The organism is Terriglobales bacterium (assembly GCA_035543055.1).
GTDB lineage: Bacteria > Acidobacteriota > Terriglobia > Terriglobales > Acidobacteriaceae > JAIQFD01.
The window spans coordinates 1-56,564 of the sequence record DATKKJ010000054.1 but is presented as its reverse complement, the minus strand read 5'-3'; the positions used below and the strand labels follow the sequence as shown (position 1 = coordinate 56,564).

The 56,564-nt window shown below is 64.5% G+C and carries 53 protein-coding genes and 1 tRNA gene (1 of these 54 running past the window's edge); 32 read left to right on the top strand and 22 right to left on the bottom strand.

Going from position 1 to position 56,564, the window contains the following annotated elements; all coding sequences use genetic code 11:
- The 5 genes from VMS96_04310 to VMS96_04290 form a co-directional block, all read left to right on the top strand.
- Positions 1–293, top strand: partial view of a biopolymer transporter ExbD gene (locus VMS96_04310; protein HVP42627.1) — the 3' portion only. The gene continues 133 nt to the left of window position 1, outside the view; only the last 293 of its 426 coding nucleotides appear in the window; its start codon lies beyond the left edge, outside the window; the stop codon is at positions 291–293.
- A complete protein-coding gene (locus VMS96_04305) occupies positions 277–1,056 on the top strand; it encodes a TonB family protein (protein ID HVP42626.1) in 780 nt (259 codons plus the stop codon). Before VMS96_04310 ends, VMS96_04305 begins: the two co-directional genes overlap by 17 nt.
- Positions 1,057–1,104: 48 nt before the next feature.
- The gene (tolB, locus tag VMS96_04300) at positions 1,105–2,436 is read left to right on the top strand and encodes a Tol-Pal system beta propeller repeat protein TolB (protein ID HVP42625.1); all 1,332 of its coding nucleotides are present in this window, start codon (positions 1,105–1,107) and stop codon (positions 2,434–2,436) included.
- A gap of 101 nt (positions 2,437–2,537) precedes the next feature.
- Complete coding sequence (pal, locus tag VMS96_04295; GenBank protein ID HVP42624.1) at positions 2,538–3,263, top strand: peptidoglycan-associated lipoprotein Pal; 726 nt, start codon at positions 2,538–2,540, stop codon at positions 3,261–3,263.
- 98 nt (positions 3,264–3,361) lie between these two features.
- Complete coding sequence (locus VMS96_04290) at positions 3,362–4,192, top strand: tetratricopeptide repeat protein (GenBank protein HVP42623.1); 831 nt, start codon at positions 3,362–3,364, stop codon at positions 4,190–4,192.
- Between the two features lie 7 nt (positions 4,193–4,199).
- On the opposite strand, the gene VMS96_04285 is transcribed toward VMS96_04290, so the two are convergent.
- A complete protein-coding gene (locus VMS96_04285) occupies positions 4,200–4,526 on the bottom strand; it encodes a 2Fe-2S iron-sulfur cluster-binding protein (protein HVP42622.1) in 327 nt (108 codons plus the stop codon).
- 405 nt (positions 4,527–4,931) lie between these two features.
- Here VMS96_04285 and VMS96_04280 point away from each other — a divergent pair, with 405 nt between their 5' ends.
- Positions 4,932–5,183 (top strand): hypothetical protein, encoded by a 252-nt coding sequence (locus tag VMS96_04280; GenBank protein ID HVP42621.1) that lies wholly within the window; start codon positions 4,932–4,934, stop codon positions 5,181–5,183.
- A 197-nt stretch (positions 5,184–5,380) separates the two neighbouring features.
- Complete coding sequence (locus tag VMS96_04275) at positions 5,381–5,650, top strand: hypothetical protein (protein HVP42620.1); 270 nt, start codon at positions 5,381–5,383, stop codon at positions 5,648–5,650.
- A 163-nt stretch (positions 5,651–5,813) separates the two neighbouring features.
- Here VMS96_04275 and VMS96_04270 read toward each other — a convergent pair whose 3' ends face one another.
- Positions 5,814–7,241, bottom strand: a complete 1,428-nt coding sequence (locus tag VMS96_04270; GenBank protein HVP42619.1) for a C45 family peptidase — start codon at positions 7,239–7,241, stop codon at positions 5,814–5,816.
- Positions 7,242–7,298: 57 nt separating this feature from the next.
- Positions 7,299–8,615, bottom strand: coding sequence for an NAD(P)/FAD-dependent oxidoreductase (locus VMS96_04265; GenBank protein HVP42618.1), 1,317 nt, complete (start codon positions 8,613–8,615; stop codon positions 7,299–7,301).
- A gap of 154 nt (positions 8,616–8,769) precedes the next feature.
- Between VMS96_04265 and VMS96_04260 the strand changes: the two genes are divergently transcribed.
- Positions 8,770–9,150, top strand: a complete 381-nt coding sequence (locus VMS96_04260; GenBank protein HVP42617.1) for a hypothetical protein — start codon at positions 8,770–8,772, stop codon at positions 9,148–9,150.
- Positions 9,151–9,352: 202 nt separating this feature from the next.
- Positions 9,353–10,105: a phosphate uptake regulator PhoU gene (locus VMS96_04255; protein ID HVP42616.1), complete on the top strand. Its 753-nt coding sequence runs from the start codon at positions 9,353–9,355 to the stop codon at positions 10,103–10,105.
- Between the two features lie 241 nt (positions 10,106–10,346).
- On the opposite strand, the gene VMS96_04250 is transcribed toward VMS96_04255, so the two are convergent.
- Both VMS96_04250 and secA read right to left on the bottom strand, forming a co-directional pair.
- Positions 10,347–10,423: transfer RNA gene (locus VMS96_04250), tRNA-Arg, on the bottom strand.
- Positions 10,424–10,455: 32 nt separating this feature from the next.
- Positions 10,456–13,437 (bottom strand): preprotein translocase subunit SecA, encoded by a 2,982-nt coding sequence (gene secA / locus VMS96_04245; protein HVP42615.1) that lies wholly within the window; start codon positions 13,435–13,437, stop codon positions 10,456–10,458.
- A 136-nt stretch (positions 13,438–13,573) separates the two neighbouring features.
- Between secA and VMS96_04240 the strand changes: the two genes are divergently transcribed.
- Together VMS96_04240 and VMS96_04235 are read left to right on the top strand one after the other, a co-directional pair.
- Complete coding sequence (locus tag VMS96_04240; GenBank protein ID HVP42614.1) at positions 13,574–14,104, top strand: superoxide dismutase family protein; 531 nt, start codon at positions 13,574–13,576, stop codon at positions 14,102–14,104.
- A gap of 210 nt (positions 14,105–14,314) precedes the next feature.
- Entirely contained in the window at positions 14,315–17,065 is a 2,751-nt protein-coding gene (locus VMS96_04235; GenBank protein HVP42613.1) for an AMP-binding protein, read from the top strand.
- On the opposite strand, the gene VMS96_04230 is transcribed toward VMS96_04235, so the two are convergent.
- The 3 genes from VMS96_04230 to VMS96_04220 all read right to left on the bottom strand — a co-directional run bounded on the left by VMS96_04230 (position 17,062) and on the right by VMS96_04220 (position 19,376).
- The gene (locus tag VMS96_04230; GenBank protein HVP42612.1) at positions 17,062–17,436 is read right to left on the bottom strand and encodes a PilZ domain-containing protein; all 375 of its coding nucleotides are present in this window, start codon (positions 17,434–17,436) and stop codon (positions 17,062–17,064) included. The two genes, VMS96_04235 and VMS96_04230, sit on opposite strands and share 4 nt — an antisense overlap.
- 90 nt (positions 17,437–17,526) lie before the next feature.
- A complete protein-coding gene (locus VMS96_04225; GenBank protein HVP42611.1) occupies positions 17,527–18,426 on the bottom strand; it encodes a tyrosine recombinase XerC in 900 nt (299 codons plus the stop codon).
- Positions 18,423–19,376 carry a tyrosine recombinase gene (locus VMS96_04220; protein ID HVP42610.1) on the bottom strand — a complete coding sequence of 318 codons (954 nt, stop codon included), beginning with the start codon at positions 19,374–19,376 and terminating at the stop codon, positions 18,423–18,425. The genes VMS96_04225 and VMS96_04220 overlap by 4 nt, the downstream gene beginning before the upstream one ends.
- A gap of 88 nt (positions 19,377–19,464) precedes the next feature.
- On the opposite strand from VMS96_04220, the gene VMS96_04215 reads away from it, so the two are divergent.
- The 4 genes from VMS96_04215 (at position 19,465) to VMS96_04200 (ending at position 23,275) form a co-directional block, all read left to right on the top strand.
- Entirely contained in the window at positions 19,465–19,878 is a 414-nt protein-coding gene (locus VMS96_04215) for a secondary thiamine-phosphate synthase enzyme YjbQ (protein ID HVP42609.1), read from the top strand.
- Positions 19,879–19,985: 107 nt separating this feature from the next.
- A complete protein-coding gene (locus VMS96_04210) occupies positions 19,986–21,002 on the top strand; it encodes an ATP-binding protein (protein ID HVP42608.1) in 1,017 nt (338 codons plus the stop codon).
- Positions 21,002–22,390 (top strand): sigma-54 dependent transcriptional regulator, encoded by a 1,389-nt coding sequence (locus tag VMS96_04205; GenBank protein HVP42607.1) that lies wholly within the window; start codon positions 21,002–21,004, stop codon positions 22,388–22,390. Before VMS96_04210 ends, VMS96_04205 begins: the two co-directional genes overlap by 1 nt.
- A 12-nt stretch (positions 22,391–22,402) precedes the next feature.
- Positions 22,403–23,275 carry a hypothetical protein gene (locus VMS96_04200; GenBank protein ID HVP42606.1) on the top strand — a complete coding sequence of 291 codons (873 nt, stop codon included), beginning with the start codon at positions 22,403–22,405 and terminating at the stop codon, positions 23,273–23,275.
- Positions 23,276–23,409: 134 nt separating this feature from the next.
- Here the strand turns inward: VMS96_04200 and VMS96_04195 are convergent, their stop codons facing one another.
- A complete protein-coding gene (locus VMS96_04195) occupies positions 23,410–24,102 on the bottom strand; it encodes an amino acid racemase (protein HVP42605.1) in 693 nt (230 codons plus the stop codon).
- 260 nt (positions 24,103–24,362) lie between these two features.
- On the opposite strand from VMS96_04195, the gene VMS96_04190 reads away from it, so the two are divergent.
- Complete coding sequence (locus VMS96_04190) at positions 24,363–24,602, top strand: hypothetical protein (GenBank protein HVP42604.1); 240 nt, start codon at positions 24,363–24,365, stop codon at positions 24,600–24,602.
- Positions 24,603–24,622: 20 nt separating this feature from the next.
- Positions 24,623–26,071, top strand: coding sequence for a GAF domain-containing protein (locus VMS96_04185; GenBank protein HVP42603.1), 1,449 nt, complete (start codon positions 24,623–24,625; stop codon positions 26,069–26,071).
- A gap of 8 nt (positions 26,072–26,079) precedes the next feature.
- On the opposite strand, the gene VMS96_04180 is transcribed toward VMS96_04185, so the two are convergent.
- Positions 26,080–27,795 carry a serine/threonine-protein kinase gene (locus tag VMS96_04180; protein ID HVP42602.1) on the bottom strand — a complete coding sequence of 572 codons (1,716 nt, stop codon included), beginning with the start codon at positions 27,793–27,795 and terminating at the stop codon, positions 26,080–26,082.
- Positions 27,796–27,878: 83 nt separating this feature from the next.
- On the opposite strand from VMS96_04180, the gene VMS96_04175 reads away from it, so the two are divergent.
- The 5 genes from VMS96_04175 to VMS96_04155 all read left to right on the top strand — a co-directional run bounded on the left by VMS96_04175 (position 27,879) and on the right by VMS96_04155 (position 32,985).
- On the top strand, positions 27,879–28,814 hold the full coding sequence (locus VMS96_04175) for a tetratricopeptide repeat protein (protein HVP42601.1): 936 nt from the start codon (positions 27,879–27,881) through the stop codon (positions 28,812–28,814).
- 194 nt (positions 28,815–29,008) lie between these two features.
- Positions 29,009–29,668, top strand: coding sequence for a glycine cleavage system protein H (locus VMS96_04170; GenBank protein HVP42600.1), 660 nt, complete (start codon positions 29,009–29,011; stop codon positions 29,666–29,668).
- A 33-nt stretch (positions 29,669–29,701) separates the two neighbouring features.
- Positions 29,702–30,460, top strand: coding sequence for a 4Fe-4S dicluster domain-containing protein (locus VMS96_04165; GenBank protein ID HVP42599.1), 759 nt, complete (start codon positions 29,702–29,704; stop codon positions 30,458–30,460).
- A 3-nt stretch (positions 30,461–30,463) separates the two neighbouring features.
- Positions 30,464–31,666: an NrfD/PsrC family molybdoenzyme membrane anchor subunit gene (gene nrfD, locus VMS96_04160; GenBank protein HVP42598.1), complete on the top strand. Its 1,203-nt coding sequence runs from the start codon at positions 30,464–30,466 to the stop codon at positions 31,664–31,666.
- Positions 31,667–31,713: 47 nt separating this feature from the next.
- Positions 31,714–32,985, top strand: coding sequence for a Glu/Leu/Phe/Val dehydrogenase (locus VMS96_04155; protein ID HVP42597.1), 1,272 nt, complete (start codon positions 31,714–31,716; stop codon positions 32,983–32,985).
- Positions 32,986–33,330: 345 nt separating this feature from the next.
- Here the strand turns inward: VMS96_04155 and VMS96_04150 are convergent, their stop codons facing one another.
- Positions 33,331–33,540, bottom strand: a complete 210-nt coding sequence (locus tag VMS96_04150; GenBank protein HVP42596.1) for a hypothetical protein — start codon at positions 33,538–33,540, stop codon at positions 33,331–33,333.
- Positions 33,541–33,704: 164 nt separating this feature from the next.
- On the opposite strand from VMS96_04150, the gene VMS96_04145 reads away from it, so the two are divergent.
- The gene (locus VMS96_04145; GenBank protein HVP42595.1) at positions 33,705–34,409 is read left to right on the top strand and encodes a pirin family protein; all 705 of its coding nucleotides are present in this window, start codon (positions 33,705–33,707) and stop codon (positions 34,407–34,409) included.
- A gap of 214 nt (positions 34,410–34,623) precedes the next feature.
- Here VMS96_04145 and VMS96_04140 read toward each other — a convergent pair whose 3' ends face one another.
- The 4 genes from VMS96_04140 to VMS96_04125 all read right to left on the bottom strand — a co-directional run bounded on the left by VMS96_04140 (position 34,624) and on the right by VMS96_04125 (position 39,789).
- Complete coding sequence (locus tag VMS96_04140; GenBank protein HVP42594.1) at positions 34,624–34,875, bottom strand: 4Fe-4S binding protein; 252 nt, start codon at positions 34,873–34,875, stop codon at positions 34,624–34,626.
- 169 nt (positions 34,876–35,044) lie between these two features.
- On the bottom strand, positions 35,045–36,100 hold the full coding sequence (locus VMS96_04135) for a hypothetical protein (GenBank protein ID HVP42593.1): 1,056 nt from the start codon (positions 36,098–36,100) through the stop codon (positions 35,045–35,047).
- A gap of 48 nt (positions 36,101–36,148) precedes the next feature.
- Positions 36,149–38,011 carry a M28 family peptidase gene (locus tag VMS96_04130; protein ID HVP42592.1) on the bottom strand — a complete coding sequence of 621 codons (1,863 nt, stop codon included), beginning with the start codon at positions 38,009–38,011 and terminating at the stop codon, positions 36,149–36,151.
- A gap of 119 nt (positions 38,012–38,130) precedes the next feature.
- Positions 38,131–39,789 (bottom strand): hypothetical protein, encoded by a 1,659-nt coding sequence (locus VMS96_04125; protein ID HVP42591.1) that lies wholly within the window; start codon positions 39,787–39,789, stop codon positions 38,131–38,133.
- Between the two features lie 366 nt (positions 39,790–40,155).
- Between VMS96_04125 and VMS96_04120 the strand changes: the two genes are divergently transcribed.
- Positions 40,156–42,069 (top strand): winged helix-turn-helix domain-containing protein, encoded by a 1,914-nt coding sequence (locus VMS96_04120; GenBank protein HVP42590.1) that lies wholly within the window; start codon positions 40,156–40,158, stop codon positions 42,067–42,069.
- A 55-nt stretch (positions 42,070–42,124) separates the two neighbouring features.
- On the opposite strand, the gene VMS96_04115 is transcribed toward VMS96_04120, so the two are convergent.
- Positions 42,125–42,490, bottom strand: coding sequence for a carboxypeptidase-like regulatory domain-containing protein (locus VMS96_04115; GenBank protein HVP42589.1), 366 nt, complete (start codon positions 42,488–42,490; stop codon positions 42,125–42,127).
- 139 nt (positions 42,491–42,629) lie between these two features.
- On the opposite strand from VMS96_04115, the gene VMS96_04110 reads away from it, so the two are divergent.
- The 6 genes from VMS96_04110 to VMS96_04085 all read left to right on the top strand — a co-directional run bounded on the left by VMS96_04110 (position 42,630) and on the right by VMS96_04085 (position 49,321).
- Positions 42,630–44,957, top strand: coding sequence for a hypothetical protein (locus VMS96_04110; GenBank protein ID HVP42588.1), 2,328 nt, complete (start codon positions 42,630–42,632; stop codon positions 44,955–44,957).
- A gap of 184 nt (positions 44,958–45,141) precedes the next feature.
- The gene (gene groES / locus VMS96_04105) at positions 45,142–45,474 is read left to right on the top strand and encodes a co-chaperone GroES (GenBank protein HVP42587.1); all 333 of its coding nucleotides are present in this window, start codon (positions 45,142–45,144) and stop codon (positions 45,472–45,474) included.
- Between the two features lie 87 nt (positions 45,475–45,561).
- Positions 45,562–47,235 carry a chaperonin GroEL gene (gene groL, locus VMS96_04100; GenBank protein ID HVP42586.1) on the top strand — a complete coding sequence of 558 codons (1,674 nt, stop codon included), beginning with the start codon at positions 45,562–45,564 and terminating at the stop codon, positions 47,233–47,235.
- Between the two features lie 458 nt (positions 47,236–47,693).
- The gene (locus tag VMS96_04095) at positions 47,694–48,158 is read left to right on the top strand and encodes a MarR family winged helix-turn-helix transcriptional regulator (GenBank protein HVP42585.1); all 465 of its coding nucleotides are present in this window, start codon (positions 47,694–47,696) and stop codon (positions 48,156–48,158) included.
- A 9-nt stretch (positions 48,159–48,167) separates the two neighbouring features.
- On the top strand, positions 48,168–48,830 hold the full coding sequence (locus VMS96_04090; GenBank protein ID HVP42584.1) for a hypothetical protein: 663 nt from the start codon (positions 48,168–48,170) through the stop codon (positions 48,828–48,830).
- 167 nt (positions 48,831–48,997) lie between these two features.
- Positions 48,998–49,321 (top strand): antibiotic biosynthesis monooxygenase, encoded by a 324-nt coding sequence (locus VMS96_04085; protein HVP42583.1) that lies wholly within the window; start codon positions 48,998–49,000, stop codon positions 49,319–49,321.
- A gap of 98 nt (positions 49,322–49,419) precedes the next feature.
- Here the strand turns inward: VMS96_04085 and VMS96_04080 are convergent, their stop codons facing one another.
- The 6 genes from VMS96_04080 to VMS96_04055 all read right to left on the bottom strand — a co-directional run bounded on the left by VMS96_04080 (position 49,420) and on the right by VMS96_04055 (position 55,572).
- The gene (locus VMS96_04080) at positions 49,420–49,839 is read right to left on the bottom strand and encodes a hypothetical protein (GenBank protein ID HVP42582.1); all 420 of its coding nucleotides are present in this window, start codon (positions 49,837–49,839) and stop codon (positions 49,420–49,422) included.
- Positions 49,840–49,893: 54 nt separating this feature from the next.
- The gene (locus VMS96_04075; protein HVP42581.1) at positions 49,894–50,883 is read right to left on the bottom strand and encodes an NAD(P)H-quinone oxidoreductase; all 990 of its coding nucleotides are present in this window, start codon (positions 50,881–50,883) and stop codon (positions 49,894–49,896) included.
- A complete protein-coding gene (gene gpmI / locus VMS96_04070) occupies positions 50,880–52,526 on the bottom strand; it encodes a 2,3-bisphosphoglycerate-independent phosphoglycerate mutase (protein ID HVP42580.1) in 1,647 nt (548 codons plus the stop codon). Before gpmI ends, VMS96_04075 begins: the two co-directional genes overlap by 4 nt.
- 254 nt (positions 52,527–52,780) lie before the next feature.
- Positions 52,781–54,097, bottom strand: coding sequence for a phosphopyruvate hydratase (eno, locus tag VMS96_04065; GenBank protein ID HVP42579.1), 1,317 nt, complete (start codon positions 54,095–54,097; stop codon positions 52,781–52,783).
- Between the two features lie 146 nt (positions 54,098–54,243).
- Positions 54,244–54,810: a hypothetical protein gene (locus tag VMS96_04060; GenBank protein ID HVP42578.1), complete on the bottom strand. Its 567-nt coding sequence runs from the start codon at positions 54,808–54,810 to the stop codon at positions 54,244–54,246.
- A gap of 27 nt (positions 54,811–54,837) precedes the next feature.
- A complete protein-coding gene (locus VMS96_04055; protein HVP42577.1) occupies positions 54,838–55,572 on the bottom strand; it encodes a TetR/AcrR family transcriptional regulator in 735 nt (244 codons plus the stop codon).
- A 269-nt stretch (positions 55,573–55,841) separates the two neighbouring features.
- On the opposite strand from VMS96_04055, the gene VMS96_04050 reads away from it, so the two are divergent.
- Together VMS96_04050 and VMS96_04045 are read left to right on the top strand one after the other, a co-directional pair.
- Positions 55,842–56,003, top strand: coding sequence for a hypothetical protein (locus tag VMS96_04050; GenBank protein HVP42576.1), 162 nt, complete (start codon positions 55,842–55,844; stop codon positions 56,001–56,003).
- A 9-nt stretch (positions 56,004–56,012) separates the two neighbouring features.
- Positions 56,013–56,351, top strand: coding sequence for a redoxin family protein (locus VMS96_04045; protein HVP42575.1), 339 nt, complete (start codon positions 56,013–56,015; stop codon positions 56,349–56,351).
- Positions 56,352–56,564: the final 213 nt, after the last annotated feature.

Sequence of the window (56,564 nt, the reverse complement as noted above, 5' to 3'; positions counted from 1 at the left end):
CAGTGCCCAAGACCAAGACCGTGAAGGAAGTCACCGAGGAGCGGGTGGTCATCTCCATCGACCGTTCGCAGCGGGTCTTCCTGGGGAATGACCCGGTCAACATCAACGAGATCGGGGCCAAGTTGCGGCAGAAGGTCCGCGATCCCGAACACCAGTCCATCTACGTGCGGGCCGACGAAAACGTGCCTTTTGGCGCTTTCGCCACCGTCATGGATGCGGTGAAGCAGGCGGGCATCGTGAACGTCAGCATCGTTACCCAGCCGCTGGAGAGCAAGCGTGCCGGTCAGCGCTGAGATCTACCTGGAACGCGAGGACATCGGCCGGCCGCTGGCCTGGTCGGTGGGCCTGCACGCCGCACTGTTCGGCAGCATGCTGATCTATGCCGCCGTGGTCGGCGCGCGCCACGCGGAGGTCTGGGGCGGCACCGGAGGGGGCGGCGCCATCAGCGCCACCCTGGTGAACACCATTCCCCTGCCGGCCAGCGCCACCCAGACCGAGAACATCGTGGCCCACGAGTCCACCGGCCTCTCCCAGTCCCAGCCTCAGGTCAAGGAGGAGCCGAAGCCGGAAGCGGTCGCCATTCCCGAACGCGAGACCAAGCCCAAGCCCGGGCCGCAGCGCAGCACGATCGCCCGGAAGATCGAGCCGCCGCGGGAGAACATCGCCCCCTTCGGACAGGGAGGGCCGGTCAGCGGACCGTACGGCGTCTTCCAGTCGGGCGGCGCCAAGGGCGGGTTCGGGTTCACCGGCGGGGGCGGCGACTTCGGCAGCCGCTATGCCTGGTACGTGGACGCGGTGCGGCGCAAGGTCTCGGAAAACTGGCTGAAATACGAGATCGACCCCGGCATCAGCGCCGCCCGCCGGGTGTACATCACCTTCGACATCCTGCGCGACGGTTCCCCCACCGACATCCAGCTCGAGCAGTCCAGCGGCGTGCCCTCGCTCGACCAGTCGGCGGTGCGCGCCTTGCAGCGCATTGACACCTTCGGCCCGCTCCCGCCCGGCTACCCGGGCCAGCGGGTCTCGGTCGAATTCTGGTTCGACTACCGGAGATGATTGAGGGCCCCGATGAAAGTCTATAATATCGTCCAGCGATACTTATCGATGAAACGACTCTTCGCGGTCCTGCTCGCGTCGTCGCTTTGCGCCTCCGCCGCCGCGGCCCAGCAGGATTGGATCCGCACCGGCACCGGGCTGGGGGTCGAGAAGGTGCGGCTGGCGGCCGCCGACTTCAAGCCCACCACCACCGAGCCGCCTGCCCCGGAACTACTGAAGGTCTTCAACGATACCCTATTCGCCGACCTGGAGAACGCCGGCATCTTCGACATGGTCTCCAAGAGCTTCTACCCGCTGCAGGTGCCGGGCACGCCGGCGGAGATGAACCTGGGGGCGTGGTCCAACCCGCCGCCCAACGCCAGCATGGTCGCTTTCGGCAACCTGGGGGCCGCCGCCGGCCAAGTCAGCGTCCAGGGATGGCTGTTCGACGTGAAGAACGCGCAGTCGCCGCAGGTGCTGGGCAAGCAGTATCGCGAAGCCGCCACCACGGAGAACGCCCGCCTCATCGCCCACCGCTTCGCCAACGAGATCATCTTCCGCCTGGGGGGCGGCATCCAGGGTGTCGCCGAGAGCAAGATCTTTTTCATCAGCGACCGCAGCGGCCACAAGGAAGTCTGGGAGATGGATTACGACGGGGCCAACCAGAAGCAGGTGACGCGCCTGGGCGAGATCTCCCTGTCCCCGCGCGTTTCTCCCGACGGCTCGCGCGTGGCCTTCAGCGCCATCGGGAGCGGGGGCTCGAACATCCTGATGTGGTCGTTGGAACTGAACCGGCTGGTGACCTTCCCCAGGTTTGGCGGCACCAATGCCTCGCCCGCCTGGTCGCCCGACGGCAAGCTGATCGCATTCTCCTCGTCCCGGAGCGGCGATCCGGAACTCTATGTCGCCGATTCGGCTTCGGGCGCCGGCCTGAAGCGGCTGACCAACTACCGCGGCACCGATATCTCGCCCTGCTTCAATCCCAAGAGCGGGGCGCAGATCGCGTTCGTCAGCGGGCGCACCGGCCTGCCGCAGATCTACGTCATGGACGCCGACGGCGCCAACCTGCAGCGCATGACCGACGGGGGCTACGCGGTCTCCCCTGCCTGGTCGCCCAACGGCCAGTTCCTGCTTTTCGCCTGGTTCCGCAAGTACGGCCCCGGGGAACCGGGAGCGCAGGACATCTATATAATGGACGTCGCCAGCAAGCAGTGGGTGCAGTTGACCACCGGCGCTGGCCGCAACGATTTCCCATCGTGGTCGCCCGATGGGCGGCACATTGTCTTTCAGTCTAACCGTTCGGGCTCCGATCAGATCTGGACCATGCTGGCGGACGGAACCAATCTCCACCAGCTCACGACCCAGGGCAGGAATACGATGCCCAACTGGAGTTTTCGATAGACTCTGCGCACTTTGTGCAACCCGCAGTTCGCAGTGATGGGTGATTCGGACGGCGGCACAGACCGTCGGCATGGCGAGACTCGCTCGCATTGGAGGATGAGGTGAAAGAAAACAGACTGAAGTGGTTGATCGTGATCGCATCATTCGCGATATTGATGACTGTCAGCGGCTGCAAGAAGAAGGAGACACCGCCTCCTCCGCCGCCGCCCCCACCGCCGGCGCCGACGGCTTCGCTTTCCGCGAATCCCAGCGCCATCGAGCGGGGCCAGTCCACCACCCTGAGCTGGCAGACGCAGAATGCCACCGACGTGACCCTAGAGGGCATCGGCGGGGTGGAGCCCAGCGGCTCCCGCCAAGTGACTCCGGCCGATTCCACCACCTACCGGTTGACCGCGAAGGGACCCGGCGGCACGAAGGATGCAACCGCCCGGGTGACCGTCACCGTGCCTCCGCCGCCCGTCCAAGCCGGACCCAGCGACGAGCAACTGTTCGCGCAGAACATCCGCGACGCCTACTTCGATTACGACAAGTACGACGTCCGGCCCGACGCGCAGCAGGCCCTGCAGGCCGACGCTCAGTTCCTGGCGCAGCACCCCAGCATCCGCTTCACCATCGAGGGGCACTGCGACGAGCGCGGCTCCACCGAATACAACTTGGGCCTGGGCGACAACCGCGCCAGCGCCGCCAAGAACTTCCTGGTGCAGAATGGCGTCAGCGCCGACCGCATCAAGACCATCAGCTACGGCAAGGAGAAGCCGTTCTGCACCGAGAGCAACGAGACCTGCTGGCAGCAGAACCGGCGCGCTCACTTGGTCTACCAGAAGTAGCTGGCAGTCATGAGGGGCGGGGCCAGGCCCGCCCCTCGATCCCGGCCCTATGCTGTCTACCGACGATGCGCAGCCGTTCTGCATCTAAAGGGATACCTATGACCCGCGAGAAACTACTGATCGTCCTATTGGCTCTCGGCCTGCTGCCGGCCGCACCCGCCTTTGGCGTCTCCAAGGAGATCATCCAGCTTCAGACCCAGGTCCAGCTCTTGCAGGACCAGATGTCGAAGATGCAACAGTCGTTCGACGAGCGCATGGGGGTGATGCGCAACCTCATCGAGCAGAGCACCGACAACGTCAACAAGGCCACCCGGGCGGTCACCGACCTGCAAAAGACCTTGCAGCAGCAGAACACCGATAACGCCGCCAAGATCGACCAGTTGTCGGCGCAAGTGCAGGCGCTGCACGACTCGCTGGACGAGATGAAGGCCCGCCTGGCGACCATCGGCAAGCAGCTTGACACCGTGACCAACCAAGGTCAGAACCTGCCGCCGGGAGCCACCAGCCCCACCTCCGGCCAGGCTCCTCCGCCCGACGTCCTGTACAACAATGCGCTGCGCGACTACAACGCTGCCAAGTATCAACTTGCCGTGCAGGAGTTCGAGGATTACTTGAAGTATTACGGGGGCACCGACCTGGCCGGCAATGCCCAGTTCTACATCGGCGAGATCAACTATCGGCAGCAGAATTTCGAGCAGGCGGTCAAGGATTACGACATCGTCCTGCAGCAGTATCCCGGGGGCAACAAGGCGGCTGCGGCACAGCTCAAGAAAGGCTATGCCCTGCTGGAACTGGGGCAGAAGAAAGAAGGCGTGCAGGAGCTGAACAATCTCATCAGCCGTTATCCCCGCTCGGTCGAGGCCACCCAGGCGCGCGACCGCCTGCGCCAGTTGGGGGCGACACGCAAGCCGTCACCGAGCAAACGCTAGCCGATCCTCAGCCGGAAGCTTGCTCCGCGGACGGGAGCGTGCGCAGGCAGTACTTCACCTCCGGGGCGCAGTCCACTACCCGCATTCCGGGTTGGACCATCAGCTTGCAGGCCAAGGCGACGTGCTGCGGTGTGCCCTCGCCCTGGTCGTAGGTCACCCGGCAATACTGGCATTCTTCGTTCCAGCAGAAACGGCCGTAGGGGATAGTTTCCGGGGCCAGATACTGCAGCGCCCGCAGCAGCATGTTACCGTCCGGCACCTCGTACTCCTTGCCCTTGACGGTGATCTTGATCAGCCGTTCGTAGGGACGGAAGACTGGGCCCGGGGTGCTCATAGGCTGGGTGGATTCTAACCAGCTGCGCCGGACCGGTAAACAAAAAGCGCCTCCCGCATAGCGGGAGGCGAGTATTCAGTCGTGAGAGAGAGCTTGAGGAGCCGTCGGGCGCCCATCCGATCCCCTCTTTGACGGGCGCCCCCTGCATCCACCCGACCGCTTGCGCGGTCCCCTCCGGGCCGATGCTGCGGCACGACCAGGATAGGCGCCGGTTCGAACCGGCCTTCCTGACACCCCTGCAAACCCGCGATGCGGACAAAGGTTGTGCTGCGCACACGCCTTGGTGACCGCCGACACTGACAAGCTCCCGGCTGGATTCCTACCATCGGGGCAACAGCGGGCTGCACGGCGACATCTGTAGGCGCTGGGGGGTTCGGCCTGCCTGGGCAAAAGGAGCGCGAAGCCATGAGCACCGTCCTCCACCTGCACGATCGGGACAACGATTTCCGCAAGGGCGCATTCGAGGAAGACAATCCCTACGACAAGCCCCAGACCTCGATGAGAGGACAGTTGCCGCATCGCGATCAGGATCCCATGATCAAGGCCGCCGATACCGATTTCCCCGAGCCCGGCGAGAACCCGGAGCATAGCGGTGAGGAGTCAGAGATTCAGAAGTTCGGCCAGAACCAGCGCAAGGAAGACGACCTAGCTGCATAAAGAACAGCCCTCCTGATGAACACTGGTGGTACGGGCGCGGCACCTTTTGAGCCGCGCCTTTCCTTTCTCCCCCTCTTCCCCCAGCATGTGATGAAAATCACAACAATATGTGACGGTTCTCCTGTCTGGAGTAGCCGCTCCAGATTTCTCATGTCCCTGCAAGTCGGGACCCATCCTCGTGGGGAGGAACGGCAACAATGAGCTTCGAAGAGACGTTTTGGGACGCCAAAGTCACAGCCGAAATCTCGGCCACCGATGTCATGCAACTGGCCAGCGAGGTCGGCATGCCGATCACGCCCGAGGAGGCCGCCGACCTGTTGCGCAACGAGGTGCGCGCCCGCGGCATGTGGAAGCACATGATCGAGGCGGGGCGCGACTACATCGCCGCCAGCCTGGAGGTGCGACGCCATCGTGCCTGGTGGGACCTCAGCTGCCGCAAGGACCGGGAAGAGAGGTTCGACGCATGACGATCATGAGCGCGCTCGCCGCCCTGTGTCTGCTGGCTGTACCCGCTACCTTCTGCGTCCTGCAGATCCGCGATTTCACTCGAGAGCGCAAGCAGCGGTAGCTCTCGTTTGGTGGGCGGATCCCCCCTCCGCCCACCCCCTCCCCCTCAGTGGCGCCATAGCTTCAGCGCTGCTGTCCGGCCTTGAACAAAGTCCACGGACCGGCCTTCATGTCCTGCAGCCTGGGCGCCTGCCAGGAATAGGCCGGATACCGCGCCAGGAACTCCTTGGCATGGAAATCGGCGCCGCACGGATGCCCCGCCCGGGCATAGAAGCTCAAGGAGGAGGCCATGGCGCTGTCCATCGCTTTGCCCTGCACTGCCCCGCCGGGATAATTCGGCCCCCAGATCCACTCCGGGATACCGCGACTGCTGGCGTCGGCGTGACCGCAAAGAGTCCGTTCGTTGGCCTGCTGCTTCTTCTCGATCACGTCGTAATGGTCGGCCAGCGCCTGCTGCGCGAAGGCCACGTCGATCTTCCCTTTCGCCTGCTCGATGAGCTGCTCCCAGCGCGTCTTGCGGGCATTGGGTGAACTGGCCGGGTCCTTGGCGTCGAAGCTGGTCTCCTCGGCGATGACCTTCGGGTCCCGGGCCCAGTTCGAACCATGGAAATAGCCGTCCCTGGTGCGCCACACCGGCGTGTGCTTCAGCCCCAATTCGACCTGGGCGATCTCCCCGGTCTTGTTGTCGCCCACCAGCCAGTCGTTGGCGTAGCCGCCGTTGTTACCGTCGCGCATGATGGCGATCCAGTCGTCGATGGACTTCGCATATTGCATCGCCTTGCGCGAGCGCGCGAACTCCGGCGTGCCTTTGGGATCGAAGCCATGGAACTGCGTGATCGTGGTCTCGGTCACCACGATGCCCGCGCCGTTCACGCCGAAATCATCGTCGCTGGTGATGATGCCGGGGTAGCCGTCCATGAGGATGCGCTCGCCCTTCTGGGGCACGATGTCGAAGATCACCGTCCAGCGCTGGCCTTGCAGGTAGCTGGTCCAGTTGCTGTGGGCGATCACGATCCTGCCGTCGCGGGTGTAGCTCCCGGTGGCGATGAGGGCGCTGCAATTCCCTGGCGCCGCCAGCCGAGGCGCGTTCTCCGACTTCTGCTGCGAGTTGAGCCAGGGGACGTAGTAATCGGGGACCTCTTCCATGGCGTTGAGCGCCACCACCTCGTCCAGGTCGAGCTTCACGCCGCGCGCCTGCAGCCCGCTGACGATCCCTTGCAGCTCCTGCTGGTATTCGGGGTCGATGCGCGGCCATAGCATGTCGTGCGCATTCTGCTTGAAGAACGCCCAGTCGCGCCCGGTGTCGTGCGTAGCCCGCAGCTTGTAGACCTCCATGGCGTCGGCGATCTCCGGCGCCAGCAGGTAGCCGTGCTGGTAGCCGAGCTGCTCCGGCGTGCCCTGCAGGTGGACGTAGATCCAGCCGTTCTGCTCGAAGCGGTAGGCGCCACGCAACCGCGGGTCCGCGGAGCTGGCTTGCAGCGGGAGGAACAGCGCCGCCCCGGCGGCGATGGTCAGGAAGAACGCAAAGACAGGTAAGAACAGGGATTTCATCGAGACCCCCGGGTTGGTGATGCTAACTGCGGCGGCCGATTATGGCAATCTCGGCGATCACGGCGATTCCGGCGATCTCCCGCTCACGTCCAGGATCTCGTTCGCCGCCCGGGTGCCGCTGGCCATTGCCCCATTGACCGTTCCATGGTGGCCGGTGAACTCCGTCGCTTCTCCGGCGAAGAACAGCGTCCCGGCCAGCGGCGCGGCCAGCTCTCGCGGCGCATTCTCTCCCCCGACCGCAAGATAGCTGTAGCCGCCGCGGCAGTACGGATCGGTGACCCAGTTGTGGGTGTGCGCCGACTCCAGGTGCTCTTCCATCGTCGCTCGACCCACGCCCAGCAAGCGGGCCAGGGACGCGACCGCACGGCTGGTGAACTCCGCCTCGCTGCAGGACGACATGCGCAGGCCCCTCGGGCCGCCTGCCCAGCCGGTCAGCAGGCAGCCCTCCGGCTTGGCCCACCAGGTCGGGACCTCCGGGTCGCGCGAGAACAGGAACCCCATGTTCTTCAGACGCCCACCCTCCAGGGGATCCCAGAAGCGGTACCGGAAGCGCAGGGTGATGCGCAGCGCCGGACCCATCTCCAGAAGCCGGAGCGCATTCCGCTTCTCGACCAGCTCCGGTTCGAACCGGACGGCGCCGGGCGCGTCGGGAGCGGCTTGCAAGACCCCCAGCGGAAGCGTGATCACCGCCCGCACGGCCCGGAACGTCTGCTCCTCCCCGCCACGCAGGGCTCGGATCTCCACCTGCTGCGGACGCCAGCGCACTTCGCGCACCACCGTGTTGAGGCAGATCTCCGCGCTGCTCGACTGGGACCGCAGATAGCGCACCAGGGCGTTGTAGCCGCGCAGTACCCAGTACTGCTTATCGCCGTCGATCTGCGCGGACGCTTCTTCTCCCAGCGCCAGCCCGCGCACCCCGATCCGCTCCGGCTGCGCCGCATGGAAGCCTTCCACGTAGCGCAGCGCCAGCTCCTTGGCCTCGCTCTCCGCCGGGAAGCATTCGTCGATGAACTCGCGGAACGACCGGTCCCGTGGCCGGGGCTCGGCCAGCCTGCCCATGATCTGTTCGATCTGCTGGAAGAACTCACCGCAGGGCTCGAGCTGCCCATCGCGCGAGAACCACGGTTCGCCCGTGACCTCGCGCAAGGCCAGCCCGGCCGCTTCCGCGACTGACAGGACCTCCGGCGGCCGCCCATGCACGAACTCGGCCCCCAGTTCGAGGGGCAGTTCGGCATCCGGAAGATGCAGGGTGCGGATCCTCCCGCCCAGGACCTCGCGCGCCTCCAGCAGGGTGACCTTCATCCCCGCGCCGCACAGCAGGGCTGCAACTTGCAGGCCCGCCAGACCGCCACCGACGATCAGCACGTCCGCCATCTTCGCCCTATCCCGCGGTGGGGAAATCTCCGAAGCCGGTATCTATGATGCTCGCCTCTGTGACCCGCGTCACCGCAAAACCTCCCGCCACGAGGTATGTTTGTATCAGCTGGATCCGCGGAAAACGCTCTGCGGAACCGGCAGGAGGCCCTTTATGAAAGCCTGGTTTGCGCCTCACGTTTTACGCTGGGGCGCGGCGATTTTCGCCATCATCCTACTCGGGACCCTGGTTTCGGCCCAGAACGTTCCTGTCGGCAAGACGTATGACTTGACGCTGAGCGCTCCCGCCCGCGTCGGCGATGTCACCCTTGCAGCCGCTACTTATCGCGTCACCCATCTCATGGAGAATGGCCAGCACGTCATGGTCTTCAAGGGTGTCCGCGGCGACAAGAAGGAATATCGCGCCACCTGCAAGATGCGCGAGCTGCGGGCCGTAGCCAAGTATGACGAGCAGCACTTCGCGGAGCTCTCCGCCAAGGAGCGGGTCCTGACGTCGCTGGTGTTCGCCGGCGACAAAGTCGAGCACGTCTTCTAGACGGCGCCCCTACGCCGCCTCCCCCGGATGTTCCTGCCCGCAATAGAAGTAGTGCTACGTACGACCTGATTTTGCGCGGTTCACCACTTTCAGGAGCAGGCACTCCAGGACTCCAGTCACACTCACCCATGACATCCATCACTGCGACCCGTCCATTACAGCCCCAAACTTCTCTCCGCTCCTGCTCTGAAAACACGGGATAATGGAAGACCGATCCATGGCGTCGTTGCACAATCCTCGGCCGGATCCCGCGCGCGGGCGCATCCGCGACCTCACTTTGCGTGCCGGTGACATCGCTCGCGCCGGCTGCGAACTGGTCGCGCACGAACTGCCGCACAACCCCCCTGAGCTGCTGGTCCGCATCCGCGAGTGCGAGGAAGAGCTCGATCATCTGAACCGGACGGTGAACGAAGCCATCGCCGTCGAACTCGCCGGCGCCGATCCGACGGAGATCCAGGAGCTGCTCACCTGCCTGAAGTTCTTGTTGGAGCTGGAGCGTATCGGCGACCTGCTGCTCAACGTCATCAGCCGCGGGCAGAGCGTCTCCGCCCGCTTGCAGAAGCAGGACTTGGAAGACCTGTCGGCCATGGCCGGCGTGCTCGCCGGCATGCTGGGCGAAGCCCAGGCCGCTTTTGTCCACCGCGACCTGAACCGGGTCATGGCGGTACTCAAGAGCGACGCCGAAGTGGACCGCCTGCGCAACCTGATCTTCCTGCGCCACATCGAGAACCGCGAAGGCGAGGAACGCAGCGGCAGCTTCCACCTGCTTTACATGACCCAGAGCCTGGAACGGGTGGGCGACCACGTGAAGAACCTGGCCGGCGAGGTCTGCCAGTTGGTCACCGGCCACAGCGTCCGCCACCTGGTGCACGCCCGCCAGCAGCCCGCCGAGCACGAACGCTTCCTGGAATGGCTCAAACGCCGCGAAAGCGGCCGCAGCACGCCGGAGAAGTAGTTTGAGCCGCTTTGCGGGCGCGAACGACGCGACCGACGAGGGAGCGGAGCAGGAGCCCGCAGCCGAAATCCTGAGCCCAAAAGGGCGAAGGATCTCTCACCAATCGAGTGGAGGCCGGCCCCGGGCAGAGTCGAACTTGAGCCGCCTTGCGGGCGTGAGCGACGCGACCAGAGGGAGTGGAGCGGGAGCCCGCAGGCGAAATCCTGAGCCCAAAAGGGCGAAGGATCTCTCACCAATCGAGTGGAGGCCCCGGGCAGAGTCGAACTGCCGACACGCGGTTTAGGAAACCGCTGCTCTATCCATCTGAGCTACGGGGCCCTGCTCTCATTGTAGTAGCAAAGCGCCCCAAGCTACGCTGCGGTGCCGTGGCACTTCTTGTACTTCTTGCCGGAGCCGCAGGGGCAGGGATCGTTGCGTCCGACCTTGCTGCCGGCGGAACGCCGCTGCTGGATGGGCTGGCCGTCGCCGCCGCCAGCCAGGCGCGCGTCGGCCAGTTCTTTCTTCTTCTTGCGCTGGAATTCCGCCTCGATGTCATCGATGGTCGTCGAGATGCGCCGCCGCGACTCCGCCGGGACTTCAGGCTGCACTTCGGCCGGAGCGGCTTCCGGCGCCGGACGCTGCGGCGCCTCCACCACCTGCATCAGGTAGAGGTAGCGGACAGTCTCTTCCTGGAAGCGCGCCATCATCTGCTCGAACATGTCGAACGACTCGCGCTTGTATTCCACCAGGGGATCGTGCTGCCCATACCCGCGCAGCCCGATGCCTTCGCGCAGGTGGTCCATGTCGAGCAGGTGGTCCTTCCACTTGCCGTCCAGGACGCTCAGCATGATCATGCGCTCGTGGTAGCGCATGGCTTCGGAGCTGATCAGGCGCTCCTTGGCCTCGTAGCGCTGCTTGAGCTTCTCGAAGATAGCGTCGCCCAGCTCCTGCCGGTTGAGAACGTTGGGGTCGACGCCTTCCGCGACGATATCGACGCCGAAGCGGGTGAAGACCTGCTGCTTGAGGCCCTCGACGTTCCATTCGTCGGCGTGCTTGTCGCGGGGGACATGTTCGTCGAGCAGCTCGGCCAGGATGCCGGAGACGTAGTCTTCCAGGATCAGGTCTTTCTGGTCCACGCCCTCCAGCAGCCGGGTGCGCAGGCCGTACACCGCCTGGCGCTGCTTGTTCATGACGTCGTCGTACTCGAGCAGGTGCTTGCGGGCCTCGAAGTTCTGCGCCTCGACCGCCTTCTGCGCCGCCTCGATGCGCCGCGTGATCAGCCGCGACTCGATGGGCACGCCCTCTTCCATCCCCAGCCGCTGGAGCAGGTTTGACACCCACTCCTTGGCGAAGATGCGCATCAGGTCGTCTTCCAGCGACAGGTAGAAGCGGGAGCTGCCGGGATCGCCCTGGCGGCCGGCGCGCCCGCGCAGCTGGTTGTCGATGCGCCGCGCCTCGTGCCGTTCGGTGCCCAGGATGTGCAGCCCGCCCAGCGCGACCACCTCCTCGTGCTCGGCGTCGCACTCCGCCTTGTACTTGCCGTAGATGTCGCTCCACTTGTCGGCCGGGACCTGGTATTCCTGGCCCTGGTAGTACCACGAGGTCACGCCCTCGGGCAGCGAGGTCCGCCCCACGATGCCAGCCGCGGTCTTGATGGGCTGGGCCAGGCCTTTCTTGAAGCACTCCTGCTTGGCCATGAACTCGGGGTTGCCGCCCAGCAGGATGTCGGTGCCGCGGCCGGCCATGTTGGTGGCGATGGTGATCATCCCCTTGCGTCCCGCCTGGGCCACGATCTCGGCTTCCTTCTCGTGCAGCTTGGCGTTGAGCACGAAGTGCTTCACGCCCTTCTTCTTCAGCAGGTCCGACAGGACCTCCGATTTTTCGATGGAGGTGGTGCCCACCAGCACCGGCTGCCCGCGGTCGGCGAAGGCCTTGATCTCGTCCGCTGCCGCGAAGTACTTCTCCCGCACCGTGCGGTACACGATGTCGGCGTTCTCGATGCGGATCAAGTCCCGGTTGGTGGGAATGACCATCACTTCCAGCTTGTAGATCTTGTCGAATTCCGGCGCTTCCGTCTCCGCGGTGCCGGTCATGCCAGCCAGCTTCTTGTACATGCGGAAATAATTCTGGAAAGTGACGGTGGCCAGGGTCTGGTTCTCGCGCTCGATCTTGACCCGCTCCTTGGCCTCGATGGCCTGGTGCAGGCCGTCGGACCAGCGCCGCCCCGGCATCAGCCGCCCGGTGAACTCGTCCACGATGACGACTTCGCCGTCCTTGATCACGTAATCCACGTCGCGGCGGTAGAGGGCGTGCGCCTTCACCGCGGTCTCGACGTGGTGCTTCAGGTCCCAGTTCTCCGGGTCGGCGATGTTGTTGACGCCCAGCATCCGCTCCACCTTCTCCCAGCCCTGGTCGGTGATGAGCGTGTTCTTGTGCTTCTCGTCCACCGTGTAATCGCCGGTGTAGGTGGGCGGCTCACCCGCCTGCCCCTTGATCTCCTCGCCGCGCTCCAGCTTGGGGATGATGCGGTCCACGCGCGCGTACTTGTCGGTGGACTCGTCGGCGGCCCCGGAGATGATGAGCGGAGTGCGCGCCTCGTCGATCAGGATGGAGTCCACCTCGTCCACGATGGCGTAGTTATGCCCGCGCTGCACGCAGTCCTTGAGGTCGAACTTCATGTTGTCGCGCAGGTAATCGAAGCCGAACTCGTTGTTGGTGCCGTAGGTGACGTCGGCGGCGTAGGCCTCGCGGCGCTCGTCGTCGTCCAGCTCGTGCACGATCACGCCCACGGTCAGGCCGAGGAAGTTGTAGATCTTGCCCATCCACTCGGCGTCGCGCTTGGCCAGGTAGTCGTTCACCGTGACCACGTGCACACCCCGCCCCGAGAGCGCGTTCAGGTAGACGGGCAGGGTGGCGACCAGCGTTTTTCCTTCGCCGGTCTTCATTTCCGAGATCTTGCCCTGGTGGAGCACCATGCCGCCGACCAGCTGTACGTCGAAGTGCCGCATGTTCAGGGTGCGCCGGCCCGCCTCGCGCACTACGGCAAAGGCCTCGGGCAGGATCTGGTCCAGGACCTCCTGCAGGGCCCGGTGGCGCTCATCCTCGCGCCGCTTGAGGGCGTCGATATCCGGTTCCGCGCCTTCCGCGGCCTCGAGCTCGACATCCTCTTCGTAGGGCTTCAGGTACTCTGCGATGCGGGCGCGGAACTCCTCGGTCTTGGCCCGGAGCTGCGCATCGGAAAGCTTCTGCATCTCCGCTTCGAGGGCGTTGATCTCCGTCACCCGGGGCATCAGGCGCTTGAGTTCGCGCTCGTTCTTCGTGCCGAAGATTTTGGCTGCTATCTTGTTGAACAATGTCGGCCTTCAGGCTGGTATGGCGGAGTACCGCTCGCCATAAAATAAGCGTAACATACGCTTCTTTGTATTGGATGCGGCCGCCGGCCGCCGGACTCTACGCAGTACTCAGCCCGTCGAAATCAGGAGGACGTCGATGAGAAAGAGCGTGATTCTGTTGCTGATCGTGGCGGCGGGGCTTGCGGTCCCCCTGCTCGCCAAAGGTAAGAAACCGGCCTCCCTTACCGTCTCTCTCCAGGACGCCAAGGGCCAGGACGTCGGCACCGCCCACTTGAAGCCGGATGGCAAGGCGGTGGCCATCGTTTACAGCTTCAAGAACCTGCCTCCGGGCGAGCACGCCCTGCATGTCCACCAGAACGCCAAGTGCGACGGCGCCGACGGATTCAAGTCGGCAGGGCCGCATTTCAATCCCGATCACAAGAAGCACGGGCTGCTGAATCCGGAAGGGCCGCACAACGGCGACCTGCCCAACATCAAGGCCAACGACAAGGGCGTGGCCAAGGGGACGTTGAACAGCCCGCGCATCACCCTGGAGGAGGGCGCGCCTAACTCGGTCTTCGCCAATGGAGGCACGGCTCTGGTCATCCACGCCAAGGCAGACGACGAGAAGACCGATCCCGCGGGCAACGCCGGCGATCGCATCGCCTGCGGCCTGGTCACGAAATAGACGGCAAGATTGATGGCGTCATCCTGAGCGGCTTCAGCCGTGAAGGATCTCGCGTGTAGCGCGAGATGCTTCGGGCCTTAAGGACCTCAGCATGACGCCATTTGGGTTGCGCCATGCGGCGGGAGCGGCCTCGTCTTTCCTCCCCTTCCATCCTATGTTCTCCGGAGTGGCTGCTGGATGCGGTCGGTTTGTTAAGATGCACCTTCCCGAATGCAGAGTTTCTACGACCTCTTCCTGGCCGCCGTCGCCCGCTGGCCGCAGAACATCGCGGTGGAGATGCGCCATTCCCAGGCGGCTGGCGAAAGCGAGGCGGTCGAGCAGATCACCTACGCCGAGCTGCGGCGCATGGCAGAGTGCGTGGGAGCGTGGCTGGCCGGGGCCGGCCCGATCCGGGGCGAGCGGGCCGCCATCCTGGCTGCCAACGGGCCTCTCTGGGTAACCGCCTATCTCGGGATCATGAGCGCTGGCGGCGTCGCCGTGCCGCTGGACACCGCATTCAACGCCGAGCAGGTCGAGAAGCTGCTGCGCGACAGCGGCTCGCCCTACATCTTCAGTGATCGACGGCACCTGCCTGCGGCGGAGAAAGCTGCCCTCGCCACTGGCTCCAAGGTCGTTCTGCTGGAACCGGTCCCCGACCGCGGCGCTCCCACCCTGCCAGCGATGTTCGCCGCTGGCGCGGGGACCTTTGCTCCCGCCTCGTTGCATGGCGACGATGTCGCTGTGCTGCTTTACACCTCCGGCACCACCGCCGATCCCAAGGGCGTGGTGCTCACCCACGACAACCTGATGGCCGAGGTGGACGCCGTCATGCACACCCTCCCGGTGGGTCCCCGCGACGCCATCCTGGGTGTGCTGCCCCTGTTCCACGCCCTGGCGCAGATGGCCAACCTGCTGCTTCCCTTCACCTTCGGGGCCAAGGTCATCTATCTGGAATCGCTGAACGTCACCGACCTGATGCGCGCCTTGCGCGAGGGCGGCGCCACCCTGTTCTGCTGCGTCCCGCAATTCTTCTACCTGATCCACGAACGCATCATGAAAGAGGTACGGGCCCGCGGCGCCGCGGCCAGGATGGCGATCAAGTTCATGATGGGCTTCTCGCGGCTGTTGCATCCTCTTGGCGTCAACGCCGGCAAGCTGTTCTTCCGCCGTGCTCACCAGGCCCTCGGGCCCCGCATGCGCTACCTGATCACCGGGGGCTCTCGCTTCGACCCCACCATCGGCCTCGATCTGCAGGCGATGGGCTTCGATGTCCTCCAGGCTTACGGCCTCACCGAGACCAGTGGCGGCGCCTTTGTGACCCCTCCCGGGGACGTCGTCATGGGCTCGGTGGGCCAGGCGCTGTGGGGCGTGGAATGCAGGGTCGCTGACCCGAAGCCCTCGCCTGACGGCGGACCGGCCACCGGCGAGATCTGCATCCGCAGCCGCCTGGTGATGAAGGGATACTGGAACCGTCCCGACGCCACCGCCCAGGCCATCCGTGACGGCTGGCTGCACACCGGCGACCTCGGCTACTTCGACGAGCAGAACAACCTGCACATCACCGGCCGGCAGAAAGAGGTCATCGTCCTCAGCTCCGGCAAGAACATCTATCCCGAGGAGCTCGAAGCCCATTACGCGCAGTCGCCCTGGATCAAAGAGCTATGTGTGTTGGGCCTGGAGAGCGCTCCCGGAGAACCCTTCGCCGAGCGCCTGCACGCCATCGTGGTGCCGGATTTCGAATTGCTGAAGCAGAAGAAGATCGTCAACGTGAACGAGGTCATCCGCTTCGACATCGACACTTTTTCCGCTCAGCTTCCCAGCACCAAGCGGATCCTCAGCTACGAGATCTCGCGCGAAGACCTGCCCCGCACCACCACCCGCAAGCTGAAGCGCTTCGCCATCCAGAAGCAGGTGCAGCAGCGCGGCCGCAAGGCCGAGGGGACCGCACCGCCCATCCGCGCCGCATCGCCCGGAGAGATCGAGTGGCTCCAGGAGCCAGAGGTGCAGCGCGCCCTGCCGATCATCCGCCAGGCGGCCAAGGACCCCGGACGCGAGCTGCTGCCCTCGGACAATCTGGAACTCGACCTCGGCCTCGACTCCATGGAGCGGGTCGAGTTGCTGGTCGCTCTGGAGAAGGAGCTGGGCGCGAAGGTGGCCGACTCGGTGGTCTCCGAGGTGTACACGGTGCGCGAGCTGGTCGATGCCGTACGCTCCGCCACCGGCACTGCTCCCGGCCGCCCAGCAGCGGCGGGTTGGGATTCGGTGTTTGCCACGGAGTCTGACGACCCGGACGTGCTGGCCATCGCCCAGCCGCATCGCTCTGCGACTCTGGCCTGGTTCCTCTTCGGCCGGCTGGTGAACCTGTTCGTCCGCGATCGCTTCCACCTCAAGGTCACCGGCCTGGAGAAGCTTCCGGACCGCGGTCCTTACATCATCTCTCCCAATCACCAGAGCTACATCGATGCGCCGGTGCTGGTCAGCCTGGTGCCCTGGTCCATTTATCGCGACCTGTTTTTCGTCGGCACCAGCGAGATTTTCGGCTCCGGGCTGCTGCGCCGGCTGGCACGCACCATCAAGCTCATCCCCGTGGATCCCGACTCCAACTTGGTGCCCGCCATGCGCGCCGGGGCCTTTGGCCTGCGCCGGGGCAAGATCCTCGTGCTCTTCCCCGAGGGCGAGCGTTCCATCGACGGCACCCCGCGCACCTTCAAGAAAGGCGCGGCCATTCTGAGCATCCATCTCAATGTGCCCATCGTTCCCGTGGCTGTGGAGGGTTTCTTCGATGTGATGCCGCGGGGCAACGGATTTCAGGGGTTCCATCGACTGCGCATTGCCATCGGCGATCCCATCCATCCACCGTCCTTGGGGCCGCACGATGAGAACGCGTACGCGCAGCTCACCCAGCGATTAAAGGCGCGGGTGATGGAAATGTGGACCGCCCTGAGTGTCCCTGGCAAAGAAGAGCGGGTCGCCGCCGATTAGTAGGTGCGGGTGTCGCCGGCCAGCGTGGGCAGCGACTCGAGTACCTTCAGGATCTGTTCCCGGTACTTGGGAGGCAGGTTCACGAACTCGAATCCGTGCCGCGACCCGCGCCGGTGCCGCACTACCGCCTGCACCTTGAACGTCTCCGGGCACAGCGGCAGGGCAAACTCCAGCAGCACAGCTTGCCCGTCCAGCAGGTCTTCGGGCAGGCGGCAGGCCAGCCCCGACTCGCTGATGTCCACGCTCCTCGCCTTGAAGCGGGTGGTGACCGCTGAGGTGGTGACACGCACCATCATGCGGACGTCCACTGGGACCCGGGGATGCCGCCGCTTGTCGCTTCCCTGTGGGGATGATTTTTCGCCCTTGCTCATGGCGTCACGCTCCCGTCGTGCGGAGGTTCGGAGCCGGTAGGAAAAAGAATCGTAGCACGAAACCGCCTGTCTTCCCCGCGATTCTGGCGGCTATTTCGCCCGCGGATGGGTGGCGTCGTACACCTGCAGGACCTGTTTCATCGACAGCTGGGTGTAGCGCTGGGTGGTCGAGAGCCGCTCATGCCCCAGCAGCTCCTGGATGGCGCGCAGGTCCGCTCCCTCTTCCAGCAGGTGCGTCCCGAAGGCGTGCCGCAGGGTATGCGGATGCACGTCGGGCGAGAGCCCCTTGGCCACCGCGATCTGCTTCACGATGCGGCCCACGCTGCGGGTGGTCAGAGGCGTACACCGACGGCTCAGCAGCAGCGCTCGCATGCTCCCCTTTCTCTTCTGCTCGCTCAGGAGCTGTTGGCGCGTGGGAAGGTACGCCTCGAGGGCGGCGGTCGCCGCCTCTCCGAACGGCACGTATCTCTCCTTCTTGCCCTTCCCGCGCACCAGGATGGCCCCGTTGGACCAGCGGATATCATCCAGTTGGATCCCCACCAGTTCCGAGTTGCGGATGCCGCAACCATAGAGCAGTTCCAGGATCATCAGGTCGCGCTCCGGCCAGGCGGCGCACTCCGGCGCCCCTCCGTCCAGCACCGCGTTCATCTCCTCGATGGTGGGGACCCGCGGCAGCGTCTTCGGCAGCTTAGGCGTGGACACCAGCAACGCCGGGTTCTGCTCCACCACCCCTTCCTGGGCCAGCCAGCGGTAGAGCGAACGCAACGCCGCCAGCGACCGCGCCACCGACGTCTTGCTCAGGCCGCTCTCGTAGAGGTGCGACAGGAAGCCGCGGATGCGAACGTGGTCGACGTCTTTCCACGCTGCGCCCTCTCCCACGAAAGCCGCGAAGCGCCCCAGGTCATTGGTGTACGCCCGGATGGTGTGCAGCGATGCGTTTTTCTCGCGCAACGATCTCAAGAACTTCGCGATGTCCTTCTCGACCTTCATTCGCTCCCTGTCTCCGCGCCTCTGTGGTGGCCTTTCTTTGCCCGCGGATGATGGTCCCGGTACACGGTCTTCAGGCGGTCGAGCGCCAGGTGCGTGTACACCTGGGTGGTGGCGATGTCGGCATGGCCGAGGATGGTCTGCACCGTGCGCAGGTCGGCGCCTTTCTCGACCATGTGGGTGGCGCAGCTATGGCGCAGCATGTGCGGGCTGGCTGCTCGTCCCGCCGAAGCCGACGCTGCCCGCACCATCTGCCACACCCGTTGCCGCGTCAGGGCCCGAGCTCCCCTCGCAATGAAGCACAGCGGGCTTCCCTTCCCGGCCGCCAACGCGCCCCGCCAGTTCTTCAGATAGTCCTCCAGCGCATCGACCGCCGGCTTCCCCAGGGGCACGATGCGTTCCTTGTCTCCCTTGCCCCGCACCAGGACGTAACCAAGCTCCAGCTTCAGGTCTTCCAGCTTCACTCCGACCATCTCCGAGACCCGCAGCGCGCCTCCGTAGAGCACCTCCAGCATCGCCCGGTCCCGGGCGGCGACCGCCTGCTCCAGCTTGGACCTTGGGGCGCGCGCGCGCGGCCCCAGCAGGCCGCCGATCTCCTCCCGCGAAAGCGCCTTGGGCAGCACCTTCCATTGTCTCGGGGTCTCCAGGTTCAAGGTCGGATCGTGTTCGACCATCCGGTCGAGCAGCAGGTATTTGTAGAAATGACGCAACGTCGAGAGCTTGCGGGCCACCGAGCGCCCGTCCAGCCGGTTGGCGAACAGCCGGTCCAGGAAGTCACGGACATCGTCGCGCCTGGCCGCAAGCAGCGCCCGGCGACGCCCTTCCAGGAACTCTGCGAATTGCAGCAGGTCGGCGGTGTAGGCCGCGACCGTCAGCCGCGCCAGTCCCTTCTCGACTTTCAGATAGTCGCTGAAAGCCGCGATCACCTGCTGGTTCTTGCCGGTTCCCGACACGTGGCCATCTTCGCATTATCGGACGTTGTCCGCGATACCTGCCTTGGTTCCCTCGCCAGCGGCCTTTTTCTTTACACTCTTTAGCCGTATGACATTCCACACCGAGTACCTGACCTTCCATACCAAGAGGCATCGCGAATACGTGCACATCACGCCCCAGGTGGAGGCCATCGTGCGCAAGAGCGGGATCAAGGAGGGCATGGTGCTGGTCTCCGCCATGCACATCACCGCCGGCGTCTATGTGAACGACGACGAGTCGGGCCTGATCCAGGACATCGACGACTGGCTGGAAAAGCTGGCGCCCTTCCGCCAGGAGTACCGCCACCATCACACCGGCGAGGACAACGGCGACTCCCACCTGAAGGCCATCCTGGTGCACCACCAGGTGATCGTGCCCGTCACCGCCGGCCGCCTCGATTTCGGCACCTGGCAGCGCGTCTTCTACGCCGAATTCGACGGCCAGCGCAGCAAGCGCGTGCTGGTGAAGGTGATGGGCGAATGAGACCGGCCCGATGTCGATGTCGTGGGTCACGTCTTCGGGTGACCGGAATCACTGCCGGTTTCCGCTCTACGTTCCATTGTTGAGGTGTAGCAAGAAGGGAGCGGAAAGTGTCCCCGTGCGCGCCCGGATGTGCGTCGATTCCGGTCGGCTGCGCCGTCCTTGACCTCCCGTCGTTTTTTCTGACCCACGAATTCATCATCGCCGTCACCGGTGGCGCCCTCGTTCTCGCGGTGGTCGTGTGGTGGACCACTCGCCGGCGCTACCAGCGAACCTGCGCCGACCTGGCCCGTGCCCTGGAGACGGCCCGGCAGCGCGAGCAGGAACGCGACCTGGCCCAGGAGGAGCTGGCCAACCGCCTCAGCCAGCAACGAGAACTGGCCCGCGAAAAACACCAGTTCCAGGCCCAGCTGGCTGAATACGAGAAGTATGCCGCCCTGGCCCAGCTCGCCATGGGCGCCGCCCACGAGATCAATAATCCCCTGCTCGGCATCTTCTCCCACCTGGAGCTGGAGCTGCGCGCCGCCCGCGACGCGGAGCAGCGCGCCGAGCTCGAGCAGTGCATCGAGGGCGCAAAACGCATCTCGGCCACCATCCATGGCCTACTGAACTATGCCCGCCCCGGGCCCCTGCTGATCAGCAAGATCCATCTCGATCGCCTGGTCACAGACACCTTGGATTTCCTCCGCCACCAGCCGCTGTTCCACGGTATCGAGCTGGTGAAAGATGTCCCCCCCGACCTGCCCCAGATCTCGGCCGACGCCAACCAGCTCTCCCAGGTGCTGATGAACCTGCTGCTCAACGCCGGCCAGGCCACCGACGAGGGCGGGCGCATCGCGGTCACCGCCCGCAAGGTGAAGTTCGAGGAACAGATCGAGATCGCCGTCTCCGACACCGGCTGCGGCATCCCCGCGGACATCCTGCCCCGCGTCACCGAGCCCTTTTTCACCACCAAGCGCGGCAAGGGCACGGGGCTCGGCCTGAGTATCAGCCAGTCCTATATGCGCAGTCACAAGGGCGATCTGCGCATCGAGAGCAACCCCGGCCAGGGCACGACCGTGCGCATCACTCTGCCCATCCGCCAGGTCGGCCGCCCGGCCCCGGAATTTGAAGAGGTGGTGACCTGATGGCCTACTCCATCCTGGTCGTGGACGACGAGGCGCTCACCCTGCGCACCATCAGCCGCGCCCTCCGCGAGGAAGGTTTCGAGGTGGAGGTCGCCACTAGTGGCGAACAGGCCCTGGAGAGGTTCGCCCAGGACCATCCCAGCCTGGTGCTGCTCGACGTGGTGCTGCCCGGCATGGATGGCGTCGAGGTCCTGCGCGAGATCAAGCAGCAGTCTCCGCAGACCATCGCCATCATGATGAGCGCCTACCACCAGGTGGACCGCGCGGTCGAAGCCATGAAGCTCGGCGCTTACGACTTCCTGGTCAAACCCTTCCACCTCGCCGACATGGTGAACACCGTCCGCCGCGCCACCGAGATGCTCGCCCTGCGCGTCCGGGTCAGCGAGTCGGTGCAGAACGCCAAGGGACGCTACGATTTCGGCCGCGTCGTCACCCTCAATCCCGACGTGCGCGAGATGCTCGAGGTCTGCCGCAAAGCCGCCGAGAGCGACCGCACCACCATCCTCGTCACCGGCGAAAGCGGCACCGGCAAGGAAGTGCTGGCCAAGGCCATCCACTACCACAGCCCCCGTGCCCACATGCCCCTCATCGAGCTGAATTGCGCCGCCCTGCCCGAGACCCTCCTGGAGAGCGAGCTTTTCGGCTACGAGCAGGGCGCCTTCACCGACGCCCGCCGCCGCAAGGAAGGCCTCATCGAGCGCGCCAACCACGGCACCCTCTTCCTTGATGAGATCGGCGACATGTCGCTCAACGTCCAGGCCAAGTTGCTGCGCGTCCTCGAGGAAGGCACCTTCATGCGTCTCGGTGGCACCCGGGTGATCAGCGTGGACGTGCGCATCATCGCCGCCACCAACAAGGACCTGAAGGAGCTGATCGCCGCCGGCAAGTTCCGCGAGGACCTGTATTACCGCCTGGCGGTCGTCCCCCTGCGAATTCACGCTCTGCGCGAGCGCAAGGAAGACATCGTGCCGTTAGCCTTAGACCTGATGCAGCGTTACAACCGGGACTTAAAGAAGAACTTTACCGGCCTGACGCCCGCCGCCGCCGAGCTCCTGACTTCCTATCCCTGGCCGGGAAACGTCCGTGAATTGCGCAACGTCATCGAGCGCACCATGATCCTGGCCCCGGAAGGCGACATCGACGCCGCCTCCCTGCCCGAGGAGATCCGCGACTACGTGCGGCCTAAGGCCGCGGAGCCCCCGATGTCGTCCGGCTTCGACGTTTCTCCCACCGGCCACCAGTTCCTGAGCCTCGACGAACTGGAAGACCGCTACATCCAGGAAGTGCTGACCGCCAGCGGCAATAACAAGACCCAGGCCGCCCGCATCCTGGGCATCCACCCCACTTCCCTGCTCCGCCGCCTCAAGCGTTCGCACTCGGATAACTGATTACAATGCAGCATGCGCTGGCTAATGTTTGCTCTTTGCGTACTTGTTTTCGTCTCACTGCTTGTATTTGGCCAAACCCCCGGAAGAAAGGCCGTTCCAATACCGCCACAAGAACGAGGTGCACTGATCGCGCTTTACAACAGCAGCCAGGGCGAAAACTGGAAAAAGCACGACGGATGGCTCGGCCCCGTCGGTACGGAGTGTATGTGGTATGGGGTTCGCTGCGACTTCGGAATCGAAGGCGGCACGGTCACGAGCATCGATCTTCTGGACAACAACCTGACCGGCAAGATCCCGGATGAGTTAGGAGGTTTGACTCACTTGGAATGGTTGAACGTATTGCAGAACCACCTTTCCGGGCGATTTCCGGAGCTCTTGCTTCAGCGCTGGATTCAAGGCGAGTTGCAGATTGCTGGAGAGCCCCGACTGTTTACCGCAGTGAGTGAGGTCGATTTCGAAAGCGTCGCAACATCCATCCTGTGTGCTCAGCACAGAATCATCGTTCGAAGTGATGGCAGCGCCATTCAGTACACAGAGCGCTGCCGAGCAGCGAATCCGAAGGACCGCCGCACCTTTTGTGAGATCAGGCATGGCCGCGTTTGGCCGGGTGACTTCGCACGCCTTGGGTTCTCATTGGAGTGGAATGGATTCTTTAGCCTGAGGTCGAACTATGAGCGCGACATCACGCATGGAAACTTCAGGTCGATGCGCGTGATTGCAGGTGATAAGACGCACGAAGTTGTCGAATACGCTGGCGGTGGACCTCTTCAGCTTTGGGCATTTCAGATGGCCATCGAAGGCATTGCCGGGCAAGCAGAGTGGAACAATACGACAACACGGTCCGACTGTCCCCGATGGGAACCGACCAAGAAATCTGCTCGCTAGCGATTCCGACAACGTGGCCCACGCCCCTCGCGCCGGCCCGCTCGCGCCGGAGGCGCTTAATGAAAAATAGGCCGGCAGTTTACTGCCGGGTCAGCGGCCGTTTGAAGAAATGAGTCCCGTAGGGACGACTGAAGTCACCGCAGCAGCTCCTCCACCACCGCCTCCACGTGGATCACTGTTGTATCCAGGAACTCGATGTCGGACTTGCCCTCGCGTAACAGCAGCGGCAACTCCGTCCCCGCCAGCACGATAGCCTCGACACCGTCTTCGGCTTTCATCCGCTGCGCGATCCGCAGCACCTCGGCGCGCGTCTCCGGCAGGAACTTGCCGATCAGCAGCTCACCGAGATACTTCTCGTGGATGAAAGCAATCTCCGCCTCCTTCGGCGCCGCCAGTGCTATCCCCGCCCGCCGGAACTCCTCGGGATAGAAGGTCCCGCGCATGGTGAAGCCGGTGCCGAAGAGCCCGACTTTCTTCATCCCCAGCGCCCTGGCGCGGTCGGAGGTGGCGCGAACGATGCTGATCAGGGGGATCGGCGACCGCGCCTGCACCTGGTCGAAGACGATGTGCGGCGTGTTGGCGGCAAAGAAGCCGAAGTCGGCGCCGGCCCGCGCTACCTTCTCGACCCCGGACGCCAGGTACTCGGTGAGCTCGGCGAGCCGCCCGCTGTCCACCAGCTCGATCCCCTTGTCCACGTCAAGGCTGCAGATGATGAACTCCGGGTATCCGGCGTTCCCCCGCCGCGCGCGGTAGCCCGCGATGATCAAGCGGTAGTAGTCGATGGTGGATTCGGGCCCCAGCCCGCCGATCATGCCCGCGGTCTTCATGGCACTTACGATAAGCCAAGCGGACTACGGCCGCCGCCATGGCAACCGTTCCCGCCCGAGCAACCCGACAAAAGCCAGCCTAAACGGCAGAAATCAGCCTGCTTAGGGCAAAACCCAGTATTTCACCCAAGAAATCCTAAAAAACCTGTTTACCTTGCCCAGAAATTGAGGCATATTGTTGCTTAACTTGGTTCCAGCCCCAGCCACGAACCGGCCGAGGGCCCATCGTGGAGCGTCCTGCGGACGCCCGGAGGTGATTGATGAAGAACATCCATGAGGTTCTGAGGGCGAAGGAACAACTGCTGGAGCAGACCCAGCGCGACATCGAGGCGTTGCGCCACACCATCAAGCTGCTCAGCGATGAAGAATCCGGCGACGTCGTTTCGGCGGGAGCCTCTTCCCTGAGCGCCATGCCGGTGCCGCCCATGATGATGCGGCCGGCGGGCGCCAAGGACCCCGGCTACTCCGCCTGGGATGCCGGATCCAAGCAGCTCCCGTGAGGATCCCGTAAGGGGCTAGGATGGCGATCGCGGGAATCCCGGTTCCCGGCTCGTACGCGTACCCTCCAAGGTCGGCGCGGCGCCGCTTTGCGCGTCGCACGGTCGAAGGCAAGGGGATCTGCGCAGAAATCGACGCCGCCTCCCGTGCCCGCGTTCTCGACTTGAGCGAGGGCGGCATGCGGGTAGCAGCTCCCAGGGCCCCGGACCTCCCCGCCGGCTCGGCCATTTCCTTCTCTCTTCCCGACGGCTCCGACATCAGCGTCAACTGCGAGATGGTGTGGACACACACCTCCGGTGTCGCCGGTCTGCGCTTCCTTGCCTTCTCGCACAACAGCCAGGCGAGACTCGCGCAGTGGCTCTGCGGCGAGCAAGCCGCAGCCCACCCGGGAAATGATGACCCTGCGCCTGTGGGGAGCGAGCCGGCCATCGCCGTCGCCGCCTTGCCTCGGTCTCCGGGACCCCGCCCCATCACCGAATGGGAAGCGGAGGCGGACCATCCCGGCCTGGAGGCGCTCATCCGCAAGATGATGGTGATGACTGCGGCCGACGGCGCCGCCATCGTCCTTCGTAAGGATGACGCCATCCTCTGCCGCGCCCGGGCCGGCAATGCGCCGGCGCTTGGCGCCCGGCTCGATCCCCAGGCCGGACTTTCAGGAAGGTGTGTGGGGTCGGGCGAACCGGTGCTCTGTCCCGATACCGAATCCGATCCCACCGTGAACGCCGAAGTCTGTCGGGCCCTGCGTCTGCGGGCGGCGCTGCTGGTGCCAGTCAAGCACGGCGGGCGGGTCGAGGGCGTGTTCGAGGTCTTTTCCAGCAAGCCGAATGTCTTCGACCTCGGCGACATTGCGGCCCTGCAGCGCCTCTCCCAGGCGGTCGTCGAATTCCTGCCGCCGGGGGAACCGCTCCCCAGTCGGGCGCCCGAGCCGCCCCCAGAGCCCGTCCCTGCCGAGACCGCGGACAGCGCCGTGGCCGCTCCGCACAGCACGCTCATCGCCGAGGAGTCCCGCGCAGAGATCGTGCCGCCCAAGTCGCTGGTCTGGCCGACCATGGTCCTCGGCCAGATCAGGGACCCGCATTACCGCGAGTGGAAGCGGGTGGTGTACTGGTCGGCCTTGGGGTTGCGCAAGATCCTGTCGCTGGCGACGCTCGCCGTGCCGCTCTGCTATTTCGTTTACTTCCTGGTTGGCCCGGTCATCCGGCCCGGCGCCGTGCACGGATCGCGCTTGTTCGAGTACATCACCCAGGTGGTCGAGCCGGGGATGCAGTTTGCCGAGGACTTCTTCTCATTCCGCGCCGTGGTCCGCGGCTGGAATCTCATGTTCCTGGTGGTGGCAGTGATCGCGCTGATCGGGCGCGGACTCGCCTTGAAGCCGCTCAACTTCCTGCTCCGCAAGGTGGAAGCCCTGACCCAGCCGAAGAAGCGGTACGGATACGTTCCGTACCTGCCCCATCGCACCGAGTTTCACTAGCCCGCTGCTTATCTGCCCAGGAACTTCTCCAGCGTCTCGAGGTCGGATTCGGCTTCCGCCGCATAGCGCTTGGCGCGCTCCAGGTCCTCGTGTTGGATGGCGTTCTGGGCTTTGGCCAGATTGACGTTCAGCCGGCTCTGTGCCGAGGCCATGTCGCCGCGCAGCCCATATCCGGACGCGTTCTGCTGGCGCTGCAGGGTGTTGAGGCTGGCGTTCACCGCACCTGCGCGCCCGGTCAGTTGGTCGATCTGGTGCTCCACCACGTCGAGTTGCGCCTTCCGCTCGGCGGCAGCGCGAGCAGCTTCCGCGGCCGCCTTCTCTTGCGCCAGCCGTTGCGCCTTGGCGCGGGCGAGAGCGTCAGCGTCCGCAGTCGAACCCGCTGGTGTGGGCGCGGCTGCTGGAGCCGCGGCTGGCGGCGGGGTCGGTGCCGGCGCTTCCTGGATCGCCTTGGTCGGCTGCACGGCGTCGGATGCGGAAGCCTTCTTGTGCCCCGGCATATAGAGTCCGGCGGCGACCAGGGCCACGACCACCAGCAACCCCCCGAGCGCGATGTAAAGCCCACGGTGGCTGCCGGAGGCTGCGACGGGCGGATGGGAAGCGGGCGCTGCTGCATACTGCGGCGCGGCTGCCTGCCGCGGAGGAGGTGCCGGGACTGTCGCGAAGGCCTGACGGTAGGTGGGCGCCGCCGGAGCAGTTGGAGCTGCGCTTGCAGCCGGCGCCGGCACGCTGGGGATCGCCGGGTTCGGCGCCGTTGGCGCCATCGACGCCGCGATGGTGTTGTCGGTCGAGCCCTGCACGACCGTCCGGTCGTTGGCCGCTACGGTGCCGACCGTGGGCGCATTGGCGAAGGTGTAGTCGCTGGAGCCCCGCACGATCGTCCGGTCGTCCGCCGGCACCAGAGCGCGCGCCTGGCGCACGGCCGCGCGGAACGCGTCCGCCGTCTGGTAGCGCTCGCCTGGCGGCTTGGCGATCGACTTCAGGATCAGCTGGTTGACCAGCGGCGGGATGTCGGGATGCAACTCGATGGGCGGCGTCGGCGCCTGGTTGATGTGCGCCGCCATGATAGAGAAGCTGCTGCCCTCATCGAACGGCTTCTTCCCCGTCACCATCTCGTAGAGCGAGATCCCCAGCGAGTAGAGGTCGGAACGCTCGTCGGTCTTTTCGCCCTTCACCTGCTCCGGCGACATGTAACTGATGGATCCTAGGGTCGAGCCGGTTGCGGTGAGCTTCTTGGCGTCCTCGGCCGCCTCGGTGTGGGCGATGCCGAAGTCCATCAACTTCACGACTCCCTGGCGGGTCAGCATCATGTTCGCCGGCTTGATGTCGCGGTGGATGACGTGGTTCTTGTGCGCGTAGCTGAGCGCGTCCAGCACCTGGTCGAGATAATTCAGCGCATCCGCGATCGGGATGGCCCCGGCATTGAGCCGCGACGACAGCGATTCGCCCTCCACGTATTCCATCACCATGACCAACTGGTTCTCGATGGTCAGGGCCGTGCGCAGGGCGGCGATGTTGGGGTGGTTGAGCGCCGCCAGCACCTTGATCTCGCGCAGGAAACGCGCCGCCACCTCTTCATGGCCCTGCAGGTTGGGCAGCAGCACCTTCATGGCTTCGACCCGGTCGGTCAGGACGTTGCGCACCCGGTACACGCGGCCCATGCCGCCCGCGCCCAACTCGCCAAGGATCTCGTAATCGCCTATGCGCTTGATCGGGGACTCACTCATGGCCAGGACTCCTGTGGAAAGCGGCGAAATTATGCTCTGCCGCTCCCGGATGGTCAAGGAAAGGTCGAGCCGCCTGGGAGGATTTGAAGGCCACTGCAAAGCAGTGGGAGCACCGCACAAGAGAAAAACCCGCGCCGGCGGGCGATTGCTTGCCGTTTCGTTGTTCCTCTCCTGATAAGCTTGTTTCGAAGGAGCGGACCGTGCGGTGGTGTTTGGTTGTGCTGATTCTCTCGCTATCGGCTGTCGGGTTCAGCCAGGTTCTTGCGCAAACGGCTTCCCAGGCTGATAGTGCGTCGCAATTATATGAGCGCGCGATGAACGGCCTTATCGGAAGCAGCCAAAGCCGCAGTGACCTCAACTCCGTCAGCTTGTTCCGCAGATCTGCAGAGATGGGATACGTGCCAGCACAAGTGGTGCTCGGCTATCTCTACGAGACGGGCCTACTCGTCACCAAGGACGCGTCGCACGCACTGACTTGGTATAAGAAGGCGGCACAACAGAACGATCCCCTCGCGCAATGGCTCGTCGGCCGACTGATTCTCGCCGGCCTGATTCCGCCGCGCGACGTGACTGAGGCCGCCGCATGGCTACAGAAGTCCGCCACGCAGGGCGATCCCTTCGGCGAATATTTGCTGGGTATGATCCGGCTGGAAAGGCAGGAATACACTCTGGCTGCGGAGTCGTTTCAAAAGGCCGCCGAGCAGGGCCTTCCGCAGGCTCAGTACCGGCTCGGCACGCTGTTGAAAGAGGGGCGGGGGGTAGATCGCGACAAGTTCAACGGCTATGTGTGGTTCCTCGTCAGTTCTGACGCAGGATATCCAGACGTTAGATCGGATGATCTCCAATCACTTGAAGCGGATCTTGGCAGCGTCCGCACAGAAGAAGGCAAGACGAAGGCCCGCAAACTCGAGAAGGACTTCGCCCGCGCCGTGGTCGCTCATGGCTGCACAGGGTGGCCCGGCGAATTCGACGCAATTCCACTGCCACCGCCTCCAGAGCTGCAAAAATTCTGTCGTTAGAGGAGCACAATAACCAATCCGACGAGAATTCGTGGCGGGCTGCTTCTACGCCCCTGCAAAACGCATCGCTTCCACGCATTTCGCTAGGCGAAATCCAGCGCCCACTCTCCTGACCTCCCCCAACCCCTTTCCCTTCACCACATTCCGACTGCGCCCCAACGTGCTCTGTCCACAGTGGAAGTCAGGAGGCGCGTATGTCGATCCTCTTTGTACTGCTCACCTTCCTGCTCATCATGGTGATCACCTATTTCGTCAAGGGCAGGGATGTCGGCACGGCGGTCGCCCGGACCCTGGCCCCGCCTCTGCAACCGGTGATGACCCGCGAGATGGGTTTCGATCTTCCCCGCGGCTACTTCTTCCATCCCGGACATACCTGGGCGCTCGACGAAGGCAATCAGAACGCTCGCATCGGGCTGGACTCCTTCGCCGCCACCCTGATCGGCAAGCCGGAGCGCATTGAAGTCGCCGCCCTGAACCGCTGGGTGCGTCAAGGGCAGAGGCTGTGGAGCGTCTGCTTCGACGGCCAGACCGTGGACATGCTCTCTCCCATCGAAGGCGTGCTGGTCTCGGTCAACCAGGGTGTGCTCGCCAATCCCGAACTGGCGGTCGCCGATCCCTACAAGGAAGGCTGGATCTGCGTCATCAAGTCGCCCGAGATCAACACCAATCTCAAGAACCTGGTGCAGGGGCCGATGGTCGCGCCCTGGATGCAGGGCACGCTCAGCCGCCTGGCTGCTATGACTGCTCAGTCGGCTGCGGTCATGCAGGATGGCGGGCAGCCGGTCGCCGGTCTGCTCAAGCGCCTGGAGCCGGTCCTCCAGCGCCGCGTCGTCCGTGAATTCCTTTTGACCTAGCTGTGGCAGTGAACGCATGAGGAGGTTATGACCATGGAAACCAGATCGAACGCGTTACTGATCGACATCACCAAGTGCGTCGGCTGCCAGGCCTGCGAGCAAGCCTGCAAGGAGCTCCACGGATTTCCCAAGGAACACGAGACCGCGCTCTCCGAGACCGCGCTGACCGTGGTGAGCGAGCGCGGCGGCAAGTTCGTCCGCCGCCAGTGCATGCACTGCCAGAGCCCGGCCTGCGCCTCGGCCTGCCCGGTCGGCGCTCTCATCAAGACCAGCGAAGGCGCCGTGCGCTACGACGGCAGCAAGTGCATCGGCTGCCGCTACTGCATGATCGCCTGCCCCTTCGACGTCCCCAAGTACGAATGGAGCAAGCTGGCGCCCTACGTCACCAAGTGCGACCTGTGCGCCGAGCGCACCCTTGCCGGCAAGCCCACGGCCTGCGCCGAGGTCTGCCCCACCGGCGCCACCATGTTCGGCGACCGCGAGGCCCTGCTGGCCGAGGCCCACAAGCGCATCGCGGAGAACCCGGCCTACGTCCGCAAGATCTACGGCGAGATCGAGGTGGGCGGCACTTCCGTCTTCTATCTCTCCGACGTCCCCTTCGAGGACCTGGGCTTCGTGACCGCGCCCATGAACCAGCCCCTGCCCACGCTGAGCGCCGCCGCGCTGGGCGAAGTGCCGACCGTCGTCCTGGTCGGCGGTTCCCTGCTCTCCGGCCTCTATTGGTTCACGCAGCGCAAGCGCGAGGTCGCGCTGGCTGAAAGCCGCGTCGACGACTCGCAGAAAAGGAGCTGAGCCATGTTGCAGACCATCACCAACAAGATCACGATGTGGCGCGTGCTGGTGGCGCTGATCTTCGCCTCCGGCCTCTGGGCCACCTACCTCCGCTTCGTGAAGGGATTCGCGGTGGCCACCAACATGTCGAACGCTCAGCCCTGGGGCATCTGGGTCGGGCTGGCCACCCTGGGCGGCGTCGGCCTCTCCGCCGGCGGCTTCGCCATCGCCGGCGGCGTTTACCTGCTGGGCATGGAGCGCTACCGCCCACTCGCCCGCTGCGCCGTCTTGATCGCCTTCCTGGGCTATCTCTCGGTCTGCGCCGGCTACGCCTGGGAGTTGGGGCTGCCCTGGAACTTCTGGCACCCCATCGTCATGTGGAACCGCTCCTCCGTCCTCTTTGAAGTGGTCTGGTGCATCATGCTTTACACCACGGTGCTGGCCCTGGAATTCTCCCCGGCGCTGGCCGAGAAGATCCCCTGGAAGCGCGCCCGTGAGCTCTTCCTGGCCTGGCAGCACCGCATCCTGATCGGCCTGGTGCTGATCGGCGTGCTGCTCTCCTCCCTGCACCAGTCCTTCCTGGGCGGGCTGTTCATCATCTTCAAGGGCAAGATGTACCCGCTCTGGTACAGCAATTACCAGACGACACTCTTCTACTTGTCGGCCATTCCCGCCGGCATGGCCCTCATCATCATGGCCCTGTACCTCTCGGTGCGCTCGCTGAACGTCCGTCTCGACCTGAAGCTGCTGGATGACCTGCGCCGCATGATCATTCCTTTGCTGGTGCTGTTCGCGCTCTTCCGCTTCGGCGACCTGGCCCGGCAGCAGGCCCTCGGCTACCTCTTCAAGCCGGTCGAGGAGACCGCTTACTTCTGGCTGGAGGTGGCGCTGTTCGTGGTGGTGCCGCTGGTGATGTTCAACCTGCGGCCCGTCTTCCAGCAGCCCATCGGGCTGTACTGGGCCGCCGCCGCTACCGTCGCCGGCTTCATTGTGCACCGTATCAACGTCTCCATCACCTCGCTGGAGCGGGCCACGCACGCCGGGTACGTGCCCAAGTGGCCGGAGATGGCGGTCACCATCATGCTGGTGACGGCCGCCGTGCTGGCCTTCCGCCTGGCGGTGCTCCACCTGCGCATCTTCCCGCGCAGCGAGCCGCCGCGCGAGCTGCCTCACTTCCGCCTGCCGGTGGTTGAGCGCTACATGCCTCAGCCCGGCAGTGCGGATTGATCGACGGATTCGGGGGTCCGCCCCTGCGAACCCCCGGGGAGGTTCCCATGATCTCCGACACCCTGCTCCCCACTGCCGAGACCGAAGACTTCGACCCTCTCGTGCAGGCCACTCTGCACTTCGAGACTGCGGCCCGCCACCTCGATCTGGAGGCCTGGATCGTCCAGCGCCTCCGCCATCCCGAGCGCGAGCTCTCGCTCAACCTGCCGCTCATCACCAACGACGGACTTCCGCTCATGGTCACCGCCTACCGCGTCCAGCACTGCACCTGGCAGGGACCGGGACTCGGAGGCGTGCGCTACTCCCCCGACGTGCGCCTTAGCCACGTCCGCGCCGCTGCCATGACCACGACCTGGGAGTGCGCCCTGTTCGATCTGCCCTTCGGCGGCAGCGCCGGCGCCATCGTCTGCGATCCCCAGAGACTCAGCGAGCGCGAGCTCCGCGACGTCACCAAGGAGTACGTCTATGCCCTGCGCGGCATCGCCGGCCCAGCCACCGACGTGCTCGCTCCCGGCATCGGCAGCAACGCCCAGACCGCCGCCTGGATGTTCGACGGCTTCATCCGCGCCGCGGGCCACATGGAGGCCGCCGCCGTCACCGGCAAGCCCGAGGGACTCTGGGGCCTGCCTGCCTTCGACGCCCTGGTCGCCCGCAATCTCTTTCTCCTGCTGGAGCAAGTGTTGCTGGAGCGCGGAGGCCTGGTGCGCGGCGCCACCGTCGCCGTCCAGGGATTCGGCAAGCTCGGCGGCGCCGCCGCCCGCCTGCTGTACGACGCCGGCGCCCGTGTCGTCGCCATCGCCGATCTCTCCGGCGGCCTCCACAACCCGCATGGCCTCGACATCGCCGAGCTCCAGTCCTACGTCGAGACCAACCACGTCATGCTCGGATTCCCTCGTGCCGAAGCCGCGACCAACGAGCAGGTCCTCGAAACCTCATGCGACCTCCTGGTGGCCGCCGCCGACGAACACCAGATCACGGCCGCGAACGCCGCCAGGGTCCACGCCGGCGTGGTCGTCGAGGCCGTGCAGGAGACCATCACCCCCGCCGCCGACCGCATCCTCGCCGACCGCGGCGTGCTGGTCGTGCCCGACATCCTCGCCAACTCCACGCGCCTGCTGGCCTCGGTCCTGGAGTGGTCGCGCAACCAGCGTGGCCTCTGCCGCACCAACGGTGATGTCGAGGCGCATATGAAGGACTGCATCCAGAGAGCTTACCTGGCGGTGCACGACTGCGGCGCCCGGGAACACATCGGCCTGCGCGCCGCCGCCCACTTGCTCGCGGTGGACCGCATTGCCTCGGCCCTGCGCGCGCGCCATTGAATGCCGTGGGTTGTACCCCACCCAGCCCCGGTTTTGGCCTGGGTGGGGGTTTTGTCGCCGACGCATTTAGGCCGCCGCAATCCGCACTCAAAACTGTGCAACCTGTAGAAACGCCTCAACTTGCGCGGCCTTTAGAAATTTATCTCCGGCTTTTCCACACTAGTTTCCACAACCGCGTGGAAATCGGTAACCGCCTAGGTGACCGGCGTCATCTTGTACTCCCCCGCCAACGCGTTATGCTGCGGTCGTAAGTTCGGGGTGGAAAGTCGCCCGGCGGATTTGCAAGGGTCGCAAGCGTAAAGCCACGCAAACGTTCAACGCAACGCCTCTGGCTTGCTGGTTGATTCAGGCGACCATCCTCAGACCCGCCGCTCGGTTTTCCACCCCGTCCCCTTTATGGTTACTAGGGAGCATTACGCCCGTTATCTTGTCCTGTGCTCCGATCTGGTCGATGATGCGCGCATGGGATGGTGGGGAGACAAATCCGTCGCGGTGATCATCTGCTACCGCTGCCGCAAGCGCATCTCTCCGGACGAGCTTCTCGATGGTCTGCATGACCATGATTGGGAGCCCCGCCCGGAGCCGGTCAAACCGGCGGCAGATTCGACAGCCAGATAGGTCCTCGCGGCATCGTCGGTAAGTCCCTGAAGGACCCCCGGTTGTGCCCGCTCGCTTCGTTCTTGCTTCGTCCGGCATCTATATCGGCCGAGGTTATGAACATGCTTACCATCCGCCCCGCCGCCGAGCGCGGCCACTTCGACCACGGCTGGCTCAATACCTGGCATACGTTCTCCTTCGCCGATTATTTCGACCCGGCACATCACCAGTTCCGTTCCCTGCGCGTCATCAACGAAGATTTCGTGCAGCCCGGGGGCGGCTTCGGCACCCACCCCCACCGCGACATGGAGATCGTCACCTACGTGCTGGAGGGCGGGCTGGCCCACAAGGACAGCATGGGCAACGGCTCCACCATCCGCCCCGGCGACGTGCAGCGCATGACCGCCGGCACCGGCGTCCTGCACAGCGAGTACAACCACTCCAAGGACGAACGGGTGCACCTGCTGCAGATCTGGATCTTCCCGGAGAAGAAGAACCTGGAGCCCGGCTACGAGCAGAAGACCTTTTCCGACGACGACAAACGCAACCGCCTGCGCCTGGTCGCTTCGCGCGACGGCCGCGACGGCTCCGTCACCATCCACCAGGATGCCAGCATCTACGGCAGCGTGCTGGACAGCGGCAAGACCGTCAGCCACCAGCTCGCCCCCGGCCGCCACGCCTGGGTCCAGGTGGCCCGCGGCACGGTCACGGTGAACGGCAAGACGCTCCGCCAGGGCGACGGCGCCGCCATCAGCGACGAACAGTCCGTCGAGCTCACCGGCGCCGATTCCCCGCCCGCCGAGATCCTGTTGTTCGACCTGGCCTAACCCTTGCTTTTTGTCATCCTGAGCGCCGTCCCGTAGGGATGCTTTGCCGAGGCGCGAAAGTGCCGAGCCCTGAGCGGAGCGAGGGGGTGAGGACCTGCGGCTCGCAGCGTAGTGCGAGCCCCACGGCAGTGGGGCGATGTCTGCGACGGACAGAAAAAGGGGGACGCCTCTGCGTCCCCTTCTTTCCTCCTGATGCTGCGGATCTTGTGCCCGCTTAGTTGTAGTACTTTGCGTTCAGCTCGATGAACTGCTTTTTGTCTTCCGGCACGTCGTCCAGGGCGAAGATCGAGTCGGACGTGCATACGCCCACGCAGGCGCCGCAATCGATGCAGGTGACCGGGTCCACGTACAACTGGGTCGCGGCTGCGAACTTCTCCTCGTCTTCCTTGGGGTGGATGCAATCGACCGGACACGCATTCACGCACAGCGAGTCCTTGATACAACCATCTGTGATCACGTAGGCCATGAAAGATGACTCCGTTCTAGGGTCTTGGATGAAGCCATCCCCAAAGTACCGTCCGCCCCAGCCGTCCCTCCGTGATGTTCGTCACGTCCTGCTGTGAGGTCGGACATAAGGTCACGTGGGGACGGGGGTCCCCGCCCGTCCAGGGCGAGGCGGGCGTGAGTCGCCTCGCCTACTCCACCCAGTCCGCGATGAAGATGTTGGTCTCGTGCGGCCGCGATTGGTTCCGGTTCGATGCCCACACCAGCCTCTTCCCGTCGGAGCTGAACATGGGGAAGCCGTCGAACCCAGGATGGCTGGTCACCCGCTCCAGCCCGCTGCCGTCCTCGTTGATCAGGTACAGGTCAAACTCCATGCTGTCGGGTTGGGCCAGATTGGAGGAGAAGATGATCCGCTTGCCGTCCGGGTGCCAGAAGGGCCCGAAGTTCGACGCCCCGTTGTGCGTCACCTGATGCTTGCCCGAGCCGTCCGCGTTCATTACCCAGATCTCCAGGTTCCCCGGCTTGATCAGCCCCTGCTTCAGCAGCGTCTTGTATTCCTCCGCTTCTTCCTTGGTCTTTGCCCGCTGCGCCCGGTACACGATCTTGTTCCCGTCCGCCGACCAGAACGGCCCGCCGTCGTAGCCCAACTCGTGGGTCAGCCGCTTCACGTTCTTCCCGTCGGCGTCCATGGTGTAAATCTCGAGGTCGCCGTCGCGCGTCGAGGTGAAGACGATGTGCTTGCCATCCCGCGTGATCGTCGCCTCGGCGTCGTAGCCCGGCGAATCGGTCAGCTTTTTCAGCCCGCTGCCGTCGCGCTTGGCGGTGTAGAGGTCATACGAGCTGTAGATCGGCCACACGTACCCGTGCGAGTAATCCGGACGCGGTGGGCACCCCGCCCCCGCCCCTTCCGTGGACGAGAACAGCACCCGGTCGCCATCAGGAAAGAAATACGAGCACGTCGTCTTGCCTTTGCCGTCGCTGACCGGCCAGAAAACCAGCTGCATCTTGGGTTCGCCCCCGGCGACCCGCATCATGTAGATGCGGTCGCACGGCACGCCTTCCCCGGCGTGCTGGAAGATCAGCCACTGGTTATCGGCCGAAAAGTACGCCTCGGCGTTTTCTCCGCCGAACGTCAGCTGCTTCACGTTCTTCAGGTGCTTGTCCTCTTCCGGCGTGGTCAGCTTCTTCTCCTGCCCTACGGCGGCCAGCGATGACAAAAGCAAAATAGCGGTTATGACAATCCGCATCCCATGTCCTTAGTGTTTCAGAACTTTACAAATTTCAAATCGTACTTCTTACTTTCTCTGCGCCAGCGTCACTTTCTGTTTCAGCTCTTTGCCGTCGCGCAGTACCGTGACTTCCACTTCGTCCCCGACCTTATGTTTCCGCAGCGCGAAGGTGAAGTCGTAAAGGTTCTTGATCGGCGTCTCCCCGAACTGCACCAGGATGTCCCCCGGCTTCAATCCCGCCTTGGCTGCCGGTGACCCCGGGGTCACGTCCGCGAACTTCACCCCGTTCGGGACTTCGCCGAAATCCGGCACCGACCCGAACCATGGCCCGTAGCCACCTCCGCCCCCGCCGCCCGGCGCTGCCTCCATCTCCACCTTGGCGAACTTCGGACGCTCCACGGCGTTGTCCAGCCCGGTCGCGATCTCCTCCACCATGTTGACGACCTTGGCTGCCGCCTCGCCGTCGATCTTCTCCCACGTGTCCGAGGGCTTGTGATAATCGGTATGCAGCCCGGAGAAGACGAACAGTACCGGGATGCTCTTGGGCAGGAACGAGGTGTGGTCGCTGGCCGCGTAGCCGCCCTTGGAGATCTCCGCCGTCAGCCCCTGGTCCTTGGCCGCCTTCTCCACCAGCGGCTGGAAGGTGCTGCCCGTGCCCACCCCGCCCACGTAGATCTTCCCGTTCTTCGGCCGCCCGATCATGTCCATGTTGATCATGGCGACCGCCTTGTCCAGCGGCCGGGTCGGTTCCTTCACCCAGTCCGCCGATCCCAGCAGCCCGATCTCTTCTCCGGCATAGCTCTGGAACAGGATGCCCCGCGCCAGCTTGCCTTTCTCGGGCGCCAGCAGCCGCGCCAGCTCCAGCACGCCCGCCGTCCCCGAGGCGTTGTCGTCCGCCCCCGGATGGATCTGCCCGATCTGCGACGGCGCCAGCGAGCTCGCGTTCCCGTAGCCCAGGTGGTCGTAGTGCGCGCCCAGGATCACGTACTCGTCGCTCTTGCCCGGCAGGTAGGCCAGGATGTTGTTCACCGTCGCCCGTGTCCGCTCGATGTCCACCGCCAGCGTCACCCGCAGGCTGGCCGGGAAAGCGAACGATTCCGGATGTCCCTGCTTGTCGATCGCCTCCTGCACTTCGCTCAACGACTTCCCCGCCGCCTTGAACCATTCATCGGCTGCCGCGTTCTTCACCTGCACGATGGGGATGCCCGCGTCTTCCGGCCCGACCTGGCTGCCGAAGCGCACCAGCACGTCTTCTTCTTTCGGGTCCAGCTTGCCGTTGACCAGCAGCACCGCCTTGGCCCCGTGCATCTTGGCGTTGATCGCCTTGGTGATCAGGTGCGAGTGGTGGGTCTTGCCCTGCTTCCCGCTCTTTTCCTCGAACTTGGCCGGCTCGTAGCGCAGCACCACCACGAGCTTGTCCTGGGCGTCGAAGTGCAGGTAGTCGTCGTAGCCGAACTCGTCCGCCGACGCCCCGTAGCCCGCGAACACCAGCGGCCCGCTCACCTCCCCGACTGAGGAAAAGCTCAGGGGGATGTAGTCCTGCTCCAGCGTGAGCGCCTGGTCTTTCCCGTTCTCCTGGACCAGCAGCTGGTTCTTGCCCCGGAGCTTGGCGCCGGTCGTCACTGTGAACGGCTGCCGGTAGGTGCCGTTCACCCCCGCCGGCTGCAGCTTCAGCCGCTTGAACTCGTTTTCGATGTATTGCGCCGCCCGGGCCAGTCCCTCGGTACCCGCCCCTCGACCTTCCATCTGTGGCGCGGTCAGCACCTTCACATCTTCGACGTATCTCTTGGCACTCGCCTGCTGCTGGGCGAGACCGGAACTGAGGAAAACCAGGATGAATAGCAGGACTGAGACCGGCCCGCATGCCAAAGTGTGAACGCCCCCGCGGACAGGCAGGCGACTGGCGACCGACGACTGACGACCCTTCATACACCTTCCTCGTATGAACGGATGAACCAGTCATCCTAGGCCGCGGAGAACCTCAAAATCAATCTCTGCTTCGACGCTGCGGGAGGCGCAGCTCTGGCCGCGCCTCCGTCGCCTTGTGGTTATCGTTCCAGCACTCCGCTCCCCGCCGCGTGGGTCCAGATCCCTACTGCCTTGCTTGGCGAGAGTAGATAGAACACAGCCGACCAGTGGTTCCCGTCGGCATCCGTGAATACGAATACCGTGCGGCCGTCGCTCGCCGTCGTGTATGTGACCGTAGCTTTGTCCTCGACGACGGACCCTGAGACCCCGACGACAAAGCTGTCGAGGACAGCTTGGCCGGTGCCATTGCCTCCGGATTTGAAGCTCCCGGCCGTTCTGCCCCAGAACGGTGGCATTGGTGTGCCGACGGCATAGTCGCCCGTCAACGCACCATCGTCGAACGGACCGGCGGCGCCGACCTCCAAGTGAGTCGGCGTGCTATTGAACCCCAGAAGCGCCCGCCCGGGCCGCACCACGTACAGCGGGTTCTCCGTCCCGTTGATGGTGATGCTTCCCCCGCCGAGCCCGTCCGGCGCGAGCGAGTACACACCGGCGATGGGGACATTTGTCTCGTGCAGGCTACTTTCCTCGAACTCGAACCAGACGCTGAACCGGTCTCCGGAACCGTTGAAGGCGCCCGCACCGTCGAGTGCGACCTTTCCGACGAGGTAGACGTGCTGCTCGCTGTCAGCCCGCGAATCCAGGAGGACCGCGTTGCCCGTCAACGATTCGTTGGAGAGTGGAAGTCCGGACTGCCGGTGCGCCAGTCCGACCGACACCGCCGGCCCCACCGGACAACAGCCGGTCTTGGAGAACGTGGGCAGCAGCACGAGTTCGTCGCTGGAAATCACATAGAACCGAAATTCAACCAGGAGGTCGCGGAGGTCGACCGGCTGGAACGGACTGAACATCGTCTGTTGCGGCAGGCCACCCACGCTGAGCCGGCCACGGCCGTCGGCGTCCACCTCATAGAAGCCGAGGAAGGAAAGGTTCCGCTGCTCGTAGGAGCCGAAGCGCAGATCGAGCTGGCCGAGGAAAAGGGTCTCAGCGAAATCCTCGCTGTATCCGAGGGTGAACCGGCCAATCATCGGGCCCAGACTGAACGCGTAGTCCCCGGCCAGGGCCTCCTTCGAGAATGCCGAGGGGTCCTGCCGCGCGATCATTCCCGCCGACAGGTCCTCTGAGGGATAGCCCAGCTGGATGATGTGTCCCTTGCTTGCAGGTTCGCCCTCCACTGGCGGGATGAAGGCGACCCGCAGGGTGCGGGTCGGACCTCCGCCGCATTGCAGCGTGAGGCGCGCCCGGTAATCGGCGGCGATGGCGTAGTGCCCGACCAGCGCGCCTCCCAGCTGCGAGTGCCCCGGATCGTCGCAGACCCCGGAAACCGTGCCGTCCCCGTAGGCGTAGAGCGTGGCGGCGAGTGCTTGCCGCTCGTCGATCACAGAATTGAATGCAGTCCCAACCAGGACCGCATACTGGCCCTGCAGACTGTAATTCCGGGAGTTGTCTTCCTCCGGAGGGGCGATGATTCTGATGCTCGCCTCCGTCTCTGGTTGCGGCAGTGCCACAGCGATGGCGCGCAGCATCAGTGTGGGCGAGCCGGGCAGGAATTTGGGGGCCGTGTATTTCCCGGTGTTGTCCACCGTTCCGCAGTGGTCGGGATCGCAGCCGGCTGGGAGGAACCACTGGACGGCCTGGTCGGCTCCGTTGGGGACTACTGAGGCTTTGAACTGCACCACCTGTAAGGGAACCAGAGTCGCCTGGCTCGGCTCGATTTGGACGGACTGTGGCGTTGCCGTCGGCTGCGGAGGACCGTTGGGCGGCCCCAGCGCGGTAAAACCACCGCTACCGCCGCAAGCTACAGTCAAGAGCGCCAACATTAGGCCGGTAACCAAGCAAGCATGCCGGCCTTGCATTCGAATCATGGGTTTTCTCCCCTCATCTCTGCATTCGGACCGCCGGACGGTTTGGCGGGAACGCACGCGCGGTGAGTCTCCCCGGCTCGCCCAACGCCGACAATGCCCTATTCATCCCCTGGGGGTGGTTTATTCGTCCCCCATCAAGGGCATCCACCAATCAGGTCACGGGTGTAGAATCTTGCCCACGTGGAGGTCGAGGATCTCTTGGGGAGTGCTCCAAGCTCTGGCACGGTTCAGGACCCGTCCGCTCCTGAGACCGCCAAGGCGTACTTTGCCGGCTATGCCCTGGACATTCGTTCAGGCGAGCTAACCTGCAACGGAAAAAGGATTTACCTCCAGCAGCAGCCGTTAGAGGTGCTGCGCATGCTGCTGGCCACGCCGGGGGAGATGGTGAGCCGGGAGCAGCTCCGCGAACGGCTCTGGCCGGGCGACACCTTTGTGGATTTCGAACACGGCCTGAACAAGGCCGTCCAGAAACTGCGCACCGCTTTGGGTGATAGCCCCGAGAACCCCCGCTTCATTGAGACTGTACCCCGTCGCGGCTACCGCTTCGTTGCCCCCCTGGCAGACCCCGCCTCCCAGGCCGAGGTGCGACCCACGGTAACGGCGCCGCCAATCAGGACCAGGCCTCGGCATGCCATCGCTGCCCTGGCAATGGCTTTGCTCCTGGGGCTGCTGGTCAATCTAGCCAGCTCGAAGTTCTCTCCGCGGCCCACCACCGTGCCCGGGTTGCAGCGGCTGGCGGTGCTGCCGTTCGCCAACCTGAGCGGCGATTCGGCGCAGGAGTACTTCAGTGACGGCATGACCGAGGAGATGATTGCCTACCTGAGTCGCTACGACTCCTCCCGGCTCGCCGTAATCGCCCGTACCTCGGCCATGGCTTACAAGGGATCACGCAAGACGGTCGCCCAGATCGGTCGCGAGCTTGACGTCGACTACATCCTCGAAGGGAGCGTTCGCCGGGATGGGAATCGAGTGCGCATCACCGCGCAACTGATCCAGGTCCAAGACCAGAGCCATCGTTGGGCGGAAAGCTATGAACGCGAACTGAGCGGCATCTTCCCCGTCCAGAAAGACATCGCTGTGAACGTCGCCCGGGAGATCGGCCTTCAGTTGACGCGCGGCGCGCCTGCCCCGCTGCGCACCCGTATCGTCCAGCCGGAGGCCTACGAGGCGTTCCTGCGCGGGTTGTCTCTCTGGCACAGCGGACGGCAGCGAGGGGCAGCCGACAGCGTTGACCATTTCAAACGGGCGATCGCGCTGCAGCCGGATTACGCCGAAGCCTACGCCTGGCTGGCCTTCGCCTATAACCGGCTGGCCTCCGGCGAGTTTGTTCCCCCCAAGGAAGGCTATCCCCTGGCCAAGGCGGCCGCCCTGCGGGCGATCGAGATTGACGATTCCCTGCCGGAGGGCCATGCGGCCTTGGGTTTCATTCTGCGGAACTACGAATGGGACTGGGCCGGTTCCGAACGAGAATTGAAGAAGGCGCTTCTATCGAATCCTAACAATCCGGTGTCGAATCACGTCTACGGCCTGTATCTCTCGACTGTGGGTCGGCACGAGGAAGCGATCGGGGCCATCAAGCGCGCCGCTGTCCTCGACCCCCTCTCACGAACCGTGGCCAGCGGCCGTGGGCTGGTTTACGTCAATGCGCGTCGTTTCCAGGAGGCTCGCGCGGTGGCCCAAAGCCGCCGCGAACTGGATGGCGCCAACCCGATCTGGTGGGGGCACTTTCTGCTTTCGATGGGCGAGTACCCGCAGGCCTTGAACGAATTCGAGCGCGCACCGCGAGAACTTCCCGGTCTTGGTGATTTGGCTGGCAAGATTCAGGCTTATGCCGGGATCGGCAAGACCCATAAGGCCCGCGCCCTGCTGCAGGACCTCAAGGCTCACCCTCAGGCGCGGGCCATCCTAAGTCCCTACATTGCCCGCATCCATGGGCAGCTCGGCGAGTTCGACGAAGCCTTCCGGTGGCTGGATGTCGCGGTGGAGGAGCGGGCGGCCCGCCTCATCTTCCTCAAGGTTGATCCCGCCTGGGATCCCTTGCGCGCTGATCCCCGCTTCCAGAGCGCGCTTCGCCGCATGAACCTCGCCGATTAGATTCTCAGCTTGCTCAACAAGGCTCGCTCCCCAGTGAGGACCAAGGACTGAGTGCTTACTTGTAGATTGTGTACTGTTCCTGCGGCAGCTTCAGCTTGATCACGAACTCCTGCTCCGGCTGGGCGATGTCGTAATCCGCGCCGAAGGTCTGGAACCCGTGCGCGATCACCTGCACCCGCATCTTCCCGTAGGGGATCCCCGGGATCGTCGCCCGCCCCTCGGCGTCGGTCTTGGTCTGCAACCCGCCCTTCCCCTGCTTGCCTTCCTTGTCCACCGTATGCAGGATCACGCTGGCATTGCGGATCGGCTTCCCGTTCCGCTCCTTCAGCACCTGGAACTTCAGGTCCGAAGTCTTCTGCTGCTGCGCCCCGGCGCACACCGCCAGCACCGCCACGACCAGTACCGCCGCCCATCTCCTCATATCCTGATTCTAACCCGTCCCGCCGCTGACTCCCGACTCCTGACTCCCGGCTACTTCCGATTCTCGCCTGTGATTTTCCTCACATCGGCTGTCCGGGTGTTCTGGAATACTGTGCTCAGGCCATCCCGCAGGGGGAGAATTGACTTCCGACACCGCCGCCGCCGTGCAGCCCGCACCCCAAGTCTCGGCCGAGACCGTTCCCCGGACCACCACCCTCCTGTTCGCCTTCACCTCTTTCCTGAGCGCCTTCCTCCTCTTCCAGGTGCAGTTGATCATCAGCAAACACATCCTGCCTTGGTTCGGCGGCTCTGCCGCCGTTTGGACTACCAGTCTGCTGGTCTTTCAGTTGCTGCTACTGGCCGGATATGTCTATTCCCACGTGGTTTCCGTGCGGCTCTCCCCCATCGCCCAGGCCCGGCTTCATTCGCTGGTCCTAGCCCTCGCCTTTCTGTTGGTTCTCATCCTGTCCTTCTTCTGGCCCTCGGCGATCACCCCCGGCCCCTCCTGGAAACCCCTCTCCACCGACAGTCCGGCAGCCGCTGTCGCGGCCATCGTTCTGCTCTCCGTCGGCCTCCCTTTCTTCGTTCTGTCCACCACGGCTCCGCTGTTGCAGGGCTGGTTTGCACGCCTCGGCAGAGGAGCCCGGGCCTATCGTCTGTATTCCCTCTCCAATCTCGGTTCGCTCCTCGGACTCCTGAGCTTTCCCCTCCTGGTCGAGCCCACGCTCCATCTGAAGCTCCAGGGAAGGATTTGGTCCATCGCCTTCTGCCTGTTCGCCGGCGGCTGTGCCCTGTGCGCCTGGCGGGCGATGCCTGCACCCGATCGCCAGCTCGCGGAGCCGACCGATTCGCCTGCCGACTGCCCCGAGGCGCGCCCCCGCCCCCTCCTCTACGGCTTATGGTTCCTGCTGGCCGCTTGCGCTTCCTCCCTGCTGCTGGCCACCACCAACCTGCTCTGCCAGGAGGTCATCACCGTCCCCCTGCTCTGGGTGCTGCCACTCTCGCTCTACTTGCTCAGTTTCATTCTCTGCTTCGATCATCCGCGCTGGTATCAGCGCGCCGTCTTCCACCCCTTGTTTGCGGCCGCCCTGTTTCTGACCTTCGCCGCTCTGGCCTTTGTCCAGTTCCTCGTCCTGACGATGGTCCTTCCCCTGTTGCTGTTTTTCACCTGCATGATCTGCCACGGCGAGCTCGTCCGGCTCAAGCCCGGCGTGCGCTCCCTGACCTCGTTCTACCTGGTGATCTCCGCCGGTGGCGCGGCGGGCGGCATTTTCGTGGCCGTCGTCGCGCCCCATGTATTCAGGTCTTTCCTCGAATTTCAACTGTCGCTGGGGCTGGCCATTATCTTGTGGCTGGTCACGCTGCTTCTCGATCCAGACTCCTGGCTCTTCCGTCGCCGCCTCTGGCTGCCACTCGTGATCGTCGTGGCTACGTTGCTGGCCGGCTTCGGCGCCGGCCGCTGGCTTCCCGCCATCGCCGACCTCCTGGACTCCCTCCGCTTCTATCCCGTTGCCGTGTTCATCGGCATCACGGCTGTGATGGCAGCCGTGATGCTGGAGCGGGGCACTGATGCCGCCGAACGCGGCTTCCGTTCCGTGCAGATCCCGGTTGGCGCCCTCATCCTATTCGCCTTCGCCGCGCTGTATTTCAGCTCTCTCCCCAAAGGGGCGTTCCGTTGGGGAGCGCGCAGCTTCTACGGCGTCGTGCGCGTCTTCCGCTATACCCATTTGAACGAACTGGTGCACGGGCAGACCAGCCACGGCACTCAACTCGACCCGCCCATGGAGCGCTACCCCACGGCTTATTACGGCCCCATTAGCGGGATTGGCGTGCTGCTGCGGAACCATCCCAGCCGGAATGTCGCCGGCGGAACCCTGCGTATGGGCGTGGTCGGCCTGGGAGTGGGGACACTTGCTGCCTACGGCCACCACGGAGATTCCATCCGCTTCTACGAGATCAATCCCGATGTGGTCAGCCTCTGCTCCGGTGAGCACCCGCTGTTTACCTACCTCCGCGATTCCCCTGCGACCGTTTCCCTGGCCTTGGGAGATGCCCGGCTCTCTCTGGAACGCGAGGCGGCCGCCGGCGCGCGCGGGCGCTTCGACGTCCTGGTCCTCGACGCCTTCAATGGGGACTCCGTACCGGTTCACCTTCTTACCAAAGAGGCTTTCGAGACCTACTGGCAGCAGTTGGACCCCCAGACTGGCATCATCGCCGTTCACATCACCAGCCGACATGTGGATCTGGTGCCGGTGCTGCAAGGTGCCGCCGCTCACTTCCATGCCCAGTACCTGCTCACCTGGAACCAGCCCCAGGCACCCGTCTACGGCAGCGCCTGGTTTCTGATCACCCGCCATCCGGAGTTGCTCAACATACCCGGCTTGCAGCCAATCACTGTGCAATACCGAGGCGTGGCCCCTCGCCTCTGGACCGACGACTACTCCGACATCCTCCGCCTTATCTACTGACAGCCCGACCACCCCCCACCCCTTGACATCCAAGACGGGCTTTACTTACACTTAGCACTCGCTTGGCCGGAGTGCTAATAGCCACCCGGCTGGCAACCTAGATTGGGATTCATTCTGCGGGCGAATCGCCCGGAACACATTGCAAGTACAACAAGTTAGCAAGAACCACGAAAGGAGCAGACGAATGGCTACGAAGTTGACTCCCCTGCACGATCGCATCCTGGTACGGCGTATCGAGGAGGGCGAATCGGTGCGCGGCGGCATCATCATCCCCGACACGGCCAAGGAAAAGCCGCAGGAGGGCGAAGTGATCGCCGTTGGCAAGGGCAAAGTGAATGAGGAAGGCAAGGTCCGGCCGCTCGACGTCAAGGCCGGCGACCGCATCCTGTTCGGCAAGTACTCGGGCACTGAGATCAAGCTGGACGGCGAAGAGTTCATCATCATGCGCGAGGAGGAAGTGCTCGGGATCGTGCATGGCGCAGGCAAGCCAGCCGAGAAGGCAGCGGCACGCCGCTAAGCCCTGAAAAGCAGGTCCCTCGCGGCTGAAGCCGCTCGGGATGCCACAAGTTTGAGTTTCAACCAATCTCGAAGGAGAGATGAAGCTATGGCAAAGATGATTGTGCAAGGCGAGGAGAGCCGGCAGGCGATCCTCCGCGGCGTCAACACCCTGGCCGACGCCGTGAAGGTCACGCTGGGCCCCAAGGGGCGCAACGTGGTCATCGAGAAGAAGTTCGGTTCCCCCACCATCACCAAGGACGGGGTGACGGTGGCCAAGGAGATCGAACTCAAGGACACCCAGGAGAACATGGGCGCGCAGATGGTGCGCGAGGTCGCTTCCAAGACCTCCGACGTGGCCGGCGACGGCACCACCACCGCCACCGTGCTGGCCCAGGCCATCTACCGCGAAGGGGTGAAGACGGTGGCGGCCGGCGCCAACCCCATGGCCCTCAAGCGCGGCATCGAGAAGGCCGTGGCCGTTGTCTGCGGCAAGCTGGAGAAGGACGGTACACGTACGAAGGGCGCTATCGACACGTTTTCTCAGCCGTCCAGCGACCGCAAGAGGATTGCTGAGGTTGGCACAATCAGCGCAAATAACGACGAAACCATCGGCCAAATCATTGCCGAAGCCATGAACAAGGTTGGCAAGGACGGCGTCATCACCGTGGAAGAGTCCAAGACCATGGAGACCCAGCTGGAAGTGGTCGAGGGCATGCAGTTCGACCGCGGCTATCTGTCGCCCTACTTCGTCACCGACCCGGAGCGCATGGAAGCGGTGATCGAGGACGGCTACATCCTGATCTACGAAAAGAAGATCAGCTCGATGAAGGACCTGCTGCCCCTGCTGGAGCAGATCGCCAAGTCGGGCAAGCCCCTGCTGATCGTGGCCGAGGACGTGGAGGGCGAGGCCCTGGCCACTCTGGTGGTCAACAAGCTGCGCGGCACGCTGGCGACCGTGGCCGTCAAGGCGCCGGGCTTCGGCGACCGCCGCAAGGCCATGCTGCAGGACATCGCCATCCTCACCGGCGGCAAAGCCATCACGGAGGACCTCGGCATCAAGCTGGAGAGCATCCAGCTGCAGGACCTGGGCCGGGCCAAGAAGATCACGGTGGACAAGGACAACACCACCATCGTCGAGGGCCGGGGCAAGTCCAGCGACATCGAGGGCCGGGTCAAGGAAATCCGCAGCCAGATCGACAAGACCACCAGCGACTACGACCGCGAGAAGCTTCAGGAGCGCCTGGCCAAGCTCGTGGGCGGCGTGGCGGTGATCAAGGTCGGGGCGGCCACCGAGACCGAGATGAAAGAGAAGAAGGCTCGCGTCGAGGACGCCATGCACGCCACTCGCGCTGCGGTCGAGGAAGGCATTGTCCCCGGCGGCGGCGTGGCCCTGGCGCGCTGCATCCCGGCGGTGGACAAGCTCGCCAAGTCGCTCGACGCTGAGGAGAAGATCGGCGCCGACATCGTGAAGCGGGCGCTGGAAGAGCCGCTGCGCCAGATCGTTGGCAACGCCGGCGAGGAAGGCGCGATCGTGGTGGGCAAGATCCGCGAGAACAACAACCCCAACTTCGGCTTCAACGCCCAGACCGGCGAGTTCGAGGACCTGGTCAAGGCCGGAGTCATTGACCCGACCAAGGTCGCCCGGACGGCGCTGCAGAACGCCGGCTCCATCGCGGCGCTGATGCTGACCACCGAGGCGCTGGTCGCCGAGATCCCGGAAAAGAAGGAAGCTCCGATGGGCGGCGGCGGACACGGCCACGGCATGGGCGACATGTACTAAGCAGACCCTTGTGGCACGGCCGTGTCGGCCGTGCCCGCAAAGGCCCGGCACTCCGCCGGGCCTTTTCTTCTAATCGTCATCCTGAGCGAGGCGAATCGTCCGCCCGCGGACGATTCGCTGAGTCGAAGGACCCCTACTCCTGGATAACACCCACGCGCTCCCGGCTGTTCTCCCAACGAGGTTGTAGCCGCTCGCCCCTAGCGGGCCACCTGTACCACCGAAGAGTCACCGTGCTCCCGCCGCGCTCCTTCCGGGCCTCACCCGTTCGGCCCTCGGTCGCGCGCGGTCGCACGGTGGCAAGAGGCGGGCACCTGATCCGACCACAGCGAACACCAGCGCCCTCGGCGCGGCATACCTTAGCCCAGCACGGGAGTGCTGGGTCTCCGTTCAGCAAAGGTGCCGAGTCCCGTCGGGACGGCACAATCGCAGGCGCCCGCGGCTGAAATACGAATCTTTTCTTGCATCAATATAGATGTATCTACATCTATCTCTCCATGAAGACACTTCCCTGCCTTTGCGCCAGCTTCCGCCGGGCCTCCCGGGCGCTGACTCAGCTCTACGACGAAGCGCTCCGGCCTGCCGGATTGCGAATCACCCAGTTCACCGTCCTGCAGGCCTTGTCGCTTGCGGGGGAGATCTCGCAAGGCGAGCTGGGGCGCATGCTGGTGACGGACAGCACCACCCTGACCCGCACCCTGCGCCTGCTGGCCGATGAAGGATGGATCCACGAGCGGCGTGGCACAGACCGGCGCCAACGCTGGCTCAGCCTGTCGTCCGCCGGTCGCCGCAAGTTTGCGCTCGCCGCCCCGCGTTGGCGGGACGTCCAGGCGCGGTTGGCAGCGCGCTTTGGCAGCAAGCGCTGGCGGCAGCTGATGCAGGTTTCAACCGAATTGACCGACGGAGTCGCTTCCGTCGCCCCTTAGGAGGGCACCATGAACGCTGGGGCTCAATACGCGAGACTGGCGGCCATCGCGGTCGCCGCCTGGTTTGTTATTGCACTGACCGCGTCCGCACTGGGCGTGTTCCACGCCGGACCGAGGCCGCCGCTGCCGCTGGGGCTGGCACTCGGGCTTCCCATCCTGCTGTTCGCGGCCTGGCACGCGCTCTCTGCGGGTTTTCGCGGATTCGTGTACGCGCTCGACGTGCGCACTCTGACCATCGTGCAGAGCTGGCGGCTGGGAGGATTCGTGTTCCTGGTCCTCTATGCGCATGGCATCCTGCCGGGCGCCTTCGCCCTACCCGCCGGCTGGGGAGACATCTTCATCGGCGCTACCGCCTGGCTGGCCGCGAACTATCTGACCGAGCAGGCGGGGCGCAAACGCCTGTTCATCGCCTGGCAGCTCCTGGGCGTCGCCGATCTGGCGACGGCGGTGACCCTGGGCGTGACCTCCTCACCCGGCCCGCTGCGCCTGTTTGAGGGCCCGGTGAGCACCGAGGCCATGACCACGCCGCCGCTCAGCCTGATCCCCACCTTTGCCGTGCCCCTGCTGCTCATCTTCCACTTCATCTCCATCGCCCAGGCGCGAAGGTGGCAGACGAAGGCAAGCGCCAGGCTGGTCGGGAGCGGCTTAGCCGCCATGGCGCCCAGCCGCTAGTCGCCGGGCCGTGCAACTTGAAGCCCCGCGCGGAGACGTGGGGCTTCCCTTTTCATCCATCGCCCGATTGCCCGACTGCGCAATGACCCAATCCGCGGTGATTCCCGTCACAGCCACTCCGGCCTCCGCCAGCGTAGCGTTTACGTAGTTCATATCAAGGAGCCTCTATGTTCGCTCGAGTAGTGGAGATCAAGACCAAGACCGGCAAAGCCAAGGAAGTCGCCGACACGGTACACGAGAAGGTGCTCTCGGTGCTGAAGCAGCAGCCCGGATTCGTGGACGAGCTGGTGCTCGTCTCCGACAAGGAAGGCATCCTGGCCCTGAGCCTGTGGAAGACGCGCGAGGACGCGGAGCGCTACAACCGCACCCACTACGGCGAGGTGCACAAGCTGATCCAGCACCTGGTGCACGCCGAGATGAAGGTGCACACCTACGACATCGAGACCTCGACGATGCACGGCATCGCCAAGGGTGCATTGATCGCGGTGTAGCGCGTAGAAGTAGCTGGTAGCTGGTAGTTAGTAGCTAGGGACACCGGACCTGCGCGGCACGGCCGCTGACTGCCAACTCCTGACTACCGACTCCTTGCTTACGGCAGCGTGAAGTTGCGGATGGCTCCGCCGGTGGCGACGCCGATGTGGACGACGGACACCACGCGCTCCAGCGTGTGGTGTCCGGTCTTGTGAAGGGCGTAGGAGATGCCTACCGACGCGGCCGCGCCGGCGAATTCGATGGCCGCGAAGGCGGCATGATTGTCCACGATGTCGTTCGAGAGCAGCCACTCGTCCACGCCGCGGTTGCGCATCCAGATGGTGGAGCCGTAGTCGAGGTAGCGCGCGCCGGTCACGCCGGCGAAGAGCAGGACATTCGTCTTGTCCCAGAAGCGGTGGGACGCGGGCGGTTTCTTCGCGGCCGAGGGAGCGTCGGGAGCCTGCGGCTGCTGGGCGAACGCGGGGAGTGAAAAGGCGAACATCGCCGCAATAAGAACCAGAGAGCGTAGTCGGGACATTGCGCTCATGGAAACATCTTCTCCGCATCCAGGCAACAAAAAACCATACCGGCCCTAAGGAAACGCCAGCACCACTTTGCCGAAGGTCTGGTTGGATTCGAGGCGGGCGTGGGCGGCGCGGACGTCGGTGAAGGGGAAAACGCTGTCGATGTTGGGACGCAGCCTCCCACTCGCAAGAAGCGGAACCACTTCCTCAGCGAAGGCGCGGGTAACCGTGATCTTTTCCTCCAGCGGGCGGGCGCGCAGCACAGTGCCGCGGATGGTGATGCGGCGTGTCAGCGCGCGAGCGAGATCGAACTCGGCGCGGCTGCCAGCGCTGGCGGCGATCAGCATGAGGCGGCCCTTAAGAGCCAGCACGTCCACGCTGGCGGAGACATAGGGACCCCCAACCAAGTCGAGGACTACGTCGAAGCCGCGGCCTGAGGTCCAGCGCTTAGCGGCGTCGCGTAACAAATCGAACGAGCCTGAGAGGACCACGCCATCTTCAAGGCCGAGTGCACGGGCGCGCTCGATCTTGTCGGCGGTGCGCGCGGTGCCGTAAGGGATCCCGCCGAAGGCGCGCGCCAATTGCACGGCGGCAAGGCCGACGCCGCTGCCCACGGCGTGGACCAGCACGGCCTCTCCGCGGCGTAGTGCGGCCTGCTCGCACATGGCGTCATGGGCGGTGATGAAGACCTCGGGGATGGCCGCGGCGGAGGTCCAGTCGAGATTGGAGGGAATCTCGACGAGGGTGTCCTGATGCGCGGCCAGGTACTCGGCGTGGGCGCCGCCGGCGACGATGCCGAACACGCGCCGGCCGGAAGTCCAGCGGGAAGCGTTGGCGCCGAGCTGCGCCACCTCGCCCGCAAACTCCAGGCCCGGAATGTCAGCCGGAGCGCCCGGAGGAGCGGGATAGCGTCCCTGGCGCTGCAGGAGGTCGGCGCGATTCAGGCCTGCGGCATGGACGCGGACCAGGACCTCGTCGGACGCAGGCGTGGGCGCGTTGACATCGCGAATCTCGAGGACGTCAGGATCGCCGGGGCGCGAGATAACGACGGCTTTCATTGCTGATTTGTGATTTGTGATTTGCGATTTGTGATCTCAGATTTCAGACTGGCCAGTGACCGGCCCGTCATTTCTTTTGGTTGTGGGATGCCGAGGATGGAGAGGATAGTGGGCGAGATGTCCTGGAGCGCGCCGTCGGGACGAAGGGCAACGCGCTGGGCGTCTTCGCTGACCAGGATGAAGGGAACGGGATTGGTGGTGTGGTAGGTGTGCGGCCCGCCGGTCGCGGGATCGATCATGAGCTCCGCGTTGCCGTGGTCGGCGGTGATGAGCATGGCGCCGCCACGCCGGCGGACGGCGTTGTAGATGCGCCCGATGCAGGCGTCCACGGTCTCCACCGCCTTGATGGTGGGCGGGATCTTGCCCGAGTGGCCGACCATGTCGGCGTTGGCGAAGTTCATCACAATCACGTCGAAGGTGTTCCCTTCCACCGCCTTGACCACGGCATCGGCGATGCCTTCGGCGGACATCTCCGGCTTCAAGTCGTACGTGGCGACCTTGGGCGATTGCACCAGGACGCGGTCCTCACCAGGAAAAGGCTGCTCGACGCCGCCGTTGAAGAAGTAGGTGACGTGGGCGTACTTCTCGGTCTCGGCAACGCGCAGGTTGCGCAGGTTCAGTTGCGCCATCACGTTGGCCAGGATGTTGGTGAGTGATTCCGGCGGCACGACCACCGGCAGCGTGAACAGCTTGTCGTACTGGGTCAGGCAGACGTAGTGCAGGTTCTTGGGGACGCGCTGGCGGGAGATGGCGGCGTCGAGGCCCTCGCTGTCAGGGAGGTTGCGGCCGTCCTGCGCGGTCAAGTGTGAGTTGCGGCAGAGACAGCGGGTGATCTGGCGGGCGCGGTCGGCGCGGAAGTTGTACATGACGCACGCGTCGTCGTCGCGGATGGTGGCGAGGGGCTCGCCGCGGTTGTCCACGCAGACGAAGGGGATGACGAACTCGTCGGTGACGCCTTTGTTGTAGGAATCCTTCATGCCCTGGACGGGATCGACGTAGGTCCCGGCTTCGCCCTTCCCTTCCACCATGGCACTGAAGGCCTTGGCCTCGCGCTCCCAGCGCTTGTCGCGGTCCATGGCGTAATAGCGGCCGCTGACGCTGGCGATCTTGCCGACCCCGATCTGGCGCATCTGCTGCTGGAGCTGCTCCAGGAATCCGGCGCCGGAGTTGGGCGGGGTGTCGCGGCCATCCATGAAGGCGTGCACGAAGACGCGGTCCACGCCGTTCTGCTTGGCCATGCGGAGAAGCGCATAGAGATGGTTCTGGTGAGAATGCACGCCGCCGTCGGAAAGCAGGCCGAACAGATGCAGGCGGCGCCCGCCGCTGCGGGCGTGCTTGATGGCCGCGAGGAGAATGGGATGAGAGAGGAACTCGCCGTTCTCGATCATCATGTCGATGCGGGTGATGTCCATATACACGATGCGGCCGGCGCCGATGTTGAGGTGTCCGACCTCACTGTTGCCCATCTGGCCGGTGGGCAGGCCGACGTAGCGTCCGCTGGTGTGGATGAGGGTGTTGGGGAATTCGGCGAGCAGCTTGTCGTAGTTCGGCTTGCGGGCGAGCGAGATGGCATTGGCGTTCGATGGAGGGGCATATCCCCAGCCGTCGAGGATGGTGAGGACGACAGGTTTTGGACGGGCCATAAGCGTGAGGATTGTAAATGAAGAAGGAACCGTGCCGTGGCGATAGGGGTCCTTCGACTCGCACGAGGCGCGCTCGCTCAGGATGACAGGTGGGAAGCAATAGCGCTGTCCACTAGCATTATTTCTCGATACAGGGCGGGATGTAGGTGTGGGGAGTGCGGCGGCGGCGCGGGCGAGAGCGTGCGCGGCGGAAGATGTGAACCGCCGTGAGCACCAAGATCGCCGGAATCAAGAGCCAGTACATGGTGCGCAGCTCAAGCGCTGATCTTGGTCGCCAGCTCGCCGTGGTAGTTCAGCGCCTTCAGGCCGAGGAAGCGGGCGCTGTCGCCGAGCTGCTCTTCGATGCGCAGCAGCTGGTTGTACTTGGCGATGCGGTCGGTGCGACTGGCGGAGCCGGTCTTAATCTGTCCTACTCCGGTGGCGACGGCCAGGTCGGCGATGAAGGTGTCCTCGGTCTCGCCGGAGCGGTGCGACATGACCGCGGTGTAGCGATTGCGGCGGGCGAGATCGATGGCGTCGAGGGTCTCGCTGACGGTGCCGATCTGGTTGACCTTGATGAGGATGGAATTGCCGGCGCCCTGGTCGATTCCCTGCTGCAGGCGTTCGGTGTTGGTGACGAACAGGTCGTCGCCCACCAACTGGATCTTGGAGCCCAGCTCCTGGGTCAGCATCTTCCAGCCTTCCCAGTCGTCTTCCGCGAGGCCGTCCTCGAGCGAGACGATGGGGTAGTCGCGCGCCCACTTGGCCCAGAAGCGGACCATGTCCTCGGAAGTGCGGGTCTGCTTATCGGACTTCCAGAACAGATAGCCGCCCTCGCCTTCCTTGTAGAGCTCGCTGGCGGCGGGATCGAGGGCGATGGCGATGTCATCGCCGGGACGATAGCCCGCCTGCTGGATGGCCTCGAGGATGACCTCGATGGCTTCGACGTTCGACTTGAGCGAGGGAGCGAAGCCGCCCTCGTCTCCGACCGAGGTGTTGTAGCCGCGCTTCTTGAGCACGCCTTGCAGGGTGTGGAAGACCTCGACGCCCCAGCGCAGAGCCTCGGAGAAGGACTGTGCACCTACGGGCATGGCCATGAATTCCTGAAAGTCCACATTGTTGTCGGCGTGGGCGCCGCCGTTGAGGATGTTCATCATGGGCACGGGTAGGAGATTGGCTCCCGCCCCGCCGAGATAGCGATAGAGAGGGACCTTGAGCGAATTCGCCACGGCGCGGGCGGCGGCCAGGGAGACGGCCAGGATGGCATTGGCGCCCAGGCGTCCTTTATTGGGCGTTCCGTCGAGCTCGATCATGCGGGCATCGAGACCGAACTGGTCGGAGGCGTCCCAGTCGGCGAGGGCGTCGGCAATCTCGCTGTTCACGTTCTCCACCGCCTTGAGGACGGACTTCCCCTTGTACAGGGCGGCGTCGCCGTCGCGGAGCTCGACGGCTTCGTGCTCGCCGGTGGACGCGCCGCTGGGGACGGCAGCGCGGCCCAGGGAGCCGTCGGCCAGCAGGACTTCGGCTTCGACGGTGGGATTGCCACGGGAGTCGAGTATCTGGCGGGCGCGGATATCGGCGATGTTGCTCATGGCGTGCCTCTTTGCTGGTGGCCGAATTATAAGCGAGCACAGTGGCCGGTGGTCAGTGGTCAGGGGTCAGAGGGCGCAGCCGAGGGCGGCCGCGCCAAAAGAAAGAAGGCCGGGCGAGACGCCCGGCCTACGTAAGCCAGCCGGGTTCAATGGGCGACTTGAGGCGAAGGAGGAATCGGAGGAGGCGCGGGGCGGACGCCGTTGGCGGGCTTGGCTTTGCTCTCCTGCTCCATCGTGATGAGGTCGATGGGGAGGGCGATGATCATGGCCATGAACAACAGCACTGGTAGCATTGCCACAAAGTAGAGGTACGCATCGCCGGGCAGGATACCGGTCAGCAGCAGGACCAGCGAGGTGTACTTGAAGACGTTGCCGCTGACGTTGGCGAGGGTGGGAGCGGCGAGCATGGAGACGAACAGGAACATGGGCACAAAAAACAGCTTGCTGGAGTTCTCCAGGTACAGGCGCTCGGAGGTATTCAGGTTGGCGAGCTGATGGATGATGCCGACCGCCGACATGCCGAGGGGCGCGATCAGCAGCCGCCGCGCCTTCCCTTCCAGCCGGCGGAGGATGCCGTAGCACAGCAGAGCGACGGCGAGGGCGGCGCCGAAGAACTCAGGGCGCCCCAGGGCGTCGTATCCCAGCGCGATGAAGGGGGAGATCAGGACAAAGGCCAGCATTTCCCAGGTGATCTTGCCCAGTAGTGCGTTCATGACATCCTCCTTTCGAGGAGCCCGGGGTCAGTGGCTGCCCAGGAGGGGAGCCGCTTGCAGACCCCGATACGCCGGGGCTGGAGGGAGCAGTCCGGCGTCGCGCAACAACGACAGCAACCGAGCGCGGATCGGCTTGAGCACAGGTTGAAGCGCGGAGATGGAAGCCATCCCCAGGAGCTGCACAAAGATGTCGAGCACGCCGTCGGTGAGGCGGCGGGTGCGTGCCAGGTCGGGCGAATAGTCGTAAAGCGCGTAGAGGATCGAGGTCATCTGCAGGCCCCAGAGGCAGCCGACCACCAGGTCGCGGAGATCCTCGGGAATCTCCTGGTCGGCGATGGCCTCGACGACCAGTTCGCGGGCGTCCTCGCGGATGTTCCAGGTCTGCCGTCCGAGGACGGAGAGCGGATGCCCGGGCTCCCCCATGTAGCGCAGCAGGGCGCCGATCAGATTGCGGTCGTCCTTGATGACGTCGAGCTTGGTCTGGAAGAGGACCCCCAGGCGCGCCCGGAAATCCTTGCAGGCGGGCAACACCTCCTGCACGCGAATGCGATGTGTCTTCTGCACCTGCTCATAGAACGCGAGGACAATGGATTCCTTGCTGGGAAAATAGTAATAAGCCGCACCGAGGGACATATCGGAGGCGGCGGCGATGTCGCGCATGGTGGAGGCGTCGAAGCCTTTTTCCCGAAACAGCGCCAGGGCGGTGTGGAGGATGTGTTCGCGGGTGTCTTGCTTGGGGGCGACTTTGGTCTCGCTGAACATGTTCAAAACATAATTTGAACGCGTTCAATTGTCAAGAGAAATTTGAACGTGTTCATATTATCGGCGTAAGTGGTTTGATCTTCTGCAGGTTAGAAGGCAACCCAAGGCGAACCAAGTCAGTTACTGGATTCGCACAGGGTTAGGGGCGGAACCTAAAGCATCACCTGAATGGGGCGAGACGCCGCTCTGGCCGATCTCCCGAAATCGTCCGAGTTGTTCAGTTTGATTCCCCTTTTCTTTGGCTATTGTCCGGTTTTCTTCGGTGTTCTATGGTGCGTCCTAGGATGCCGGAGGAGACCTCCACGCTGAGGTTGGGAGACCGCGCGCCGGCTTTCGAGCTGGGCGCGGCCAACCGGACGGAGCGGTTCAGGCTGGAGGAGGCGCGGCAACGCGGCCCGGTGATCCTGGAGTTCCTGCGCGGTACTTGGTGACCGAACTGCGTGAAGCGCATGGCTCAGTTGGAGCCGCTGAAAGGCGAGATCGAAAAGGCAGGGGCATCGGTGCTGTACATCGCGGCGGAAAAGCGGGGCGGGCTCTTCAAGCCGGAGAGGTTCCTGGCGGAGCACCCGGTGAGCTTCCCTTTCCTGCTGGATGAGGACCGTAAGGTGACCAAGGCGTACGGGTTGCATCACCGGATCGGGATGGATGCCTTCAACATCGCGCATCCGGCGACTCTGGTGGTGGACCTGGGAGGAGCGATCCGGTACCTGTACGTGGGAGCGAACCAGCATGACCGGGCGCCCATGGAGAAAGTTCTCGAAGTGCTGAAAGGCATCTAACCACAGAGGGCGCTCAGGAAAGGGCGGAGCAAATTCAAGGAGGAGTGATGAAGAAAGCCGTAGGAATCGCGGTGGTAGCGATGCTGCTGGCGGGCGTGATGGCGGCGCAGACGCTGTCGTTGCCCGCGGGCACGGGAGTGAAGATGAAGCTGGAGACGCCGATCTCGACCAGCCGGACCCGGGTGGGCGACAGCTTCGCCGGGCGGGTGACCG

Coding starts and splice junctions, on each gene's coding strand:
- VMS96_04155 (HVP42597.1), top strand. CDS start 31,714: ATGATCTCCGACACCCTGCTCCCCACTGCCGAGACCGAAGACTTCGAC.
- VMS96_04135 (HVP42593.1), bottom strand. CDS start 36,100: ATGCGGATTGTCATAACCGCTATTTTGCTTTTGTCATCGCTGGCCGCC.
- VMS96_04165 (HVP42599.1), top strand. CDS start 29,702: ATGGAAACCAGATCGAACGCGTTACTGATCGACATCACCAAGTGCGTC.
- VMS96_04285 (HVP42622.1), bottom strand. CDS start 4,526: ATGAGCACCCCGGGCCCAGTCTTCCGTCCCTACGAACGGCTGATCAAG.
- VMS96_04185 (HVP42603.1), top strand. CDS start 24,623: ATGGCGATCGCGGGAATCCCGGTTCCCGGCTCGTACGCGTACCCTCCA.
- VMS96_04255 (HVP42616.1), top strand. CDS start 9,353: ATGGAAGACCGATCCATGGCGTCGTTGCACAATCCTCGGCCGGATCCC.
- VMS96_04130 (HVP42592.1), bottom strand. CDS start 38,011: ATGAAGGGTCGTCAGTCGTCGGTCGCCAGTCGCCTGCCTGTCCGCGGG.
- gpmI (HVP42580.1), bottom strand. CDS start 52,526: ATGGCCCGTCCAAAACCTGTCGTCCTCACCATCCTCGACGGCTGGGGA.
- VMS96_04170 (HVP42600.1), top strand. CDS start 29,009: ATGTCGATCCTCTTTGTACTGCTCACCTTCCTGCTCATCATGGTGATC.
- VMS96_04280 (HVP42621.1), top strand. CDS start 4,932: ATGAGCACCGTCCTCCACCTGCACGATCGGGACAACGATTTCCGCAAG.
- VMS96_04275 (HVP42620.1), top strand. CDS start 5,381: ATGAGCTTCGAAGAGACGTTTTGGGACGCCAAAGTCACAGCCGAAATC.
- VMS96_04140 (HVP42594.1), bottom strand. CDS start 34,875: ATGGCCTACGTGATCACAGATGGTTGTATCAAGGACTCGCTGTGCGTG.
- VMS96_04215 (HVP42609.1), top strand. CDS start 19,465: ATGACATTCCACACCGAGTACCTGACCTTCCATACCAAGAGGCATCGC.
- VMS96_04090 (HVP42584.1), top strand. CDS start 48,168: ATGAACGCTGGGGCTCAATACGCGAGACTGGCGGCCATCGCGGTCGCC.
- groES (HVP42587.1), top strand. CDS start 45,142: ATGGCTACGAAGTTGACTCCCCTGCACGATCGCATCCTGGTACGGCGT.
- nrfD (HVP42598.1), top strand. CDS start 30,464: ATGTTGCAGACCATCACCAACAAGATCACGATGTGGCGCGTGCTGGTG.
- VMS96_04180 (HVP42602.1), bottom strand. CDS start 27,795: ATGAGTGAGTCCCCGATCAAGCGCATAGGCGATTACGAGATCCTTGGC.
- VMS96_04290 (HVP42623.1), top strand. CDS start 3,362: ATGACCCGCGAGAAACTACTGATCGTCCTATTGGCTCTCGGCCTGCTG.
- VMS96_04085 (HVP42583.1), top strand. CDS start 48,998: ATGTTCGCTCGAGTAGTGGAGATCAAGACCAAGACCGGCAAAGCCAAG.
- VMS96_04060 (HVP42578.1), bottom strand. CDS start 54,810: ATGAACGCACTACTGGGCAAGATCACCTGGGAAATGCTGGCCTTTGTC.
- VMS96_04075 (HVP42581.1), bottom strand. CDS start 50,883: ATGAAAGCCGTCGTTATCTCGCGCCCCGGCGATCCTGACGTCCTCGAG.
- VMS96_04055 (HVP42577.1), bottom strand. CDS start 55,572: ATGTTCAGCGAGACCAAAGTCGCCCCCAAGCAAGACACCCGCGAACAC.
- VMS96_04150 (HVP42596.1), bottom strand. CDS start 33,540: ATGCAGACCATCGAGAAGCTCGTCCGGAGAGATGCGCTTGCGGCAGCG.
- VMS96_04230 (HVP42612.1), bottom strand. CDS start 17,436: ATGAGCAAGGGCGAAAAATCATCCCCACAGGGAAGCGACAAGCGGCGG.
- VMS96_04080 (HVP42582.1), bottom strand. CDS start 49,839: ATGTCCCGACTACGCTCTCTGGTTCTTATTGCGGCGATGTTCGCCTTT.
- VMS96_04050 (HVP42576.1), top strand. CDS start 55,842: ATGGTGCGTCCTAGGATGCCGGAGGAGACCTCCACGCTGAGGTTGGGA.
- VMS96_04270 (HVP42619.1), bottom strand. CDS start 7,241: ATGAAATCCCTGTTCTTACCTGTCTTTGCGTTCTTCCTGACCATCGCC.
- VMS96_04265 (HVP42618.1), bottom strand. CDS start 8,615: ATGGCGGACGTGCTGATCGTCGGTGGCGGTCTGGCGGGCCTGCAAGTT.
- VMS96_04235 (HVP42613.1), top strand. CDS start 14,315: ATGCAGAGTTTCTACGACCTCTTCCTGGCCGCCGTCGCCCGCTGGCCG.
- VMS96_04200 (HVP42606.1), top strand. CDS start 22,403: ATGCGCTGGCTAATGTTTGCTCTTTGCGTACTTGTTTTCGTCTCACTG.
- VMS96_04260 (HVP42617.1), top strand. CDS start 8,770: ATGAAAGCCTGGTTTGCGCCTCACGTTTTACGCTGGGGCGCGGCGATT.
- tolB (HVP42625.1), top strand. CDS start 1,105: ATGAAACGACTCTTCGCGGTCCTGCTCGCGTCGTCGCTTTGCGCCTCC.
- eno (HVP42579.1), bottom strand. CDS start 54,097: ATGAGCAACATCGCCGATATCCGCGCCCGCCAGATACTCGACTCCCGT.
- groL (HVP42586.1), top strand. CDS start 45,562: ATGGCAAAGATGATTGTGCAAGGCGAGGAGAGCCGGCAGGCGATCCTC.
- VMS96_04190 (HVP42604.1), top strand. CDS start 24,363: ATGAAGAACATCCATGAGGTTCTGAGGGCGAAGGAACAACTGCTGGAG.
- VMS96_04195 (HVP42605.1), bottom strand. CDS start 24,102: ATGAAGACCGCGGGCATGATCGGCGGGCTGGGGCCCGAATCCACCATC.
- VMS96_04240 (HVP42614.1), top strand. CDS start 13,574: ATGAGAAAGAGCGTGATTCTGTTGCTGATCGTGGCGGCGGGGCTTGCG.
- VMS96_04145 (HVP42595.1), top strand. CDS start 33,705: ATGCTTACCATCCGCCCCGCCGCCGAGCGCGGCCACTTCGACCACGGC.
- VMS96_04115 (HVP42589.1), bottom strand. CDS start 42,490: ATGAGGAGATGGGCGGCGGTACTGGTCGTGGCGGTGCTGGCGGTGTGC.
- VMS96_04225 (HVP42611.1), bottom strand. CDS start 18,426: ATGAAGGTCGAGAAGGACATCGCGAAGTTCTTGAGATCGTTGCGCGAG.
- VMS96_04205 (HVP42607.1), top strand. CDS start 21,002: ATGGCCTACTCCATCCTGGTCGTGGACGACGAGGCGCTCACCCTGCGC.